The sequence below is a fragment of the Paenibacillus sp. CF095 genome, from assembly GCF_900101225.1.
Classification (GTDB): Bacteria; Bacillota; Bacilli; order Paenibacillales; family Paenibacillaceae; genus Paenibacillus.
The window spans coordinates 1326443-1384113 of the sequence record NZ_FMZN01000001.1 but is presented as its reverse complement, the minus strand read 5'-3'; the positions used below and the strand labels follow the sequence as shown (position 1 = coordinate 1384113).

Here is a 57671-nt window from a genome sequence, read left to right as displayed (position 1 = left end):
TTCTCTGACATGACAACCACCGCCGAGGCCCCAGCCTCTCCAAATTGATACGAATCCGTTCCTTCTTGATCCATCTCAAAATGGTCATGTCCATCATGCTTAATCGCAGCTACCTTAAGTCTCAAGGAAGAAAAGTGCCTGATCAGCGCGGCTGTCAGGGTTGTCTTGCCCGTGTTTTTGTATCCAACAATCTGTATGATATGTGGTTTTGTATCACTCATTGTAGTCATCTATCAACTACCTCACATGACCTGTGGGAAGTTTAATAATACGTACCTGCTCACCCGCAGGAATACCTTTTTTCTCAGGTGGAACAACAATCAGGCAATCACTGTCCTTAATGGTGATCATCACGCTGGATTCATCTACACGGGCGGCAGCCGGTATCGCGTACACCATGCCGTTGCGGATCTCTGTGCGTCCACGAACGAATCGTGTAAAATTGTTCACTTTGGTGTACTCTTCTTCCAAGATCGCAGTCCATTCTTCCAAATAAGGATGAGCATCCGCCTGCATGGAACGAATGGTTGGACGAACAAACAAACTAAAGCCCACAAAACAAGCCCCAGGGTTACCGGAAAGTGCAAATAGCAATTTATCTTTATATACAGCAGCTGTGGTCACACTGCCTGGTCGCATCGTCACTTTGTTAAACAACATCTCCACATGTTCTTCCAGCACAAGTTCGCCCATAATATCATAATCCCCGACAGATACACCACCTGTGGTCACCACGATATCATTATCTTGAATGGCTTCTTCCAGTTTGGCCCTTGCCGTATTCACATCGTCTGCAATGGAACCATACATCACAGGCTCTCCTCCTGCTTCAACAACCAGAGAGCGCAGCATGTAACTATTGCTGTTTCGAATCCGACCTGGTTGCAATGGCTCATCTACATCAAGCAATTCCGTGCCGGTTGCGAATATCGCCACCTTTGGACGTTGAAATACGGGAACTTCTGCTATGCCAAAAGTAGCTAACACGGACTGCTCTCCTGCCCTGATGATCGTTCCTGCTTCGAGCAGTTGCTGTCCCTCTTGGACTTCCAATCCGATTGGGGTGATGTTAGCACCCGACAATATGTGCCGTTTCAATGCAATCCATTGTTCTCCGTTCTCTACCTTGCTCTCGGTCATCTCCATCATGACTACCGCATCTGCACCTTCTGGAACCTGTGCACCGGTCATTATTCGAGCCGTCGTACCTGAAACAATGTTGTGGTCCGAGGTGTACCCGCAAGGAATTTCATCAATGACTCGAAACCAAACTTGATGATCACTCGATGCATCTATGGTATCTGTACTTATAATTGCGAATCCATCCATACCCGATCTCCGGAAGAATGGATACGGATGAGGTGCTTGAATAGTCTCTGCAAGTGTACGGCCATGAGCAGATTCAAGGTGAACTTTCTCTATGGAGCCTAAAGTAACTCTTGCAGCGATTTTGGCTTGGGCATCCGGCACCTGTACAGCTGTACGATTGAATTTGGCAGTTGTCATATCATGTGAATGTGAGTTCAGTTTCAAAAGTATTCTTACCTCCTAGAGACATTCATCTTTTAAGAAAGTGTAGCCCGAATACTGTAAGATAACAAGTACATCACGTATTGAATACTGTGACAAAATCTTATTTCATACAGGTGTAACATTCCTTGACCTATATTCAACATGAAAGGCAACTTGTCTGCCCATAATATAATTGACAAAGGGAGGCGATGATCATGAGTAAACGATGTGAATTATGCGGCAGAGAACCTGTAAACACGACCGTTCATCATCTGACACCGAAAGAAATGGGAGGAACATTTCTGCCAACAGCCAACCTGTGCATCCCCTGTCACAAACAGATTCATTCGCTATACACTAATCGCGACATTGTAACCCTTGGTCTCACGGATCTGCAATCCCTGAGACAGGATGAACGAATGATTCCATTTATCCGCTGGATTCGCAAACAGCCTGCTTCAACGATTCCCCGTGTACGCAAGTCAAATCATGTTCGCAAATCGTAAACGAAAAAGAACAGCTCCAAGGTCATGTGCCGGCGAGGTGAATCCGCCTTCCCTTGTCACTGTTCTTAAATGAACTATGCGATTGGCAGCCATCCTTATGATTAGATGTTTATTATCTTCGCCTCTTAATTCGGCCGCCGCCCACTCTGGTTTTTGGTTTTTTGTAGGATTTCTTAGGTGAATCAAACAACCCGCCACTGCTCTTGTTACGATCAATGGTTCCCTTGCTCTGATCCTTGTTGCGGTTGAATAATCCTCCGCCAGATCCCACGCTTGAATCTTTATCGCTTCCGCGCCTTGTAATCGTACCTTTCCGATCAACAGTAATAGGTGGAGCAAGCTTCTTGTCATTACTTGTTGGTGCACGATAAGATCCTGCACTCGGTTTATACGTATCTTTATTGGTATATCCCCGATAGTTGCCATACCCTCGCCCGCCAAAAGAATCGAACAGATTACCAATTAATGTAGCGGTGAGGTAACCTTGTAAAAAAGATGAATCGTAGTTCTGCCGAACATATTCCTTGGAGTCCACCTCTACTAAGGTATCCTCCGGCTTATTCGGGTCTTGTTGCAGGTGATAATACTCGTCCTGATACACGAGGAACATACGCTCTGTGTTCTCTGCCGAGATCTGATCCGGTTGCCTTTGGTCAGACAATTCCTGAGCCACTTCCGGAACGGTACGGTCTGAAGCCCGGTACACATAGGACGTTGAGTTACCACTGCCGTTAACCGATTCAAGCGGATATGTGTCCTGAACAGAAGGTGCTCCGCACGCGGACAACAGAGACATCACAAGGCTGAGGACCAGCATTAATTTTAATCCATGTGCCAAGCGTTTTTTCATTGGGAACCTCTCCTAGCTCGAACGAATTACTTTGATATCCGCAGGAAGAATGGACTCACCCTCATACAGTGTAAATCTTCTGTCTTGCCACTCCACCCGAAGAAGCATATTATCATCCGACTGATACTGCCATACCAATTGTTCTCCAGCCTGGCCATATGGAGTTCTACCTGCCGTTGATACCATGCCTCCATACTCTTCCTCCAGATGAAATGCGCGTCCATCCAGGTCCAGCAATGTGGGCACCTCATCAGGTGCATCAAGCCTGCCATCAATTGGTGTATATAGAGCGTAACGTGTGAGTTCCCGTTCTTCGATATGCAAATATCGAAATGCGGTACCATCCTGCAGCGTGAGCACAACTGCATTTCTAGCGCGATTTTGTACCCGACCAACGACTTCATAAGTGACCAGAGAAACCTCACAGATATCACCAGGTGCAAGCTGAAGCATCGTTTTCTCTGCCTGCGGTGGTTCAGGTTTTGTTAGTATTCCTTTAATTCGTTTCCATACACTCATGAGAATTACTCCTGTTCCTTATCTTATAAACAAGCTGCAATAATCAGTGCGCCCACGATATGTAAAGCGCCAGAGAACAACCCGTATCCTGTCTTCCCTTGCTGAATTCCCGTATCCAGATCCAGATTGGCCCACTTGCGAATCATAAAGTGTACAACACTCTCCAGAATCAACAAAATGATAAAGGATACAACGGAGACCAACAATGCTTCTCCAAGATGACCAGCCGTAGAAATGGACGTAGCGAGTACATATCCTTGTGCAAATAACTTCATAACCATTCGTGTAGTAACGGCCATATTGCCCGCCTTAACTTCAGCAAAATCCTTATATTTCGTAAACAGTGAATCTACATACATCAAGACAAACAGCAAAACCGAACCAGATCCGGTCCAGACCAGCATCGCCAAAATATTCAAATCCATTTACACAGCCCCCACATATCAACATGAACCGCATTTAAAAGCGAAGGAGAAATACTCTTCTCCTCCGCTGGTTAACCCTGCTGACAACCAAGGTATTAGTTCTTATTATCGTACTGTTTCATCAATGCTGCGAGTTCGTCTTCAACAGCCTGATCTTTACCCAACTTCTCGAACTCTTCATCCAAAGACTTGCCTTTGGAAGACATTTCGTTACTTGCTTCCGCCTGTGCTTCCATCTGCATCATTTTCTCTTCCATACGCTTCATACCAGCACTTGCAGTATCAGAACCAAACCCATTCAACGCTTTGTTGATTTCCGTTTGGGCTTTTGCTGCATTGTAGCGGGCTACCAGTGTTTCGCGTTTGTTCTTCATTTGAGTCAGTTGCTTACGCATCTCGTCGAGCTTGCCACGCAGGTTATCTGCAGAAGCCTTGTTTTGGTCATAGCTGGTTTTGTACTCAGCCATCTTCTCTTCAGCAGCCTTTTTCTCTTCCAGAGCACGTCGAGCCAAATCCAGATTCTGAGCACGTGCCGCCGTATGCGCCTGCTCTTCACGTTTCTTCACAAGAGCTTCCTGCTCTTCGAATAACTGCTTGAATTTCTTCTCAATGGCGATCTGTTGAGCTACTGCTTTCTCCGCATCTTCCAGATCCTCTTGCATGTCACGGATATATTGGTCTGTCATCTTGATTGGATCTTCCGCCTTGTCAATAATGGCATTGATGTTAGACATGGTTAGATCACGCAAACGTTTGAAAATGGACATTATGTTATTCCTCCTAGTCGATATTACATCGTATATAAACATACATACGTAACAATCTACAACTCGTTTCAATTTTAGCAAATAAAATCAAAACATTCGATGGCTCTTATGTCAGGAAGATCGTTTATCTTTGTTCAGATGATCCTCCATCAGCCTCTCTGCAGTCTGCACGATTTCGTCGATCTGCATCCGCGTGATGGAATCAAAATGGATACCCATGATCACCGTAACGGTTACTTTCAGCTGCAGGGCAGCCTTTCGGGCAAGCCGCTCACACAGTTCTTGTTCCTTATGCCCAGGAATATGTACCGTCGTCCCGCTGACGCGCTCATGATCCACGTAGAACGTGGCTACGGCGCCAATATGCGCCTTTCCTCCGGTAACGAGAAAAACCTTATCCTCTCCTGCTTCAATCACCTGTAAACGTATGGATTTCAAATCATATGTACTCATATCCTATCCACCTATCCTTTTCTATATGTTATATATGGAGGAATTATGGCTGTCATAAGCTAAATCCGCAATGAAACTTCTCACACTACGCATATTTTATGAAACCCCCGGGCATACCAAGGAGAACGTCATTTTGGAAAAGGAGGCCGTTATTATGCGCGTACGCCTCATTATGCTGATGGTTATCGTTATTTTTCTCGGAGGATATCATGCTCCAGTTTCATCGCGGGATGTTTCAAGCCCGTCAAGTGAATCAGTATCAGGTTCAGATTCTGCGGAAGAAGAACAACTGACATTGGGACAGTTACGTCAAAAATATGCCGATACGTTCAAAACCAATGGTCCTTCAACAAAGAAGGTTGCACTGACTTTTGATGATGTACCTGATCCACGGTTTACTCCACAAGTGCTGGATGTATTGAAGAAAAACAATGTCAGAGCTACATTTTTCATCGTGGGTAGTCGTGCTGAGAAACATCCGGATCTGGTGAAACGCATCGTTAAGGAAGGGCATATGGTTGGTAATCACAGCTACAATCATCCTGAATTCAGTAAGCTGTCGATGAATGCCTTTCGCAAACAAATTTTACATACCGGGGATATTATTCGACATTTGGCGGGATATACGCCCAAGATAATTCGGCCACCTTATGGAGACATTAATGAAGAACAGCTGCAATGGGCTGCTAAACAACACTATAGCATTGTAAACTGGAACGTTGACTCACTGGACTGGAAAGGCCTCTCCAAGGAAGAGGTGAAGGATAACATCCTATCTGCCGTGAAACCTGGCTCCATCGTTTTGCAACATGCAGGAGGCGGTGTGGGATCTAACCTGAACGGTACGATTGAGGCATTGCCTGAAATAATTGAAGAACTGCGTAACCGGGGATATGAACTGGTCACCTTGGACGAGATGTTGGGATTGCCAAAGGCCAAAGATTAAGATGACCGTGATAGCAAATAATGCAATATTAAAAGGGTGCTGTTCAATCGCAAATTAGCGACTGGCAGACACCCTATTTGAATTCGTTAGATGTAATTTACTTTCTACTTGAGAATATACAGCTCGATATCCTGGAAACCAAATGTACTTACGGACTGTTTGCTACCCGGGATAAAGATATCAATCCGGTGACCCTTGATTGCACCGCCCACATCACGCGCTGTGGCTACAAAAGCCTGTTTTGGCAATCCTGGATGGCTGTGACCAGTTACCAGTACTTTGGTTCCGAGTGGAATTACACTTGGATCAACTGCAATCGTACCCAGTTCAAGGTCATTTCCGAAATAATCGACTGCACCCCATCCTCCATTTTCAGACGGATCTGCAGAGTATGCCGTTGCTTTCACGTTCACAGCTTTGCTGTAATCAAATGTTTTACCCCAGGCTTGAACCACTTTGTTATCTGCGTTAACGTCCAAGCTTGCTGTAGTAACCGTTTTGGCTTGGGTCTTGCTCTCCGTCGCCGCGGCAGCTACATTGTTTGCCTTACCGGGAATCGTAATTTTCAAACCACCATAAATATTGTAAGGTGAAATGTCGTTATTTGCTTTAACCAACGTGTTCATTGCTACTCCATATTGTTTTGATAAGGTGTAGAAGGTATCCCCTTCTTTGGCCACATGAACTGAATCGGCGTGAGCCGGAACGGCTTGAATGAGCATTGCTGTTGTCAATAATGCTACTGCTGTTTTGGCTATACGTTTCTTGTTAATCATGGTCTTCCTCCCTCATTGTGCCTGCGAAGTTAGTTGTCGGATTCGGATGAGGAGCCCACCCTATAGGTTCTTCATTACATTTAAAACGTTATGTACCCCTAATTCACCCCAAGCAGTGTGCTGTAGATCTTCCCCCTGCACAATCTGCATCGTTACATCCCCCGCACTCCCTGTCCGGAAGTTTCGGCAGAGTTCAATATATCACAATTTTGTAACCTGAACTTGTAGTAATTCTTACCAAATGGTTTTTAGCGCGTAAGCATATGTAAGAATACTGGATACTTTAGAAATATTGGACGACTCGATCCTTTACATTTGGTAACAGAATAGTTACTTTTTCGAATTCATACGTGATTATTATCCATAAAAAATAGCGTTACCGACTCGAAGTCAGTAACGCTATTTGATCACTTCGTTTAGAGTACTTTCGCAAGAAAATCACGTGTACGTGAATTTTTTGGTGCTCCAAACACCTCATCAGGTGTTCCCTCTTCTACAATAACCCCGCCATCCATGAACAGGATCCGGTCTCCCACTTCACGTGCAAAACCCATCTCATGTGTTACGATGACCATCGTCATCCCGCCTTCTGCAAGACGTTTCATGACATCCAACACTTCACCGACCATCTCGGGGTCCAGTGCCGAAGTAGGCTCGTCAAACAGCATCACATGCGGCTGCATGGCCAATGCTCTAGCAATGGCGATCCGTTGCTTCTGTCCACCAGACAGCTGATTCGGGAATGTATCTTTTTTATCGTACAAGCCCACGGTGTTAAGCAGATCAGCAGCAATTTTCTCCGCTTCCTGAGTGGATTGTTTCTTCACTTTAATTGGAGCAATCGTGATGTTTTGCTGTACCGTTTTGTGTGGGAACAGGTTGAAATGCTGGAACACCATGCCCATTTTTTCCCGAGTTGCATTAATGTTGTGCTTCGGATCAGTGATTGACACGCCTTCAAAATCAATCTCACCCGAGGTAGGCTGTTCCAACAGATTCAGACAACGTAAGAAAGTACTTTTACCTGAACCGGAAGGGCCGATGACTACGACAACCTCACCTTTGCCAATTGTCACGTTAATGCCTTTAAGCACATCGTTATTTCCATAAGATTTGTGTAATTGTCTAACGTCTATCACTTGCACTCAACTTCCTTTCCAGTCGTCCCAGCAGCTTGGACAAAATGAACGTTAATACAAAGTAGATGGCTGCTGCAATCAAAAATGGACTCAAGCCTTGATACGTAATGTTTTTGACCACACTTGCCTGATACATAATGTCCACCATACCGATAACGGAGATAATAGAGGATTCCTTGATGATGGTTATGAATTCATTACCGATTGCCGGTAATACAGCTTTGAAGGCCTGTGGCAATATGATATAACGCATCGCATCGCCTCTTCCCATACCTAGGGAACGAGCTGCCTCCAACTGACCACGATCTACACCTTGAATACCCGCACGGAAAATCTCTGCCAGATATGCACCACTATTGATTGAAAGTGTAATGATACCTGCCTGAAGTGCAGTAAAGTTAATGCCAAAGCTCAGGGAAAAACCATAGTAAATAATCATTAATTGTACCAGCATCGGTGTGCCACGAATCACTTCAACGTAAGCAGTACCGATCCAGCGCAAGATTGCAGCGTCATGCAAACGGAACAAACAGATGATTAATCCGATAATTACCCCGAAAATAACACCCAGTGCGGACAACAGAAGTGTGTATCCTACTCCTGTAGCATAGAAACTTTTGTACTCCCAGAATACTTGGAAAATATTTTGTGATTTGTTCGCTTTATCCGCCATCAAGAGGCTGGCGTCAGTCACCATCTGATTGATTTTATCTTCACTTTTTAGTCGCTCCAGTGTTCCATTTACTGCAGCTAGCAGCTCGGTATTACCTTTACGAATCCCGATTGCGGCTTCTGCTTGCTCTTCGTCCGGAACAGCAGCAGCAAGTCCAATGATATCGTCCAGATAACCTGCAGCAACGGTATCTTCAACGATTGCCGCGTCAATGCGTTTTGTTTGCAGTTGAAGCACAATATCCGAGATTTTATCCAGCGCAGTAAGCTTCGCTCCTGGAATACTCTGTCCGATCGTTTCCTGAATGGAGCCTTTCTGGACGCCAATCTTCGCATTTTCAAGTTCTGCCATAGTTGGATATTTGTCTTTATCCACATTGCGAACCATAATCACTTGTTTTGATTTATAATAGGTGTCGGAAAAATCGATACTTTTCTTCCGCTCATCCGTCGGCGTCATACCTGAAATCACCAGATCAACACGCCCGCTTTGCAATGAAGGCAGAAGACCGTCAAAGCCCATATCCTCAATCACGAGCTCAGCGCCAAGATCTTTGGCAATCTCTTTGGCGATCTCAATATCGAAGCCGACGATTTCATCTTTGCCATTAATCACTTTATGGAATTCATATGGTGCAAAATCGGCACTAGTACCGAGCACCAGCTTTTTACTGCTTGAATTATCTGTAGTTCCACTTGCAAATGCCACAGGAACGGCAGTCGTCAGCAGAATAACAAAGGTCAACAGCATCATGGTGTAACGACTTATTAATTTCAACCTTGTTCTCTCCCCTTACAATACTTTGTATGCTTCTCATGTTGATGACTGAGTCATTATAAAGTACAATGCATGATTATGCAATGCATTTTGACATTACAAATCTTGACTTGTTTCTGAAAAATTGAAGCAAACATGATATAATCAATGAATTATTTTCATTTTTGCATAAGGAGTTTACTAATGACATCTAACAAATCACAGATACTGACGGTTATTGATCAATATGCTTCCCGTTTTAAAGCCATTTCATCATATATCGGTGCCAATCCCGAACTGGGAAATGAAGAGTTCCTTGCTTCTGCTCGTCTAAAAGAAGAACTGGTCTATCACGGTTTCACTGTAGAGGCTCCAATCCTTGGACTGGAGACAGCCTTTATCGGAACCTATTCAGCCGCCAAACCCGGCCCTACCATTGCGTTATTGTGTGAATATGACGCCTTGCCGGAGATCGGTCACGCTTGTGGTCACCATCTGATCTGTATGATGAGTCTTGGAGCTGCTGTTGGGCTGAAATCCATTCTGGACGAAGTAGGTGGAACGATTAAAGTATTTGGTACACCCGCAGAAGAGACACGTGGTGCCAAAGTTCCGATGGCGGAAGCAGGCTTGTTCGATGACTGTGATGTTGCCCTTATGGCGCATCCGTATTATGCCTATGAAAAGTCAGGCAGCTCGCTGGCGATTGACGCTGTGCAATTTGAATTCCATGGCCGATCTTCACATGCTGCTGCAAGTCCGCACGAAGGTATTAATGCTCTTGATGCCGTCATTCAAACGTTCAACGGAATCAATGCATTCCGGCAACAAGTGAAAAGCACCGTTCGGATTCATGGTGTGATCAACAACGGAGGTCAGGCAGCAAATATCATTCCTGACTATGCTTCTGCGCAGTTTTATGTACGTGCAGCAACTCGCAAAGAACTGAATATCCTCACAGAACGTGTAATTCAGATTGCTGAAGGATCTGCTCTCCAGACAGGTTGCAAGCTGGTGACATCCAACTATGAAACGTCCTATGACGAGATGGTTACCAATGAAGCATTCTCAGCTGCGTTTAGTCAAAATCTCATGGAACTCGGCATCCCGCAAGAAGAGATTGTAAGTGGTAATGATCATGGCTCCATGGACATCGGTAATGTTTCCTTGAAATGTCCTGCAATCCATCCGTACATCCGTGTTGTGGATGAGGTTCATACCCTGCACTCCATAGCCTTCCGTGACCTTGCACTTCAGGAGCGCGCGCTGGATGGCATGATTCTGGGAGCCAAGGCACTTGCTACAACAGCCTATGACGTACTGAGCCAGCCAGAGCTGCTTCGAACCATCCGTACAGAGTTCGAGCAATCTATTCGCTAAGATTCACTTTCAACATGTTATATAGGGTGCCTTGAACAAACTTGAAATCCAAGCTTGTTCAAGGCACCCTTTTCTTGATTTAGCTGTAAGTATATTCAGCAAGAAGCTGGAGATGCTGTGAAAGAAACCTTTGAAAATGATGAAAATAATACATTTTATTACAGTAAATGTGATTCATTTGCTGGCTAACTTGGTTAAATATAACTATAAGTGCGTGTTCAAAAGACCGGTTTTCAGTACCGAGAAGATGGGATGAAGCTAGAAATGGAGTAGCGGAGCGTAGGCAAAACTACGTGAGCAACGGACATTTCGGCTGAATTCCATATTCGATGCCAATGATGCCGATAGGCATCACTTGTAATCAGAAGCGGGCTTTTGAACAACCTCTATAACTTATCCTATATTCAGGAGGTGCTGTCATGCTGCTCGAAGCCATGTATCATGTTCCTCGTGACAAGTGGGCTTATGCCTATAATTCGTCTACCATACATCTGCGCGTACGAACCAAACGTAATGATGTGCAATACGTGACTGCACTAACCGGAGATAAGTACGATTGGAATGGAACATACAAGGAAATTCAATTGGAGAAGGCTGCTTCGGATAACATGTTTGATTATTGGGAGGCTGCCGTCAAGCCACAATTCAAACGTCTCACCTATATATTTCGGATAACTGCCGGTTCAGAAGATGTTTTTCTAGCGGATAATGGAATTCATTATGAGACCCCCTATCCAACTGGAGGATATTATGAGTTCTCGTATATACATGAAATTGATGTGTTTAAGGTGCCCGAGTGGGCCAAAGAAGCCGTCTTTTATCAGATCATGACTGAACGGTTTGCTAATGGAGATCCCAAGCTGAATCCAAAAGAAACTCATGACTGGGGTGGCAAACCTGAGTTGGACAATTATTTTGGTGGAGATCTGCAAGGTGTGCTGGATCATCTGTATGACCTAACTGAACTTGGCGTGAACGCCATTTACTTTACCCCGTTATTTCAGGCCAATTCCTACCACAAATACGACACGATTGACTATAAAAAAGTCGACCCCCATTTCGGTGATAATGCCCTGCTCAAACAATTGACAGAAGAATGTCATCGCCTGGGTATACGTGTCATGCTTGACGCGGTGTTTAACCATTGCAGCGAAGACTTCCCTCCTTTTCAAGACGTTCTCCAGAATGGAAAAAACTCTAAGTATGCCGATTGGTTCCACATCAATGAATATCCGATTCAAATCAAGGATGGTATACCAACCTACGATACATTTGGGTTCTACGGCAACATGCCCAAGTTCAATACAGCCAACCCTGAGGTTAAGGCATATCTACTTGATGTAGCAGAGTACTGGATTAAGGAAATCAAGTTGGATGGCTGGCGTCTGGATGTAGCAAATGAGGTGGACAACCATTTCTGGCGTGATTTTCGCAAGGTTGTTAAAGCGGCGAATCCTGAAGCCTATATTGTTGGTGAAGTATGGAGCGACTCCTTGACCTGGCTTATGGGAGATCAATTTGATTCGGTCATGAATTATCCATTTGCTGACAAAGTGCTTCAGTTCTTCTGTGGTTCAATGGATGGTTATCATTTTGCCAACGAGATGGGTTCACTGATTATGCGCTATCCGCAACAGACCAACGAAGTGATCTTTAATATGCTCTGCAGCCACGATACCCCACGACTGCTAACCCGGTTAGGAGAAGACAAACGCCGTTTAAAATTGTCTGTTGTATTTCTTTTCACCTATATCGGTACACCTTGTATCTTCTACGGCGATGAGGTGGGAATTAGTGGTGATGCTGACCCGGATTGTCGAAAATGTATGGAATGGGACCCGGCCAAGCAAGACAGAGAATTGTATGATTTCTATCGTCTGATGATCGATTTACGCAAAAGCAATGAAGCCCTGCGCAAAGGACGCTTCCGATTTCTCAAGGCTGATCACAATGATCCCTGTATCGTGTACGAGCGTGTGGATGACAACCTTCATTTTACCGTATGGATGAACAATACACCTCAAGATCAAACGCTTTCTCATCCTATGGAAACAAAAGACTGGAAGGATGCATTAACTGAAGAGCCTGTGTTTCCAACCGATGGAATGATGAATATTAAGCTTGACCCTTATGGGTACCGCATTTTGTACAGACAGCTTGATCCGACAACCATCCAACACTACTGAGGTTTAAATTCTGAACAGTCATATAAAAGAAAAGAAAAACACTTCCACCGTCACAGATGATACTTCATTCTGAACTTTGGAAGTGTTTTGTTTATTTGATTAAAAAAAGTCACAGCAGGAATGCTGTGACTCATTCAGGATTGTATCAGTTTACAGGATCAAGTGTGATCCGACGATAAATGTCCATATATTCTTCAGCTGAGACATTCCAGCTGTATTCTCCACCCATTGCATTTTTCACGATTTTCTTCCAGTGTTCTGGCTGTTTGTAGATCTCCTCAGCACGCCGAATGGTATTCATCATGTCATGTGCGTTAAAGCTTGTGAATGAGAAGCCATTCCCTTCTCCAGTAAACTCATTGTATGCATGCACAGTATCGTTCAGACCGCCTGTTTCCCTTACGAGAGGCACACTACCGTACCGCAGAGCCAGTAGCTGACTAATACCACATGGTTCGAATCTCGATGGCATCAGGAAGATATCACTGCCAGCATAGAAACGGCGGGATAACCCATCATTAAACGTGATCTGGGCAGACATTTTGAGCGGATAACGATTCGCGGCTTCACGGAACCAGTGTTCATACATAGGCTCTCCTGTTCCTAGTACCGCGAATTGAATGTCATCATAGTACAGCAATTCATCCAGGATACGGCAGACGAGATCAAGCCCCTTAGAGTCCACGAGTCTTGTCACCATCACCATAAGTGGTACATCAGGACGAACAGGAAGTCCAAGTTCCTTTTGCAGCTCAATTTTGTTCTCCGTTTTCTTGGACAGACTTGTTCTGTATTTCACTGGAATTTTGGTGTCGGTTGCCGGGTTGTAACTCTTGGTATCAATCCCGTTCACAATCCCGCTGAAACGATCTCCAAGTGAACTGAGCAGTCCGTCGAGGCCATATCCATAATAAGACGTTTGCACTTCCTGTGCGTATGTTGGGCTTACGGTTGTCACATGGTCAGCATACACAATTCCGGCTTTCAAGAAATTGACGTTACCGTAATATTCGGCTCCATCCACGGTGAAATATCGATCGTCCAGCTCAAGGATTTCACTGAATAACTCATGCGGGAATACCCCTTGGTACAACAAGTTATGTATGGTGAATACCGTACGAATATCACTGTAGAATGAATCATGTCTGTAATGGGCTTCAAGCACCAAAGGAATCATTCCTGCATGCCAGTCATGACTGTGCAGCACGTCAGGCTTGAACTCAATCTGTGGCAACACCTCGAGCACTGCACGGTTGAAGAAGGCGAAACGCTCGCCATCATCCATATAACCGTACACTCCATCACGCCCAAAATAATACTCATTATCCACAAAATATACTGGAATCCCATCATGAACCAGCATTTCTATTCCACAGTAGGGTCTGCGCCAGCCAAGAGGCACATCCGTTGTAATTACGGGCTGTAACGCGTCTTTATACTCATCGGGAATCCCCTTGTACTTAGGCATAATCACCCGCACATCTGCCCCGCTCTTCTTCAATGCAAACGGGAGAGCACCGATTACGTCAGCAAGGCCTCCTGTTTTGATAAATGGATGTACTTCAGCAGCAGCAAAAAGAATATTCATGCCTTTGTCCTCCTCTTCGGTTTGAGCGTGTTGCTTTCATTTTTATTCTTCGTTTTTGAACTGACGGAAGTGATACTCGCAGGTGATTCATCCGTTTTCCGACGCGTATTCTTTTTTAGAATCACGATGCTCAGCGGAGGCAATACCAATTCAAGACTATGCGGATGCCCATGAAAAGGAATCTTTTCGGTAGGCAGTTGCATATCATTAGTAATGCCTGAACCGCCGTAAACGGAATGGTCACTGTTCAGTACTTCGGTATACATACCGGGACGCATGACACCAATCCGGTAACGCTCCCGCTTGACCGGCTGAAAGTTAATGAGCACAAGGAGTGTATCCGCAGGTTTTTTTCCTTTGCGTACGTATGAGATGACACTCTGGTCCTGATCATCCGGAGTGATCCATTCATAACCGTCCAAGGAATGATCAAGCTCCCACAAAGCTTTTTCACTCAAGTACAGGTTAGACAGCTCACGCTCAAACTTATGCAAATTGCGGTGACTGTCATAATCCAGCAAGAACCAGTCCAGTTGATCCTCATCTTTCCATTCGATGAACTGGCCAAATTCTCCACCCATAAACAACAGCTTTTTCCCTGGGAAAGTCATAAAATAGCCCAGAAAAGCACGCATGCCGGCAAATTTCTGCTCATAGGTTCCTGGCATCTTGTCGAGGAGCGACTTTTTGCCATGAACAACCTCGTCATGTGACAGAGGTAGCACATAATTTTCAGCAAAGGAGTATACGACCGGGAAAGTCAGCAAATGATGTTTGGAAGGACGCTCATGAAAATCAGATTCCATGTAATCAAGCGTATCGTTCATCCAGCCCATGTTCCATTTGTAGTTGAAACCCAGACCACCTTCATCTACAGGTAAAGTCACCATTGGCCATGCACTTGATTCTTCAGCCATCATCAATGCATAAGGGAAATACTTGAACACCGTTTCATTCAGCTGCTGCAAAAAGGCTACAGCTTCCTTGTTCTCAAGACCGCCTTCATCATTGGTACGATATTGTCCTGGCTGCTTCTCAAAATCAAGCCGAAGCATACTCGTAACCGCATCAACACGGAGTCCGTCAAAATGATACATCTCCATCCAATATAATGCATTGGAGATCAGAAATGAACGAATCTCAGGTTTCGAGTAGTCAAAGCTGAGTGTACCCCAACCCGGCTTCTCTGCTAACATCGGATCTGCATACTCATACAAAGGCGTACCATCAAACATACGCAACCCATGAGCGTCTTTGGCAAAATGTGCAGGAACCCAATCCAGCAATACGCCAATCCCAGCCTGATGTAGTGTATCCACTAGATACATCAGATCTTTTGGATGCCCATAACGACTGGTAGGCGCATAAAACCCTGTGTTTTGGTAGCCCCACGAAAGGTCATATGGGTGCTCACTAAGGGGCATCATTTCAACATGTGTATATTTCATTTCTAATAAGTAAGGAACAAGCAAATCAGCCATCTCGCGATAACTATAGAGGCTTCCGTCTTCTTTGCGCTTCCAGGTTCCCATGTGCATTTCGTAAATATGTAGAGGTTTGTTATACATGGCACGTTGTTTGCGTCTCCAGGCTCCATCATTCCATTTGTACCCTTCGATTGAACTGGTGACAGAGGCTGTCTGAGGTCGAACCTCTGCTTGAAACGCATATGGGTCCGCTTTGAGCAATTCTGTTCCATCTTCCGTTAATATACGGAACTTGTATAAAGTTCCTTCGCTGATTTCCGGAAAAAAACGACTCCAAAATCCTGATTCGGGTATCTTATATAAAGGTTCCTTTTCGCCTTTCCATTCATTGCGGTCCAGAGCCAGTCCCACTTCTACGGCATTTGGTGCCCACACGGTAAAGCGATACCCCTGAAGGCCATCGCAAGTCTCAGGCTGCGCGCCCAACATTCGATAACTGTGATGAAGGTTACCTTCATGAAATAAATAAATATGCTCCGGCAATATATCCGGGTGTGCTAACGGTTGAATGGCCAAGAGATCACCTTCTTCTCAAGAAAATAGATATAACAGTAACCATTACCCCATTCTAGCCAAGTTGAAAAGAAAAATGCGGTGAATTAGAAAATGTTGTACATTTTCAGAATTTTTACAGTAACAATCGTTTCATTTGCTCTACTTTGCGTTAATGATGTACTACAATGCACAATATTTTGGGAGGGAAACGATTATGTTTAATAAAGATTGCATCGCTATGCTGTTGGCGGGAGGAGAAGGGAAGCGATTAGCCCCTTTAACCTCAAGTATCGCAAAACCCGCTGTACCGTTTGGCGGGCACTACCGGATCATCGATTTTCCTCTCAGTAACTGCGTAAACTCAGGGATCGATACTGTAGGAGTATTGACGCAGTACCAAGCGGAATCGTTACACGATCATATCGGTGGAGGAGAACCATGGGGACATGGCAACTCAAGTGAGGCAGGAATCTCCTTGCTTCCATCTTATCATACAGGAAATGACGAATACTTGGGAACGGCGGATGCTATTTATAAAAATATCGACTATATTGACCAACAAAACCCCGAAAATGTTCTAATTTTGTCGGGTGACCATATTTATCATATGAATTATCGTGATATGTTGGAGGCTCATCAGGCTAATAACGCCGCAGCAACGATTTCAGTTATGGAAGTTCCATGGGATGAAGCACATCGCTTTGGGATTATGGCTGCTGATGCGGATTTGCGTGTAACCGAGTTTGCCGAGAAACCGGCTGAACCAAAAAGTAATCTGGCTTCAATGGGCATCTACATGTTCAAATGGGATTATCTGAAGCGCCATCTCTTGGAAGATGCCGCTAACCCTGAATCCAGCCATGACTTCGGTAAAGATGTTATTCCTCAAATGTTGAACGAAAATAATCCCCTCTTTGTCTATAACTTTAATGGTTATTGGAAAGACGTAGGTACGGTTAAGAGCCTTTGGGATGCACATATGGATCTGTTACACAACGAGGAAGACTGGAGTCTGCAAAAAGAAAACTGGCCGATGTTTACTCGCGACTGGCGCTCCAAGCCAAGTGCTTACAAAGCAAGACATACAAAGATCGAACATGTTACTTCCATGATTCACGACTCTTGTGCAATCGAAGGTCGTTCAGAACGTTCCGTTATCTTCTGCGGTGCAGAAGTAGGTAAAGGCTCTGAGGTTAAAGACAGTGTTGTTATGCCTAACGCACGCATAGGCCGTGGGGTTCACATCGAACGCGCCATCATTGGTGAAGGTGCTATAATCAAGGACGGTGCAATCGTTAAAGGTACGGCGGATGAAATTGTGGTCGTTGGACCTAACGAGATCATCTCTGCCAAACCGGCTGTCCGTACGCAACCTGTTCGTATGTTGAAAGAAGTATATGAAAAAAGTGGGCGCCTGCGCACTGGTGAACTTTCTTCATAATAATATGCAAAAAAGGTGAGCCTTGGATGGCTCACCTTTTTTTCTGTTGATATGGTTGTTATAAAGCGTACATGCTCGATCGTCAGGTAGAAAAGTCTCTTATCTTTTAAAATCTTAAGACTTTTCTATATCCGATTTTGTATCGCTTGCTGTTCGCTCATCTGTGAATTCAGCATCACCAGACGCGGTTACAGATTCTTCTGTACCCATCTCCTCAGACACAGCCGGTAATGTAACCGTAACGGTTGTACCAGATCCAAGTTCACTCTGCATCGTAATCGTCCCCTCGTGCAGTTCTACCAGTTCTTGCGTAATCGCAAGACCCAGTCCCGTTCCCCCATTTTGATGATTTACCTGGAAGAAGCGGTCCCGTACTTTGATTAGGTGTTCTTCACTAATTCCGATACCAGTGTCCTGAACTGCTGCAATGATCTGACCATTCTCCTCTTTGATAGACAAGAAGATCCAGGAATTCTCATGTGAAAATTTGATCGCATTATCAACAATGTTTAAGAAGACTTGTTTCAATCTGTTGCCGTCTCCATGGACATTATAAGCACGAGTCTCGTCCGTTTCCAACTTGAGATGGACCTGTTTTTGTTCCGCTTTGGCCCAGACATTCAACATCGTTTCCTGTACAATTTCACGAATGTTGACCGTTCCTTTGACCAGCTTCATCTGATTCTGCTGCAATTTGGAGAAATCCAGCATCTCTTCAACAAGTCCAATCAGTCGTTCGGTCTCCTTAGAAATGATGCCCATCCCGATACGGGTTTCTTCCGGATCATAACCACCTGAGTCCAGTGTCTCGCTCCAGCCCTTAATGCTGGTCAGAGGTGTTCTTAATTCATGTGAGATCGAAGAGATAAAATCATCTTTGATCTGATTACTGCGCACAATCTCATGTGCCATGAAGTTTAGTGTTGATGCCAATTCACCCAGTTCGTGCTTATAATTCCCCTTAACCCTGACATCCAGCCGTCCTCTGGCCATTTGGGCAGATACTGCGGTGATGTTGTTAATTGGACGTACAATGGAATTTGCCATACCAATGCTGATGATTAACACTATAGCAAGCACGCCAACACCGACCGCAGCGGCGAGTAGTCCCATATTCAACAGCTTTGAATTCACATCTTCGAGTGAAGTCAGATATCGAATAACATAAGTATTTTCGCCGCCCAGATCAAACTTGTGTGAAACGGCCATGACGGATTCTCCAGTACCTGGTTGTCTCCCAATCCAGCGTCCCATATCCCCATTCAGAGCCTGCATAATATCACTGGTTTGCAGCACAGCACGGTCGGATTCAAAAGCAGTTGAACTCGCCAATACGCGCCCGTTCAGATCCAAAATTTCCAATTCAGTATTGGACAATGCCAAATTCACAATCAATCTGGACAGATTATTGCCGTCTTCCGTGTTATTCTCACGAGCGATCGGCTCAAAAAAGTCCTTTGAATTAGAAATGTGGGTACTAATCGTATTGTAGATACTCTCATAATAATACCTTTGAACTGCCAACATAAATACGAATTCGACCAACAGCAGAGCGAGAAAAACCACAAAGAAATAATGTAGTACGATCTGCCGAGTAATGCCTTTTTTAATCATTGCTCCCGGCCCTTCCATTTGTACCCGTGACCCCATACTGTCTGCAGGTATTCGGGCTCGGAAGGATTGTTCTCAATTTTTTGACGTAAACGACGAATGTTGACATCCACAATTTTGGGGTCACCCATGTACTCTTTTCCCCATACATGATCTAACAGTACATCACGGCTGAGCGGTGTATTTTCTTTTTCCAGGAAAAACTGAATCAAGGAAAACTCCGTTGGAGTCAACTCAATGGCTTCATTCTGTTTCTTGAATTGCTTCGAGATCAGGTCCAGTGAAAATGGCCCGGACTGGAACGTAACCTTCGCCGCAGTTTCCCGATGCACGTTAACACGGCGCAACAATGACTGAATACGTGCAATCAACTCTGTTGGGCTGAAAGGCTTGCTTACATGATCATCTGCCCCAACGGAAAGTGCATACACTTTATCCTGTTCCTGAACTTTCGCGGTCAAAAAGATGATGCCCAGACGTTCATTGGTTTCACGGATCCGTCGACACACCTCGAATCCATCAATACCTGGTACCATGACATCCAGCAGAGCCAGATCAATATCCGGTACCGTCTGCAGTATGCGAAGCGCTTCATGACCGTCACCCGCTTCAAGCACTTCGAATCCGTTTCTCTTTAAATTAATCACTATAAAACTGCGGATGGATTCTTCATCCTCAAGAATAAGTACTTTACTCATTAAGTTCTCCCTTTCTATTCAGCTGGGAAGTATTGCTCAGTGCATCTTTACCCGCCTCTGATTGTGCTACTCGTGAAGCAATAACCCGATCTTTGGTACGCGTAATTTCCTTCCAGCTTTTACCCTTCTCCTGTTCCCACTTGGAAAGGGTGAAATATTTGATCTCTGCCACGGTTTGGTCCGTATCAATCATTTTAAATCGAATATATTTTTCCTTTTCCGATTTGGTGTCAATAGTGATCTTACCGTACCACTCTGGTTTGAGATTTAGATGAAATAAATCAGCATCATCCCGGAATTGGAATGAGACAAATTTCTTGCTGTCTTTGCCATCCCACTGATAATAGGTGTAGAACCACAACCGAGAGTCAAATACGTAATGCTCCCAGCCTTTCGGAGTCTCTTTAAGTCCAAACTCAATAATACCATCATTATCAACATCACCGCTTAAAATTTTGTCATCTCTATACGTTTGATCCGGTGATTTGAAAGCATTGACTAATTTGTTATCTTTAACATACATAATTTGCGAGAAGGAACTCCGATCATCCAGCTCGGCATCCAGTACAATGCCCATCTGGCCTTTGGCGATCTCTCCGCCCAGAGCATTATAAACTTCTTTAACGGTATAATCGGTCTGCACCCGATCAACTTCCTTGAAGCTGCCATCTTCGTACTGGTATAACGCAATCGTTGCAAAACCGCTGTTGTTCAGCGAAATGATAACAAAATCACTTTTACCATCTCCGCTCAAATCCAGCGTATTCCCCTGCGCATCATCAATGATATATTGATTATACGGAACTCCACCCAAGACCTGCTCCAGTGCCCCGCCCTTGTAGGAATATGCAGTTAGGGCCTTCTGCTCCTGCAGACTTACACCAAGAATAATATCCGGATTTCCGTCATTCGTAATATCCAATACTTTAAAGGATTGCAGCTCATTTCCCGGCACATCAAATGTAAGCTTTTTAACCCATGTGCCTCCCTGCTCTTCCAAAATCATGCCATGGATTCGCACATTCTCATTTGGTGTCTCATAAAAAACAATCGCTTCCCGAGTTCCATCCCCGTTCAGGTCTTCCACCCGAATCATGCTGGTATTATTCATATCCTTGGGACGAATCAATGTACTCTCTGGCGGCAGTTTAACCTGAACCACGTTGTACAGTTTCTCCTTATCGGTGGACATCATTGGTTTTCTCATCAAACCCTTGGGGTCACTTATGACTGTACATCCGCTTAGAACAGAACCAAGCATAATTGCCATAGTTCCTGCTGCTACAAAGCGTCCCCACCGTGAATTAAACAATCTCATCACTCTTTTCAATAGTTTAAATCTGGTTTTTTTCTTGCTGTGTCAGTCTTCGTCCACGAATATCAAAAGCAATCTTGCCTTCTGCCAATCCCCAGATCCGTGTGGCATGTTTCTCAGCAAGTTCAATAGGCAGTACTGCAATGACTGTTGCACGTTCTTCTTCACATAATTTGCGCAGCGTTTCCAGCACCGAATCTGCTGTGTGAGGGTCAAGACCAATCACTGGTTCATCGGCCAAAACAACTTTGGCACCATGAGCAAGTGCTCTTGCAATGGCAACACGCTGCTTCTCGCCACCACTGAGCTTCTCTGCTATTTGATGTGCTTTATCAAGTAATCCCAATCCTTCGAGATAATCCATAGCACCCATATAATCATCGGAACGTACCATACCGGTTACCATTCTCCATACGGGAGTCTGACCCGATCGTCCGATTAATACATTTTTAAGAGCCGTACGTCTGGGAAATAATTCTGGATTCTGTTCCAGGTAAGCCCATTCCCGTTTAATTTTCCGTTTTCCGGACCAGCCTTCTTTCAAAATCTCGGCGCCATCCACCGTAAACCGGCCGGAATCCCATTTTTCCATCATGGCCAAACATTTAAGCAACATGCTTTTACCGCTACCGCTTGAGCCAACTACAGCTATCATCTCACCTTGTTGCATATCAAATCGAATATCCCGTAGAACGGGAACGCGGTCCACGCCAACGGATTTACTCAAGTTCTCTACTCTGATCATCGCGATGTCTCCTCTTGTCCATGTTTTTCCCTACCACTAGTGTACTCGGAAATGGACATCAATTTCCATGCGAACACCAGCTTCTATTTTAACACAGATTCGAACTCAGGTTTACGACGAAATAATATACCCGCCACGCCGAAAAGAAGGTACATGATTCCGAGCAAGGTGAACATGCTTCCAGGTGAAATCCAGTTGATCATCTGACCCCCCAGATTCGGTCCAATAATACTTCCAATCGTGAAATGAAAGGATGCCACAACATTGGCTGCAGGCAGCAACACTTTAGGCAAAATATCTGCGGCATAGGCAAGGCCCAATGAGAAAAAGGAGCCGACCAGGCCACCAGCGATTGTTAACAATACAAGCGTCCACCAGAAATGCGTACCTGCGACTGGAACCAGCATGAAGATGATTCCCCCGCTGATGCCCGCAGACATCAATATCTTTTTACGCCCGTATCGGTCACTCAACATCCCCAGAGGCAATTGTAGGAACAAACCTCCAATCCCGATAAAGGGAAGCAACGACGAAATCTGATCGGTGTCGAACCCAATACGTAGGCCATACACGGGGAAGTTACTATTCATACCGGCCTCCATATATCCGTACAAAAGAGCAGGTAACAGTGCGTACCAAGCCCATGCCAGACTACGACGGAAGCGCCGTTCAGGGAGCTGGCCATGCTCTGCTTTTTCCGGCTTCGTATTCGGAAGCTTCATTAATACCAGTATAAGTACTGCTGCCATACATACGAACAATACCCAGAAAGGGACAGCATCACCGAAGCCAAGCAGCTTGATTCCTAGTGGACCAATGCTGAATCCCAGACCGTAGGACATGCCATATAACGATATGTAGCGACCACGTTTTTCAGGTGCCGTAACAAGCAGCACCCAGAGCTGAGCCGCATAATGCAGTGCGCTGTCTCCTATTCCAACGATCAGGCGCAATATGAACCATATTTTAATATCTGGTAAATACGGAAATAGTATTAAAGGGACCATGACCAATATCAGGCCACCAACAATCAGTTTTTTGAAGCCGAGTGCTCCTAATAGTCGTTCCGCAACTAGAGTCATGGCAAAAGAGCCAATGTACAATGCAGCAGCGTTTAATCCGTTTAAACCTGGTGAAACCCCTTTTTGCTCCAAAAAAATCGAAAGGACAGGCAGCAAAAGGCCCTGACTAATTCCAGCTACCACAATAACCGTAATCAAAATCAGATAATTGGCTGTCGAGTGTGATAGTTTGGGGCGAGTAATCGATGACACGAATTCATTCCTCCTGCGAACACACAAAGAAAAATCGCCATCGCTGACGACTTTTGTATGGTATACATATGGTTTTAAACTGCTATTCTTGAATCAGGGCTTTGCCCCGGACTTGAACATTATAGTGGACAACGCCCTGCAAAACAAGCCATAATAGAGGTTGTTCAAAAAGTTCACTTTTGATTACGAATCATGCCTAGTGGCATCATCAGCTTCGAAGATGAAATTCAGCCGAAATGTCCGTTGCTCACGTAGTTTTCCTACGCTCCGCTACTCCATTTCTATCTTCATTCCATCTTCTTGGTACTGAAAACCAGACTTTTTGAACACGCACTAATCGTACTTAAGTCGCTGCGTACATTTAGATGTGACGGGAGGATTCTGCAACATTATGGCTTATCATGTGAAAATTGATGTTTCACCGATATATGAAATGCTTAACAGCTTTTTGGTTTATGTCACGAAAAAATGGATTCAGCATCTGGATATTGGTCCTGAATGGATTCAGGAAGTGGAAGGCAAACTAAGTTCCAATGTACGAGCTGCGCTCGCACCTGCTGCCACTTGGCCATTTGATGATTTTGATGTCCTGTTTGCATGGGCTGCGTATCAAAATGATACGAAGGAAAATCGTGAATTTCTGGACATGCTTGCCGGAATGACAGCGGAAGACCTGTTTGCACGTGTGTCTCCTCTTCTGCCCGCTCTTACAATAGAAGAATCTACGCGCATTCGGAACAGTTATGTCCCATTATTGCGACTATGGGATGAACACTACTGTCAGAATATGAGCGAAGATCAGCGTGTGTGGCTGGAAGAAGATGCCGAAGAAAAACGCATTTTGCTTGATAAAATGGGCCCTGAACTACTTATTGAATATGCTACGGCAGGAGTTCTTGTTGAACCAATGCCTGGATTGAATGAAGTTATCCTGTTTCCAACGGTGCACAATCGCCCTATTAATATGTACTGCTTCTATGAGGGGATGATGATTATGCAGTATCCCGTAGATGCACCTGAAGAGAACGAAGACCAGCCGCCAACATGCCTTTTACGTTTTACCCATGCATTGGCTGATCCCGAAAGACTTCGCCTGCTTCGTTACGTATCGGATGAACCCAAATCCCTCGCTGAGATGTGTGAAGAATTGGGTAAAGACGAAGACACGGTCAAAGACCAGGTTATGGCGCTACGCATCGCAGGTCTGCTACGGACCCATCTGCTCGGAAGTAACCGCAAAGAGAAATACAGTATTCGGCCGGATGGCGTATCTGAATTGAATATGTTTCTGGAATCCTACATTCGCATTTAATTTAGTTGAACCATTGTGGAGTTACTGGCTACAAGGAGTGAGTTAGATCATGAAAATAATGAAACAACATATTTTGTTTGACCTTGATGATACACTTGTATATTGCAACAAGTACTTCAACCTGATTTTGGGAGAATTCTTTGAGAATATGCAAGAGTGGTTTGATGGACATTCTCTGACAACACAAGAGATTCGAGAAAAACAGCTGGAGATCGATGTAACCGGAGTGAACAAGCTTGGTTTTGCAAGTCATCATTTCCCGCAATCCCTGATTGATACCTATCGTTACTTCTCTGGAAAGTTCAACAGATTAACTTCTCCCAGAGAAGAGTCCTATCTGAGCAAGTTGGGTATGAGTGTGTACGACCAGGAGGTTGAACCCTACCCTCATATGGTTGAAACTCTTGAGAACCTCAAAGGTGCTGGACATTCCCTCTACTTATATACCGGCGGCGAAACCGTGATTCAGCAGCGCAAGATTGATCAGATGAAACTCTCGGCTTATTTTGATGATCGGATCTATATCCGACAACACAAAAACGTCGAGGCACTGGAAGGCATTCTGTCTAATGGTCCGTTTGATCGTCGTGCAACGTGGATGATCGGTAACTCACTGCGGACAGACATTATGCCCGCGGTAAAAGCCGGAATTCACAGCATATATATCAAACAACCAAATGAATGGCAATACAACATCGTAGAACTTCAACCTAATCCGGAAACATCGATGTATACCATCACTGCACTGGAAGAGGTACCAAAAGTCATACACGAAAATATACAACAGCAGCAACAAAAAAGGACCCTTGGATAAGGGTCCTTTTACTTTATGATGACTAACATCAAGCATCCTGTTTCTCACCAGATAACTTGCCTGTTACCACATCTTGCAAAATAATACGTGCCTTCACTGTACTCCCGTCTTTTCGTTTGAACGACAGTACCTGGGTACTGCCCTTCTCAATCAGCGATTTTAACATCGTACTGGTGATTTTTTTGCCCGCATACTCTTTCCAAACTACAAACGAACAGCCTTCCTTGAAACGTGAGCATCCATAACCCTTCTTGCCCTCTATAATCTGACCCGTGCAGCCAGGAGAAGGACAAGGTGCCAGTATCTCTCTCACTCCCGATGGACTCGCACTAGAAGACGGCGCCTTGGTGGCCGCACTTTTCCCACTGCCGGCTCTCGATGAAGATGCCGAAGTCTGACGGGACGTTTTTACAGTCGAACCGCTACTAGCTGTCTTGGCAGATGTCCTTGTATTGCCGGCCTGGGTTCTTGCTCCTTTACCTTTCCCCCTGCCTGCCCGTGAATCTTCTCCAAAAGCATCTGCTGGAGCAGGAGCTTGTACACGCACTTTCTCAATGATGGACAAGGTGAATTTCTTGACGTTCTCCATGAACTTGTCCTGACCCGCCTCACCTTTGGAAATCTGATATAACCTTCTTTCCCATTGCCCGGTCATCTCAGGTGAAGTTAACAGATCTACACCCGCACGGCGAATCAACTCAATAGCTGTTCTGCCTTTGAGCGTTAACTGCATTTTCTTCCCTTGCAGCGTAATGTAACCCACGTTTTTGAGGCGTTCAATTGTAGCCGCACGTGTAGCCGGAGTACCCAGACCACTATCTTTCATCGCATCTCGCAGCTCTTCATTCTCGATCTGCTTGCCTGCACTTTCCATCGCTTTCAGCAATGTTCCCTCGGTATAACTTTTGGGAGGCTGGGTCGCCTTCTCCTTAAACTCACTCTTCGTACATTGAACAGGCAATTCAGGTTGTACAGTAAAAGCCTTGTCCGTCCACTCTTCTGCTTCCTCTTCCTCATTGCCGTTTTTCTTAGTCTTCTTTTTGCCTGCACCGCCCTGTTCCTGATCTCCAGAACCGAGAACCACTTTCCATCCGAGGGACAGCAGCTCTTTGACAGATGTCTTAAACTGATGTTTCTCCACTTCGGTGAGCACGGTATGTTGCTTATACTCCGCCGGAGGATAAAAGTGAGACAAGAATCGTCTGACAATCAAATCATAGATGTTCTGCTCATCCTTGGATAAGGTACCTGGTCGCTTCAAAGTAGGTAGGATCGCATGGTGATCCTCAACCCTGCTCGGATTACATACCCCTTTATTATTCTTATGAACAAGCTCTGGCTTGGCCCCTTGCGCAAGCTCACTATAGGTACCATTTTTAAGCAGGTTTAGTGTTTTGTGCATACCTTCAATATTCTGTTCAGTAACATAGTTAGAGTTTGTCCGCGGATACGAAATTACCTTGTGTTTTTCATACAAGGCCTGTGCAATATCCAGTGTTTTTTTGGCACCATATCCGAACTTGGCATTGGCTTCACGCTGTAAAAGGGTCAGGTCATACAAACGATACGGATACTCCTTCGTCTGCTTTGCTTCGTATTTGGTAATCTGCCCTGTCTTGCCCTTCACACTGGCTGCAATGGCCTCTGCTGCCTCCGCATCGGTCAATTTATCTCCCTGACACAGTCCCCGGTACTCGACACCTTCCTGCCGAAACCAGGCGGCTACTTCATAAAAGGTCTGTGACTGGAACGCTTCAATCTCTATTTCCCGATCGTAGATTAGCGCGAGTACTGGCGTCTGCACACGACCTACAGACAACAAAGCATTATGACGGGTTGTAAACGCCCGCGAGGCATTCATCCCAATCAGCCAATCAGCTTCACTTCTGGCGCGAGCAGCATGGGTCAAATTTTCAAATTCAGAGGCATCCTTCAGACCATCAAAACCACGTCTAATGCTCTCTGCCGTCAAATCCGATATCCATAAACGCTTTACAGGTTGACGCAGCTTCAATTGCTGTTGTATGAGGGCGAAGATGTACTGACCTTCTCTCCCTGCATCGCAAGCATTAACGATCGCTGAAGCCCGTTTTGCCAGTTCTCCAATCATTTTGAGCTGATCTTTTGTCCTCGGATTGGGTACAATCTTGAACTGATCGGGTATGATCGGCAGGTCCGCTATATTCCAGCGCTTGTACTTTGTATCATAGGCATCCGGTTCAGCCAGTCCAAGCAAATGCCCTATCGCCCATGTGATGATGTAATGTTCACCCTCGAGATACGTGCGATTGTTCTTGGCCTTTGGTTCTATGACGGCGGCAATGGTTCGACCCATGTCGGGTTTTTCCGCTATAACCAGTGTCTTCATCCGTCCATCTCTCCTCCTTCACCGTCCGCATGACGGCAAAAAGGGGCATTCCGCCGACGGAAGCCCCTTGCTTCTGAAACTCATTATATCAGATTTTGGATTCGGGAGCACCTTCCCGAAATGAATTATCCTGCTGCCTGTTCCTTTAATACATGTTTTTGTCTGCACTCTTTGCATACACCCTGGAAATCCAGACGATGATCCGTAACAGCAAAGCCATACTGACGTTCGATTTGTTGTTCCAAACGAAGCAGACCATCTTCCATAATCTCTTCTACTTTACCACATTCTGTACAGATCAAATGATGGTGGTGATGGGAACCGTCTGTACTTCGCAAATCAAAGCGCGCAGCGCCGTCACCAAAGTTAATCTTTTCAACGACCTGAAGGTCACTCAGCAGTTCGAGAGTGCGGTATACGGTAGCCAATCCAATCTCAGGGAACTGCTCCTTAACCAGGAGAAATACTTCCTCTGCGCTGAAATGATCCTTTTCATGTTCAAGCAATACACGTACAGTAACTTCCCGTTGTTGTGTTAACTTATATCCTTTTTCAACCAATTGATTTTTAATGTGAAAGATCTGTTCTGAAATGGACTTGTCCCGGTTACTTGCCATAGCAGGTCGCACCTCCGGTTTATATTCATTAAATTTTACTTTTATCTTACCGATTCTGGGTTTCACTGAATCCTTATTTATAATAATTATAATATAATAATAAATCTTTATCACTTAAAAAGCAATGATATTGCTCACACTTAGATGAAATATATAGTCAACTTGGTTAAAATAACAGCAAACAACCCTCGCTAATCGCGAAGGTTGTCATTGATATCTTGTTCTATACTTTTACACCAGAACCGAAGCACCCATCAAGTATTTGTCCACTTCACGAGCAGCCTCACGGCCTTCATTAATTGCCCATACAACCAAGCTTTGACCACGACGCATGTCACCTGCTGCAAATACTTTATCCACATTGGTGTTGTATTTGCCGTAACGTGCCTTAACGTTTGTACGACGATCTGTTGCAAGTCCCAGTTGCTCTACCAACGTTTGTTCCGGTCCATCAAAACCAATGGCAATCATGGCCATCTGAGCCGGGAATACACGCTCTGTACCTGGAATCGGCTGATAAATCTTGCGACCAGTCTCATCCACAATACGCTCGATCTGTACTGTATGCAATTCTTTGAGGTTCCCCTCATCGTCTCCGACAAATTTTGTTGTCATGATGGAGAACTCACGCGGATCTTGACCAAACAACGCTTTGGCTTCCTCTTGCGCATAATCAAGTGTGTATACGTTCGGGAATTGCGGCCAAGGGTTGTTAATGCGATCCCGTTCCATAGGCGCTTGTGTATGCGTACCGAATTGAGTGATCGTACGACAACCATGGCGCAGCGATGTAGCCACACAGTCAGATCCTGTATCACCGCCACCAATGACGATAATATCTTTATCTTTAGCGGACAGATATTGACCATCTTCCAGGTTGGAGTCCAGATAACTCTTAATGCTGCCATTTAGGAAATCCATTGCATAATGAACGCCCTTCAAGTCGCTGCCTTCAATATTGAATTCACGCGGCTTGGTTGCACCACCGCACAATACAACAGCGTCATATTCATCCACCAGTTGTTGTGCTGCAATATCTTTACCGATCTCGGTGTTTGTAATGAATTGAACGCCTTCTGCTTCGAGCAGATCAACACGACGTTGAACTACTTTTTTATCCAATTTCATCGTTGGGATACCGTACATCAGCAATCCGCCGACACGGTCCGAACGCTCATATACCGTTACCGAGTGTCCTGCTTTATTCAACTGAGCCGCAGTAGCTAATCCCGCTGGACCTGAACCTACCACAGCTACACGTTTACCCGTACGTTTTTCAGGAGGTTGGGGAACGACCCATCCTTCTTCGAAACCTTTTTCAATAATTGCTTCTTCGATCGTTTTGATGGTTACAGGCTGACCAATTAAGCCAACTGTACATGATCCTTCACAAGGAGCTGGACAGACGCGACCTGTAAACTCTGGGAAATTATTCGTTTTGTGAAGGCGCTCAAGTGCTTCTCTCCACAGTCCGCGATATACAAGATTATTCCATTCCGGAATCAGGTTATGCACAGGGCAACCTGACGTGCCGCCAATCATATCTATACCTGTATGGCAATACGGGGTACCACAATCCATGCATCGTGCACCTTGTGTTCTGAGTTCTTCTTCTGCCATATGTTTATGAAACTCTTCCCAATCCTTGATCCGCTCCGCTGGCTCACGATCCGCTGGCAGTTGACGTTTGTATTCCATAAATCCAGTAGGTGTAGACATCTTACGTTTTCCCCCATCCGTTCTTGTCTTAATCCCTTCATGTGCATGGTTCTATATGAAATGGATTACTCATTACTTGAGTTTTTGTCTATTGTATCACAAAATCTTCTCGAAGATATTTCAATTATAGTAGCATTTACTGTGCTGAATATTAAATGGATTATCCGCATAATTATTTGTATTTTATACATCATATCTTTCAAGTCTACCCATGGTCAATACCCTTATTTTGGTGTTAAATGTGGTTTTGAAATGCGAAATCTGATGTTTGTTAAAGAAATAAAAGGTCGAAACGTTAAGTGAATGTCAGATAATTTGTCATCAAATCCAACATATTTTGCTATAAATCGTTCTCAATTCCGAATATCAGACTCGTTTTAAGGCTTCACAACGTTAAAACCTCAAAACTTTTACACTTTTTTACTGTTCAATGCTTGGCCGTATGTATATTATACATAAATACCAATTTATAATGTTACATTAATGTTATATGTATATCAATTTAAACAAGTGACTCTTTTTTTATAAAAGAAAAGACGCTGTTCACGAATATTTCGCAATCAGCGCCTCTCATCATACAAATACGACCGAAGTCAGGAATTTCTTATGCCATATTTACCGTTTACGTTCATAAAATTCAAAAGTATACGCATGAACATTTTTCTCATCCTGTTCGCCTTCAATCTGTTCAATGAGTTCCCATTCGGACCAATCCACTTCAGGAAAAAACGTATCTCCCTCAAAATTCTCATGAATTTTGGTCACCACAAGACGATCTGCAAGTGGCAGGAACTCACGATACACTTGGGAACCCCCAATTACGCACAGTTCCTCACCTTTGGTTACACTCAGACCCTCTTCAATCGTATGTACGATTTCAGCCTGTTCCACCTTGTAGTTCAGATCTCTTGTCACTACGATATTACGGCGCTGAGGAAGCGGCTTACCACCAAAAGATTCCCACGTGTTACGTCCCATGATAATTGTTTTGTTTAACGTACGTTGTTTGAAAAAGGCCATATCTTTGGGTAAACGCCATGGAATCGAATTGTTTAATCCGATCACACCGTTCTCCCCCATTGCCCATACCAATTCAATACTCAAGGGTAATACACTCCTTCAATCCAAGTCTCTTATCGAGATTGAACACATAATTAGACTGCAATTGGAGCTTTAATGCCCGGATGATGCTGATAGTTCTCAAACTCAAAGTCTTCAAACTTATAATCAAAAATAGAATTCGGCTTACGCTTGATTACCAGCTTAGGTAAAGCATAAGGTTCACGCTCCAACTGCGTTTTGACCTGGTCGACATGGTTAGAGTAGATGTGAACATCCCCTCCAGACCAGATGAAATCACCCACCTCAAGATCACATTGCTGAGCGATCATATGAGTCAAGAGCGCATAACTCGCGATGTTAAACGGCAACCCGAGGAACGTATCCACAGAACGCATCGTAAGCATACATGATAATTTACCCTCTGCAACGTAAAACTGAAACGCAAAATGACAAGGTGGAAGCTTCATATTGTTGATCTCAGCCACATTCCATGCGCTGACAAGGTGACGACGTGAATCCGGATTATTTTTAATCGAATCAATGACTGCGGCGATCTGATCAATTTTTTCTCCGTTTGGCGCTTCCCATGTGCGCCACTGCGAGCCGTATACCGGACCGAGATCCCCATTTTCGTCCGCCCAATCGTCCCAGATCTTCACACCGTTTTCTTTCAGATAAGATATATTGGTATCGCCACTCAAAAACCACAACAGTTCATGAATAACCGATTTGAGATGAATTCGTTTGGTTGTTACCAGCGGAAACCCTTCGGAGAGATCATAACGGAGCTGTCTGCCAAATACAGATTGTGTTCCTGTTCCTGTACGGTCTCCTTTATGCACGCCGTTGTTTAGAATATCCTGTAATAAATCGAGATAGTTTTTCATGTTGATATCCCCTCACTAAAGAATATTTACACTTACCACTCCGATGACAGAACAACCTTCCGATCGCTGTTATCCCCAGATTTTTTTGATTTCCTTTTCAAAAGGTAAAATCCGGGGATAAAGGCGAACACTCCGCTTCTTCAGGTTCTTTCTGTCCTCTACGTTCTCGTGTAAAAGATTAGTTTAACTTCAATACTAATTACATAGACCGTGATTGGCTTGGAGCCACATCATAACTGATCATTACTACAGTGTACCACAATTGTGTTGTTGGATAAAATCAATTCAGGGAAACTTTTGAGCGTGTAGCTTTTCATCATATCATACACACTAGCATCTTGAATTTCTCAGCTTTTGCTCAGAAAAAAAGAGACGAATAACGCGTTAACGTCATTCGTCTCTTCTGATATACGTATAATGCCGGACGGATCCGAAGCCTAGATGATCTTAACGGGAGATGATGTGGATCGGGTGACCCATAACCAATTCCGCAGCTTCCATCACGATTTCGCCCAAAGTTGGGTGAGCGTGAATTGTAAGAGCCAGATCTTCCAAAGTTGCGCCCATCTCAATTGCCAAACCAAGCTCAGCAATCAGGTTGGAAGCTTCCAGACCTACGATTTGGCAACCCAATACAAGGCCACTTTCTTCGTCAGCTACGATTTTCACGAAGCCTTCAGCGTGGTTCAAAGATACAGCACGGCCGTTACCCGCATAAGGGAACTTGCCTGCTTTTACTTTGTAACCTTTTTCTTTAGCTTCTTTTTCAGTGTAACCTACGCTGGAACACTCTGGATCTGTGAACACAACAGCTGGCATACATTTGTAGTCAACTACAGATGGTTGTCCTGCGATTGCTTCAGCAGCCACTTTACCTTCATAAGAAGCTTTGTGTGCCAGAGCCAAGCCTGATACGATGTCACCGATAGCAAAGATGTGAGGAATGCTGGTACGACCTTGGTGGTCAACTTTGACAAATCCACGCTCGTCAACGTCAACACCAATCATGTCGAGACCCAGTTCTCCATCTGTGTTTGGACGACGTCCAACAGTTACCAGCAGGTAATCTGCAGTTACTTCTTTGGACTCACCATTTACAGAGTACTTAACAGTTACATCTTTATCCGTTTGCTCAGCACTTTCAGCTTTTGCACCCGTTACGATTTCGATGCCTGTTTTCTTCATGTTTTTAGCCACGAGGCTAGTCATGTCTTTATCGAAACCTGGCAGTACTGTATCCAAACCTTCGATGATTGTTACTTTTGCACCGAATTTGGAGTACATTTGACCAAGCTCAGCACCGATATATCCGCCACCGATAACGATCATGCTTTTTGGTACTTCAGGCAAGTTCAGAGCTTCTGTCGAAGACAGAATGCGTCCGCCAAACGGGAAAGGTTTCAGTTCGATTGGACGGGAACCTGTTGCAATAATTGCATTTTTAAATTTGTAACGTGGAGACTCGTGGTCATTGAATACACGAGCTTCGTTTTCGTTGATGAACATGCACTCACCGTTGAAAACTTCAACTTTATTGCCTTTGAGCAAACCAGCTACGCCGCCAGTCATTTTCTTAACAACGCCGTTTTTGAACTCTTGAGTTTTGCTGAAGTCCACTTTTACGTTCTCAGCAGAGATACCAAAAGCTTCACCGTGAAGTGCAGACTCATATTGGTGTGCAGCAGAGATCAGGGCTTTGGATGGAATACATCCACGGTTCAAACAAACACCGCCCAGTTCGGATTTGTCTACGATCAATACGCTTTGGCCCAGTTGAGCAGCGCGGATGGCAGCTACATAGCCGCCAGGACCCGCACCAATTACTAATGTGTCGATATTGAGAGAAGCGTCGCCTACTACCATATCTTACACCTCCATAACAAGCAGCTCAGGGTTAGCGAGCAGCTGTTTAATGTAATTCATAAAGTTTTGTGCTGTTGCGCCATCGATGATACGGTGGTCAAAGCTCAGGGAAAGAGCCATTACAGGTGCTGCAACTACTTCGCCGTTTTTGATCACTGCTTTTTCGCTGATGCGTCCTGTTCCGAGAATAGCAACTTCAGGGAAGTTGATGATTGGAGTGAAGAACATACCGCCAGCAGAACCGATGTTACTGATGGAGATTGTGCTTCCTCTCATTTCATTCGCGCTCAATTTGCCCTCACGACCACGAGCAGCCAAATCACGGATAGAATCAGCAATCATCCAGATGGATTTACGATCAGCATCTTTGATAACAGGAACGATCAAGCCGTTGTCTGTATCTGTAGCGATACCGATGTTGTAGTATTTTTTGTAAACAATTTCGTTAGCTTCTTCATCAATCATAGCGTTCAGAGCCGGGAATTGGCGGGAAGCCGCAACCAGTGCTTTAACGATGAATGGCAGATAAGTAACTTTTGTTCCTTTTTTCTCTGCAATTGGTTTCATGCGAGTACGGAAAGCAACCAATTCAGTTACGTCCACTTCGTCCATGATTGTAACGTGAGGTGCTGTGTAAGCCGATTTAACCATCGCATTAGAGATTGCTTTACGGATACCTTTGAATGGTACGCGCTCTTCTTCAAGGTATTGATCAGCTGCAGCCGCTGCTGGTGCTGCGGATTTTTTCTCTTCTTGAGCCGGAGCTTCGGAAGATGCCGCTGCGGAAGAACCGCCACCGTTTTTGAAGGATTCAACATCTTCTTTGGTTACTTTACCGTTGTTGCCAGTGCCGTTAACCTGTGCGATGTCTACACCTTGTTCGCGAGCAAATTTACGCACGCTTGGTGTTGCCAGAACGTCTTTGGCAGGTACTGCCGGAACGCTGTTGTTGCCGCCTTCTTTAGCTGCATCCGAGCTGGAAGCTGCTGCAGAAGAACCGCTTGTGTCAGCTCCGCCTTGAGCTGCATCTTTCTCTTGCTCGCCTTGATCACCAGCAGGAGCGTCGTCTTGCTCAGGAAGTTCGCCTTCTGCATCGATGATCGCTACAACTTCACCAACATGGCAGACTTGACCGTCTTTAGCGAATACTTCTGTAACTGTTCCGTTAACCGGGCAAGGTACTTCTACAACCGCTTTGTCGTTCTGTACTTCCATGATGATGTCGTCGTCAGTTACTTTGTCACCGACTTTGATGTGCATCTTGATGATTTCGCCTTCGTGCAGGCCTTCGCCCAATTCAGGGAATTTATATTCAAATTTAGCCAACTGAAAAACCTCCTTGATTATGTGCTCAATCCTGAAAACAACCCTTAACTCCAAGAAACAACTGTTACTGCTAATGCAAATAACTGTTACTCAAGGGGCTAATGGCTGTTTACAGTGCAGCTTGCGCTGCGGTGTGAATCACCATACTGCGCCTTGCGGCATGTCAGATGATTAAATTAGAAATTTACGACTTTGTTAACCGCAGCAACGATACGCGCCGGGTTAGGCAGCCATGTATCTTCGATTTGTGCAAATGGATATACAGTGTCCGGACCAGCTACACGCAGAACCGGTGCTTCCAAGTGCAGGATTGCTTTTTCATTGATTTGGGCAATGACTTCAGCTGCAACACCTGCGCTCTTTTGAGCTTCCTGTACAACAATTGCACGGTTTGTTTTCTTAACGGAAGCAACGATAGTATCGATGTCGATCGGGCTAACCGTACGAAGGTCGATAACTTCAACTTTGATTCCTTGTTTTTCGAGTTCATCTGCTGCTTTCACAGAAGTGTGAACCATCATACCGTAAGTAATGATTGTTACATCAGAACCTTCACGAACAACGTTCGCTTTACCCAACTCAACAACGTAATCTTCTTCAGGCACTTCTGCACGGAAAGCATGGTACAAGTTCAAGTGCTCCATGAAGAATACAGGATCGTTATCGCGAATAGAAGCGATCATCAGTCCTTTTGCATCGTAAGGGTTAGAAGGAACAACGACTTTGATACCTGGTGTTTGCGTGAGCAGACCTTCCAGGGAATCTGTATGCAATTCTGCCGCTTTTACACCGCCACCGAATGGTGTACGGAATACGATTGGAGAATTGTATTTTCCACCGGAGCGGAAACGCATACGAGCAGCTTGCACTACCATTTGGTCAAGGGCTTCGAAGATAAAACCAACGAATTGGATCTCAGCAACCGGACGGAAGCCTTGTACACCCAGACCTACAGCCAGACCACCAATAGCGGACTCAGCCAGTGGTGTATCAAATACACGCTCTTCGCCAAACTCTTTTTGCAGACCTTCCGTTACACGGAAAACGCCGCCTACATTACCTACGTCTTCACCGAAAAGCAGAACGTTAGGATCACGTTTCAACTCCACGCGAAGCGCATCACGGATTGCTTCTTTCATGTTCATTTGTGCCATTTGCTTCATTTCCTCCTTAAACATTGACAGTTCACATTTGAATTCGTACATGTATACCGGGACATTAAAGTCACGGATGTTTATGCTTTATCGGAAAAAACTTATTGGAAATCAGCTTTTTGCTCTTCCAAGTGCTTAGGCGTTTGTTCGAACATGCTGTCGATCAAGCCTGAAATCGTCATTTTCTCGGTTTTTTCCGCTTTTTTGATCTCTTCATTCACTTTAGCTTTTGCTTCTTCTTTCACACGTGCTGTATCTTCTTCAGTCCAAAGACCTTTTTTCTCAAGATATTTAGCGAAACGTGCGATAGGATCTTTAGCAGACCATTCTGCCTCTTCTTCTTTTGTACGATACTTGGAAGCATCATCCGAAAGGGAGTGAGGACGGAAACGATATGTTACTGCTTCGATCAATGTTGCGCCTTCTCCGTTACGTCCACGCTCAGCAGCTTCCTGAACAGCTTTGATAACAGCGAAGATGTCCATACCGTCAACTTTAACACCTTTGATACCTGCTGCTACCGCTTTGTGAGCGATGGACAGAGCTGCTGTTTGTTTAGCAAAAGGAGTTGTGATGGCATAACCATTGTTTTGTACGAAGAAGATAACAGGCAGTTTGTATACACCAGCGTAGTTCAGACCTTCATAGAAGTCACCTTCAGAAGAACCGCCATCACCTGTGTACGTGATAACAACTTGTTTTTGTTTCTTCAATTTGTAACCCATAGCGATACCCATTGCATGCAGAATTTGTGCACCAATGATGATTTGTGGCATCAATACATTAACGCCATCTGGAATTTGTCCACCATGTTGGTGTCCACGGGAGTACAAGAATGCTTGATAAAGAGGAAGTCCATGCCATACGAGTTGCGGAATGTCACGATAGCCAGGACATACAAAGTCTTCTTTTTCAATTGCAAATTCACTACCAACCATTGTAGCTTCTTGACCAGATACTGGAGCATAAAAACCAAGACGACCTTGACGGCCCAGGTTTACTGCACGGTCATCCCAAGTACGGGTAAATACCATGCGGTACATAATTTCTTTTAATTGATCATCGGAAAGTGTAGGCATCATGTCTTTGTTAACAATTTCGCCGTCAGGAGACAGCACGGACAGAGCTTCTACATCCTCTGTATACACTTCATAAGGAACCTTGCTCATTTTTTTCTTCACCTCAACAAAAAATTTGAATATCAAGTTCCGCTGTTATAATATTATTATACACCTGTTTCACTCCATACGTCAAAGAAATCCGTAATTTTTTTATGTTTCCTGCCGGATTGTATGTATAACAGGGGATTAATATTGGTATAACAGCATAATACATGATTGCGTGTTTGACCTAACCCCGCACAAGGGTAATCTTACCGTATTGCGCGGTCGAATGCAAAAAATTAACCGAGAAAGGTGACGTTTTATGACGGATTCCCGCTATTTGAAACGCACGATTGTGAAGGAAGAGATTGAAAGTCGCTATCTCGGAGAGAAGCGAACGCTCCGTATTTACCTCCCTCCGGGCTATAACGAATTACTTAGCTACCCTGTCGTATATTGTCAGGATGGCGAAGAATTTTTTAATTTCGGACGAATTGCTACAACAGCTAACCAAATTATTCTGGACGAAGGAGCCGAACCTTTCATTATTGTAGGGGTTCAGGTCGATGTGTCTGTGAGAACGCAGGAATATGCTCCATTCGGAGATCGGTTCAAGGCATATACCGCTTGCTTCGCTGAAGAGATTATTCCCTATATAGAAGAGAAATATCCTGTGCGCCGTTCTCCGCAGGAACGCATTCTTGCCGGAGACTCGCTTGGTGGCAGTGTTTCGCTTCATCTTGCTCTGTTATATCCGGATCTGTTCACACGTGTCATCAGCATGTCTGGTGCCTTCTACTCCGCTTCACAAGAAATCTATGCCGCAGCTGAAGATCTGTCTTGGCTCTCGATCTGGATGATCGTTGGTTTACAGGAAACTGCCTTTAAGGCAGATACCGGTACGTATGATTTTGTTCAATTAAACCGGGATACTCGAGAATTGCTGGAAAAACGTGGTGCCCTCGTCTCCTATCAAGAGAAAGACGGAAAACACCAATGGGGCTTTTGGCAGAAGGAATTGCCCGAAGCATTACTTTATTTTCTCCAGGAGAGATAAAAGGACCACATTAACAGGCGGCTGAAATGCCGCTATTGTTTTTCATTTTAATGATACCGCTTACAATTGTAATCTGAAAAAGAAGCAGGATATCCTGCTTGCTTTAAGTGCTCTAATCCTGCTTCTTTGCCCGATTACAAATTAAGCATGAATTTCGTTTACTTTTTAAGCTAAGGAATGTTCCGCTTCAATCTTTCTCAACAGAACATCGCAGCCTGCGTTAACCAGCTCGTACACCTCTTCAAAATTGCCTGTGTAATACGGGTCAGGTACTTCTCTGAGTTTTTCCTCGGGAAGCATGTCCATGAACTTGATGATGTCCGCCTCAGCTCCGCCTGGAACGTTGCGCACATTATCTGCATTGGAATTGTCCATACACACAATGTAATCAAATTGAGTAAAGTCTTCGCTGGCGAACTGTCTTGCTGCCATGTTGGCATAAGAAATCTGGTACGAATCCAGCAATTTTCGAGTCCCTTCATGCGGAGGTTTACCAACATGCCAGTCCCCTGTACCCGCTGAGTCCACACGAATCTGGTGTTCAAGCCCCTTCTCCAGGACTTTGTGACGCAAAACGGCTTCAGCCATTGGTGATCTACATATATTGCCCAGACATACAAACAAAACATTAATCATATTAATCCCCCTTGCTTAACGTACCTTGCAGTACCGACGATGTTGGCTGTGTCACAATGCTCTCCGGCTGAGGAGTGACGTTCCCGGTCTCAGATGGCACCAACGAACGACGTGGCAGTTTCCATTTATAATGTACTGAACACATCCGGAAGAACACAACGGCCGCGAAACAAAATAATAATCCGGCATTCGTTGTTAACCAACCCATACCTATAACAAAACCGGCTGTCATTGCCCATACAGCATAAATTTCGTCACGCAATACAAGCGGTTTACGTCCCGCAAGCACATCACGAATAACGCCTCCACCAATACCGGTCATTACTGCTGCAACGATAACTGCGCTAATAGGATGTCCCATGTTCGCCGCGTACAGCGCCCCTTGAATTGCAAATGCTGCGAGTCCGATTGCATCAAACAACGCCTCTGTTCGCTTCCAGTGACTAATCCACTTGAGAGGCAATATAAACGCAATCGCTACAGATACTAAGGCTAACATAATAAGTGATCCCTGACTCCACAGTGTCGTTACAGGTATACCTATAAGTACATTCCGGATAATCCCGCCTCCGAATGCCGTGACAAGTCCAAGCACTAGTACACCCAGAATGTCATACTCCTCTTCCATTGCTACGAAGGCACCGGACATTGCAAATGCGATAGTGCCTATAATGCTGAATACTTCAAAAATGTGTAAGTCCAACCTGTTCAAACCTCACTTTTCAAGTCATCTCCATGTCGCTCTACCCATTGTATCCGCGAGCACTGAAATTGTGCAACCACATTTTGTGGATTATACTGGTTTGGTGAATATATTTGTACAGGTTCCAACATTATATTTGAACAATGAACTATTTTTCTCTGAATTAGGAAGGATGAAATAAAATGACGGTGAAACGGATAGTTATTTTTACAGGCGGAAACTTATCTGTAGAATTACTTCAGGAAATACGAGAAGATGATATGATCATCGCGGCCGATCGCGGTGCATTATTTTTAATTGAACACGGCATTCAGCCTCACATTGCAGTTGGAGACTTCGACTCCATTACTGAAGAGGAACGTATCATTGTAAGCAACAATAGCATTCGGTTCATTACATGTGACCCTGTTCATAAGGATCTTACTGATACAGAAATGGCTTTTGAGACAGCGCTAGATTACGAACCTTCTCACATCTTAATGTTAGGTGCTACAGGTACACGTATGGATCACACTCTCGCTAATGTACATATCATGGTTCGCGCGATGCAACATCATATCTCCTGTGCCATTCAGGACAAACACAACTATATGACACTGACCACATCCAAAGCTGTGGTTGAACACCGAGACTATAAATATGTTTCTCTGCTGCCCTTGACTCATGAAGTTGCAGGAATAACTCTAGATGGTTTTATGTATCCGCTAGATCAAGCCACCATTCGCATGGGACAATCCTTGGGTGTAAGCAACAAGCTCTTAGGCTCCTCCGGTACAGTCACTATTGATAGTGGCTTATTACTGATTATTCAGAGCAAAGATTGAATCTATTCGTATGCTTCATAGTTATTTATTACGTTTTTGTAACCAGTGATTGAATGAAGAAAATAGGTTCACACATAACAAAGACCCTTGATATTCAAGGGTCTTTGTTGTTTCATCTTTATTCTTCGTCCGTCAATGATTAATTTTTTGACATTTTTAATCATATTTTAATAAACATACCCAAACCATTGTGGCGCAAGGGATTACACTTCCCTATCCAATTTCTAGGCTGTTACAAAGCTGTTATACTCGCTCTAGCAACTTAACGAAAACGAATTTTGGAGGTACTAACTAACATGAAAACAAACATCTTTGTCCAAAAGGCCGTAACCGTCGGGTTGTGCGCTACACTAGGTTTTGGAGCTGTATTAATGACTAACGCACCTGTTGCACAGGCAGCAACTGCTTCTGTATCCACAGGTCAACAGATTGTTAACTATGGTAAACAATTTACTGGAACTCCATATAAATTTGGTGCTTCAACATCAACAACCAAAGTTTTTGACTGTTCTTCTTTTATGAAATATATTTTCAAAAAGTATGGTGTAGATTTGCCGCGCACTTCCGTGAAACAATCCAAAGAAGGTAAAGCTGTGTCTAAAGCTAATCTGCGTGTCGGAGATCTGGTATTCTTCTCAAGTGGTAGCCGGTCTACCGGTTCTAATGTCACTCACGTAGGTGTTTATGCGGGAAATGGTAAGATTCTGCATACGTATGGATCTCCAGGCGTAACCCTCTCTGATCTGGACTCTGGTACTTGGAAGAGAACGTATGTTAAAGCTCGTCGTGTACTTTAGAATTATATATTGCTAATAAGTAAAGGCCGGACGATATGTTCCGGTCTTTTTATTTACCCTTTTTTCGCCACAGTCTAAACTGGAGTTTCATGGAATTCGGTGATACATCTAATTTTTATCATGAAGCATGTAACCGATCCCACGCACCGTATGAATCAGTTTCACACTTCTTCCCTTATCCACCTTAACCCTTAGATGTTTGATATACACATCCACAACGTTGGTATCCATCGCATACTCATATCCCCATACTTCCCGCAAAATATCACTCCGGGTACATGCTTCATTTACATGCAGGGCCAGGAATTCCAGCAATTCGTACTCTTTTGGCGTTAATGTCAGGTATTCACCCGTACGACTTACCCTTCTTGAACGCAAATTGACTTTAAGATCATGAACTACAATTACTTCCTCACCCTCTGGTGTTGCATTCGCAAAAACACGCAATAAATTTCGTATTCTGGCAAGCATCACGGTTAAGTGGATCGGTTCCTCCATCACGTCATTAGCTCCGTAATCCAGCCATTCCACGATGAACTGAGGAGATGCATTTGAAGTAATAACCAGTAGAGGTATAACCTGACCCTTATCTACCCATCGTTTTAACTCTAATTTCTGATCCTGGCCACAATGTTCATTTCCCTCTTCCCGGTCTACCAGGATGATCAGTTTAATATGCAGCAACGAAGGCTCGACGGATTGGTTTAGTTGGGACCACTTCATTCGTTGCACCTCATACCCTTCGCTACATAAAATATCCTGAATTAGGCTGACCTGTTCTCCTGCTCCAATCAGCAAAATGACTGTTTTCACTCTTTTTCACCCGGCCTGTCTCTATCCCCACTGCTCGCAGCAATGGTTGGTACAGATAGCATGCCGTAAAATGAAAAAGTCCATTCCCTCAAGGGAACAGACTTTGCTTCTTTCTTGCTTTAACCAAAGTAGCGATGGACGAGCGTACGTGCTTCAGCTGTGTCTTTTGTTCCGTGTACGAGGACACGTCCATCTTGGAAAATAACCATTCTATGGACTCCTGTTGTAAAAGAAACCAGAAACGGATTGGATTCCACTTTTCCTTCTTGAAGCCTGTTCAGACGTTCCGCCGTATGTAGAAGATCCAGATTCATACGCCGTGCAGGTCGGATCTGAACGGTGTCCCTGCCACATAACACATCGGTTTTCTCCAGATTGGACGCAGAAAGATATGGATATGTTGCCGAAGTGCCGCAGGAAGGACAGTCTTGCTTTTTCGCACCATCCACATTGATGGATATGTATTCGTTCCTCCACACGTCAAATGACAATAACTTACGTCTCAATGCATTGGCATTGCCACTAAGTAACTTCATCGCTTCTGCTGTCTGATTTGCCGTTACCATCTGTACCGCTTGAGGTATGATACCAGACGTATCACATGTATCTCCTCCCAGAGGGACTTCACCCAGCAAACAATTTAAACATGGCGTATCTCCAGGCATAAACGTATAGGTGATGCCGTAACTACCTACGCATCCACCATAAATCCAGGGAATACGGTGTTTCTGTGCCATATCGTTAATGAGTAATCGCGTATCAAAGTTATCCGTTGCATCCATGATCAAGTCGGTATGCTGAACGAGTTCTTCCAATTCATCTACTCTGACATCCAACACTTTCCCTTCCACATGAACCGTGGAATTAATGGCAGATAACCGTTTTTCCGCTGCCATCGCCTTCGGCATCCGTTCAATCGCGTCCTGTTCTACATATAATTGCTGTCGCTGCAGGTTACTCCACTCCACATAATCACGATCCACAATTGTTAAGTGTCCAACTCCTGAACGAACTAACGTTTCTGCGATTCCTGTTCCCAGTGCGCCAGCACCAACGATTAAAACTCTGCTGCCCTTTAATCTGGCCTGACCTTCCTTGCCAAGTGGCGCATAACGTTCCTGTCTGGAATACCGATCGGCCTGCTCCGAGGATGTTGATTGTTGATTTATCATGTATGAACCATTCCTTCCACCGGACTACTGGCTGCTGCGTAACGCTTTACGGGAATCATGCCTGCCTCATAAGCCAGCCTACCTGCCTCTACCCCCAATCTCATCGCCTTAGCCATGCTCACTGGATCCCCTGATCCGGATACGGCTGTATTTAACAATACGCCAGCTGCACCAAGTTCCATCGCATAAGCAGCATCTTTGGGGGAGCGCAATCCTGCATCCACAATTACAGGTACAACAGCCTGCTCAATGATGATCTCAAGGTTATAGGGATTGATGATGCCTCTGCCAGCTCCGATAGGAGAAGCGCCAGGCATTACAGCATGTACGCCAAGCAATTGCAGCCTTTTGGCCAGAATGACATCATCTGAAATATAAGGCAATACAGTGAAGCCCTTTTCAAGCAAAATTTCACAAGCCTTGTACGTTTCAATCGGATCTGGGAGTAACGTCATTCCATCTCCGATGACTTCGACTTTTATCATATCACAAAGTCCTGACGCCCGCGCAAGCTCGGCAATTCGCACCGCCTCTTCCGCATTGGATGCTCCAGCCGTATTCGGAAGAAGAGTGTATTTGTCCAGATCCAATGTATCCAGGAAATGCTTCTGGTTGCGCTCCTCCAGATTCAGACGACGAACAGCAAAGGTTAAAACTTCCGTTTCAGATGCTTCCACAGCCTGACTTTGCACTTCCAGATCCGAAAACTTGCCTGTTCCGAGCAACAATCTGGACTCAAACGTATATTTACCAATGTTCAACATCATCAACCGCCTCCTACAAAATGTACAATCTCGATTCGATCGCCTTCTCTTAATGCCGTCGTTTCATGATACTCACGGGTTAAAATATGCTTGTTCAGCTCTACAACTACAGTCTTGACTTGCAGATCAAAAGATTTAAGCAGTTTATCCACACGATTCAATCTGTCTTCAATCTCCATCCGTTGACCATTAACGATGATATTCACTGCACCACTCCCTTTCTGTTCAATCGCTCCGGACTCAGCGCCTCAATTCCGAGTTCTTCTGAGCTTTTGCCAGCGAGCAACTCAGCGATAAGCCTTCCTGTTATCGCACTAAGCAAGATACCGTTGCGGTAATGCCCAAAGGCGGCGAACAGCCCTGGTATACTCTTGCAAGCACCTATATAAGGCAATCCATCTGGAGTTGCCGGTCTTACGCCTGCCCACGCTCGTATAAATTGTGCTTCTTTCATCCCAGGCACCCAGTGGGTAGCCGCTGTTAGCAGCTTCTGAACACCCTGTACAGAAACGTTCAGATCGGTTCTGCCTGGCAGACTGGTTGCCCCGAGCCAAACTTCGCCATTAGCTTTGGGAACAATATAGATATCCTCTGCATACACCGTTCTGTCAGGTCTGTACCCAGCATGTTCATCTGAGAACTGAACGGCGGCTATTTCTCCTTTTACCGACCACACAGGCATGCTCAGATTCACATGTCTCATCAACTCTTCACTCTGTAATCCAGCCGCTATAATGACATGTTTGCATCTCATCTCACCGATCGATGTGGTGATTCCCTGCACGCCATGTTCGTTTGCTTGCACACGTATATCCTGTATGTCCTCCATAACCCGTGCTCCCAATGCTTGAGCGGATTCAGCATATGCCTTCGTTAGATGGACTGGAAGAATCTCACTCTCGTAAGGTCTGTAGTAGGCTCCATACGTATCTCTGTTAAGCCATGATGCCTCCTGTTGCACAACGGAACGATCCCACCATACCTCATCAGCAGAAGCAGACAACGCAGACTTCCGATTGTCCTTATAACTACTTAATTCACTGTATGAACGAAAAGGAGTTAGGAATCCCTGGCATTGCAGGCCAGTCTCTACCTCACTGAGTGTAGCCATTAGCACCTGTTGCTCGATAAGTAACTGTCTACTCTGTCTGGCAAGCTTAGCCATCAAAGGATGAGCAAAATCCTCACTGCCTGCCGCCAGCATTCCAGCCGCCGCGCAAGAAGTGCCTCCTGCAATCGCCGAACGCTCCAGCAACAGCACATCCTGTCCACGGGAAGCAAGCTCATAAGCGATAGCACAACCAACAACGCCTCCACCTACAATAATCGTTTCTGCATGAAACTTATCCGGTTTATCAATAACGATCTCTTTCATCCTCTCATCTCCTTGATTCAGGGACTCAGACTTTCTGTAGCAACGATAGCCTGCCTTAATAATGCAGCCGCCCGATCCGGTGACTCGCTCGCCCATACATTCGAGATCACGGCGACTCCCTGTGCCCCTGCAGAGCGAATAGCGTGAATGTTTCCCGGTCCGATACCCCCAATCGCCATGACAGGAATGGAGACACGCCTGCACACTTCAGCAAGAGCATGTAATCCTCTGGGGTCAAGATCAGGCTTACTGTTGGTTGAGTAGACATGCCCGAAGAAAAGATAATCGGCTCCCCGTTCTTCAGCGATTTTTGCCTCATCGATTGAATGAACAGATACACCCAGACGAAGGCGCTGCACATTGCTTATAACAGCAGGGTTATAATTTCGTATCGCATCTTGCCCCCAATGTACACCGCCATAAATGTCATTCTGTGAAGGAAGTTCTGAACTATTGATAACAATGCGGCAAGATGGAATGCCAACGCTACGCAGACTTTGAGCCCAACCGATCTTGTCTTGCCATGTGAGTTGTTTTTCTCGTATGTGAATATAGTCCACCAAAGGCCAAACGTCCTTTGCAGCTTTTACAAAAGATGCCTGATCCCCTGCACCCGTAGATACAACATGCAATTCAAATGATTCTTGAACATGTTCATGAGAAATTACCGTACTGTTCATCTCCTTCCAGACTTGAATGCTATGAAAACACAAAAAAGCCACTCCCGTAGGGGAGTGGCTGCGTATTAATTATAGGACCAGATGACTGACTGATACATACAGTTCATTTCGTGCAATAAAGCTATAGACCTTATAGCCATAACGTTATACACGCAACTGCATGTTTCAATTTACTAAGCAAGACGGTTGAATTCTTTCGAATTGCCGTTTGCTCACGTCATTCACTGAAACGCGCTCGCCACTTCCCTACGCTGGTATGATCCAGATCAGGTGCAAAGGGTCCGGAATCGCATTCTTCCATCTCAGCCGCATCGTGCGGCCCCCCTAGTGTTCATATGAAGTTGTAGCCTATGTTACCATAGACGGTTTTTTTTGTCACCGTCATTTCTGTTAAACATTGTCTTGAATCGTTTAGTTTTTCTCAGACCATTCTTCGACATTCCATGTTTTGGTGACCCATCCCTCGTAGAAATCAGGTTCATGAGATACCACTAACACCGTTCCCTTGAATTCTTTCAAAGCACGCTGCAACTCCGCTTTGGCTGTGACATCCAGATGGTTCGTCGGCTCATCGAATAGAATCCAATTGCTTTCACGCATCAAGAGTTTGCATAAACGAACCTTGGCTTGTTCTCCACCACTCAGCATATTAAGTGGACGAGTAATGTGCTCATTTTTCAACCCGCAGCGAGCGAGATGACCTCGGACCTCATTTTGGGTCAAATGTGAAAATTCATTCCAGACATCCTCAATCGGCGTGATATTCCCAGCACGAACCTCCTGCTCAAAATAGGCTGTTTCGAGGTAATCTCCTAAGAAAGTCTTTCCACTGAGTGGAGATATTTTTCCCAGGATGGTTTTCAACAGCGTCGATTTACCCACACCATTACAACCTACGATGGCAATTTTCTCACCACGTTCGATTGTCATTGTCATCTTAGGCAGCAAAGGATACGTATATCCAATTTCAAAATCAATACCCTCAAAGACCGTTTTACTGCTCGCACGGGCATCCTTGAATTTGAACGTTGGTTTGGCCGCTTCATCTGGGCGATCAATACGTTCAATTCTGTCCAGCTGTTTCTCCCGACTCTTCGCTCGACCTGAAGTTGAAGCACGTGCCTTGTTACGCTGAATGAAATCTTCCTGCTTCTTGATGTACTCTTGCTGTTTCTCGTATGCATCAATATGCTGGGCTTTATTCATATCAGCCATCTCGAGGAACTTGTTATAGTTCGCTGCGTATCTCGTTAATTTGGCAAATTCCAAATGATAAATGACATTTACGACTTCATTCATGAATTCCGTGTCATGGGAGATTAAAAGAAACGCGTGCGGGTAGTCCTTCAGGTAACGTGACAGCCATTCAATGTGCTCTACATCCAGATAGTTGGTCGGCTCATCCAGCAAAAGAGCTGTAGGTTTCTCAAGCAGAAGCTTGGCAAGAAGCACCTTGGTACGTTGTCCACCACTTAGAGCTGCGACATCCCGATCAAGACCAATTGCGGACAAACCAAGACCATTGGCCATCTCTTCCACTTTTACGTCAATCAGATAAAAGTCGCCCTGTTCCAGTTGTTCCTGAATATCGCCCATCTCTTCCAGCAACTGCTCCAGCTTATCTGGATCTGCATCTGCCATCTGGTCCGTAATATTCATCATTTCTTTTTCCAATTCAAGCAACGGAAGGAATGCATCCTTAAGCACGTCACGAATGGTTTTGCCTGGGGTAAGCTTCGTGTGCTGATCCAGATATCCATAACGGACCTTAGGTGTCCATTCCACTTTTCCACTATCTTTAAGCAATTTACCGGTAAGGATGTTCATTAATGTGGATTTACCCACACCATTGGCACCAACAAGTCCTACGCGCTCTCCGGCAAGTAAACGAAATGATACATTTTTAAATAACGTGCGATCTCCAAAATTGTGACTTACGTTCTCTACTGACAATAAACTCATAAGATGAGGTTGCTCCTATCTATTAGACATTACTTTTGTTATTGTTCCGAAACCCTATTCTAGCACAGGTCCCGTCTTTTCTGAAAGTAATGTAAACAGTTCAAGAACCTCTTACATGATTTTGTCATACAGGCTACCCTAACGATTAGAGCATTTATATTCGAAATAGCCTTGCGCAGCTGCTTGTCTTGCGTCTGTGAACACCTCTTCAGCACGGTAACCATTACCACATGTGGAGGGGTAATAGTACCTGATACCCGTTAAAGGATCTACCCCACCTACGATGGCCGTTTTCTTCACAAGTCTGCCTCCACCGATCGCATAATTGTTGATCTTCTGGTCACCCACACCTATACCTTGGATAAAGGCCATAATCCCTGTATCGTTAATGGAGTTGTACCAATCTTCCTGCGCAACCAGGGGCATCGTGAACGTATAGGAAATACCGTTCTTTCTGGCAAACTCATTATGGCGGTTAATCACATCAGCCAGATCATCCTGCACAGTAGTCACAATCCGGCTTAGTCTAACTTGTTCAAATACGCTGGTATTCTGAAGTAAAGGAATCTGTGTGCTTGAGGCCAGTTCTTTTTGAAATCCTTCAATCCATTTCCCTGCGTTTGCGTCATAGGCATATACGTAGTCGTCCAGTGTAAAGTTAATACTGTTACCATTAGAATCTGAATATGTATAAGGTTTCTTGGGGCTCCACACTTGCCTGAAAGAATCTTCACGGTTACCCGTCATCTCTGTTTCTGTGGACAACATATAATAGCCATCATAATCCAGAATAACCACGGCAGGAATGTAATTAAACATGTTTTGAATAGCTGCGGGATCATCCTGAATCCCCATATTCAAAGCCATCGTCTGAGTAAATGTTAACAAGGCAAGCTCTTTATCCGCTTTAACAAATTTGGTTGAATCATAACCTGCTTCATCATTTTGTTTCTCATTCTGATGCATGACTGCACCTGCATCCATGACTGCGGTTTGAAGTGCAGATCTGTATCGTTGACCAAGATATTGAGCCTCTTCGGCATCTTGGGTATGGAGTGAGATGATCCAGAAGAGCGGGAAGAAGATCAGCACAAATACAATGGATAGCTCAGTAATCTTCATTGAGGACCATACCTCCGTATGTTACAAATACTGCTGAAGCCTGAGCCGTGCCACTCAACCATTCACGAATGAGCATGGAAGGTGTACGATTTGTATTTTGGAGCGTCACGGTGAAAAAATCCCCTGTCGTCAACGTATATCTTCGGCCAGGATCATCAACCGGTATCACACCTGAGGATGGGAATAGTCTTTCTCGAATCTGAGCTGCATAATATCCATCCTGCACTACCTCATAGGTCCCGGTAAAACTGTTATTGTCCATCGGGTCTGTATAATGAGGTACATATTTCTTATGTAAATGTTCCATCGACACCTCATACAGATTGCCCGTCTGGGCCAGTTGCTCCTCAAACTCAGCCAACATTCGAGGTGAAATATATCCTTTCGTTCGGACAGCATCAACAAAACGTGTTACATTCTGAACAGCCGTCATACGTGTTATATCATCCTGCCGATCAGCTGTTTCAGCAGTTGGGTACACATAGAGCAGAAGGACTGCGAGCAATACGGCAAGCAGCTTGGATGCGGCATTAATCAATTCACACTGGTCTCCTTCCAAAAAACAATCTTGAGCAGTTCTCCAGTTTCATTTCGTATAAACTCTGGTCTGTAGGTAACATAGAGCTGGACAGGAATAGTCGCTATTTTGCTGACAAGTGGATCGATCACATAGGAAGTCCCGTCTACCTCTACAGGAATGCCTGTGCCTGTCATCTGTCTCACGGTATGCAACACTTCCGCACCACTATACCGGGACGGATTGGTGGTATGCAGTGTTGTTGTCAGCCGACCTTCCATGCCTGCTGTTGTCTGTACTCTGTCGTTCAAGGCCGCTGATAAAATCTTAACATTCTGTTGCCCGTACAGGCAGGCTGTCACAAACAGGACAACCGCCGTACAAAACAACATAAGATGCTGTGTATTCCGGGACATGTTAAACCAACTCCTGTCAGGATTGCTGGAAGATCAGCCCTCTTACCACGTTGGATCGGTCTTTTACGATAATGGCTTTGAATTTACCACTTGGATTGACATATTGATTGTCTTTTTCACTCATGGTCTGGTTAATAATCCCCACTTTATCGTCGGGTGCAATAACCGAGCCGTAGTCCGCATTATTGAGATCCTGTGAGATGTTTAGTTGATTGCCGTACCATTGACCCGCTTTATTTTTACCTGTAATAACTTGAATACCGAACTGATCCTTGTCCGCATATTTACGCAGCGCATTCGTAACCTGCGATCCACTGATGGTTGTTCCGTCATATACCGTAAATGCGGCCTGGGACAACTCGGTTTGGATATCAGCAAAATTATTCTGGGCCGTCTTGGTTGCCTCCTGAGCCGAAATAAACAACAGAACTACAATTGTGATCAAAGCGATTGTTAAGAAAATCCCTGCTGCCACCTTTAAAGCGCTTGATGCATTGTTCATGATAAATCCTCCCAAGTTATAAGTTATTAAACTATTTCAGACTGTCACACAGATGAATTGTGCTACAGTTTCTGAATTTGCTCATAATAAATGTTCATCTGCAAGAAACTCATACCGACCAATGGAATAACCAGATACAAAAAGATAAGGGCGTACATAGGTGTAAATCCAATGGTTCTCCCCCATGATGCTTTGACATCTATCATTTTGCTGTACTCTTGCTTGCGTTGTTCAAAATAGAATGCCATCATGCTCTCAAGATCATCGAAGGCTTCACGTATTGATATTTTGCCAAGGGCAAGCTGTAATTTATCAACCAGTCGCTGGAACTCGGGCAAGCCCGCCTCTTCCTTTAATTGTTCAAGTGCAAGCTCTGGCCCATGTTCAAAATGCAACAAACATTTTTGTAGCGGACGCTTGAAAATGACGGCAAATCGATTAAGCCATTCCAATATCTCTTCGACTGACATTCGGTCCATCTCACGTAGAATGGAAATCACTGTCTGGAATTGATAGATTTCATGTCGCATATCCAATCTTCGCATTTTCCGTTGAAATAACATGAGCCATACCGGCATGTAATACCCTGCTACACCCATAAGAATGGCTATAATCATTTCCCACCAGCGTACATATTGCTTGTTGTACACCTCAAGTTTCTGCATAATGCGCGTGATGGTCTCATTCTGGGTATCATGGTCTAACTGAACTGGAGATAACTGCTGTAACGCTTTGGAGACTTCTTCGTATGTAGCTCCTCGGTTCATTTCTACACTTTCCAATACGGATTGATCCAACGCTGTTTTTTCCTCAGCTTTCCTGAGATCCGCTTCAGCCATTGCACCAAACATTCGATCATCCCGGATCGGATCATGCATGATGTGGTTACGTTCAACCTGATGCAATAACAAGATGCATCCCATTGTAAGAACTAAACAACCTGCGAATAACATCACTCGACGAATGGCGAGCCATTCGTATTTCAACTCTGAACTGCTCTCCCTCATGAGCCGTATCGTTTGACTGTACTGTGCACTGCCAGGTTTTGCTGCAAACAACATCGCCAATTTCCGTATGAAGGTCTGCCTGTACAGCAACTGATCCAACCATGAATGCTTATGTCCTGACCGGTAACGAGTTTCATCGTATTGCTGGAGCCTTTGCAGAAGCAAATAAGCAAGGATGATGATGACATAGATCGATATTTTGGTAACAAAACCGATTTTGCTGCGGTAAAATTCATCCATCGTTGGAAAACTGACTCTAGCCCAGCGTTCGATTGGAGCGGTGAACAATACCGGAGCAAGAGCGATAATATTAAGCCCTTTGAGCAGGTAATCCAATTTATCACGCCGCAAAATCTCCAAATGAATCTCCTGAGTTAGGTTACCAAGTCCTTTGAGATAAATAGAACCTTGTGCCCTGTCCTTATCCCCAAACTCCATGACCATATAGGAAACGCCGGCAAATCCTTTGAGAAAACGGTTGGGAGCCACTTCATAATAACGCTCAAGTGCTTCATTCGGATCTGGAGAAGTTAGAGCTTCGTAGATCAGTCTTACCTGTTCTGCTGCTTCTCCTGTACCTGCTTCAGCGGCTTCATATAGCGCTTCCTCAACCATGCCATGCTGATGATACCGGTGCCTTACATCTGCGAAGAGATCCAACATCTGCACCAGCAACCTTTTTTCCATACGACTGAGGCACATATCCAATACCAGGCTGTTTAACACCACAGCACAGAGTACGGAAAGTATTACAAAAGCGATACCCGGCTGCAGAAGAAACAGAATGACACTTATGCCTCCATAACCTCCAAGAATAATCAGAACCACTGTCATCGTCAGCCTGCGAAGTGAAGGCTCATCCCCAACATGGCGGAATGAAATACGCTTCTGCACCTGTAAAATATACGCTGATAACAGTGGGACCTTCATTCCAAGACGGTAGGATTGCAACAAGATTGATCCGACTCCCTTGAGTCCCTTCCCGCTAGGAGCAAGAATAACGCCGGGCTGTCTTGCTGAACCACCTCCTCTGTGACGTAACATACTTAGAACCAGAAGTGTGATCAGCAAACCTCCTGCACAAATACTTAATACGAGGAGCAAAATCCATTTAATTGTCATGCTGATCACCCCAGTGTTGCTTCATAAACTGTTCAAATTTCTCGGCATCCTGTAATGTCATCTGGTCTCGCATATCCACCATGCTTCCAGAGGAAATTGGAGCTGTTGCAATATACTCTCCATTTCTGTACTCCACAACATTACGAAATGTAAAACCTGCCCTCTCTTCCACGCTATCACCTTGATTCGCACGAGGAAGACATTCCGTAATACGTTCGATATATCTTCGTCCCTCAGCATCTTTTTTCATGTGAACATCGAAATTGATGACACTCACAACCTGCTCCTCAGCAATATGCTCATGCTGGAACATACCTGTCTTGAGCAAGGAATTACGGAGGGAGAAAACCAGATCACGGAACGTTTTGGCATGGTGGGTAAACAGGGTGAACAGACTGGCAACCTGAGACATTTGAATCATCCACGCTGCCACTTCATCACTCGCAACCTCACCAAGAATATTGACAGTACCATCCGTTTTTTTCTGCAAATCAAGTCCTTGTTGACCTGAAATGTGTTCGGTCTCTCGGAAACTCAAGATATTACGACGGCTATAGATCCGTCTTAATTGAAGCTCAAACGCCATCTCCTGCACCCGAAGGGTGTAGGATGCATAGATGTGTTTCACCATAGCCATAAGCAACGTCGTTTTACCAGAACCTTGCGCCCCGGTGACTGCTGTAATCCGGCTTCCTTTCATCAGATATTGAAGCAGTGTGATTGGCAAATTTGCGTTGTTACCCGTAATCAACTGTTCAAGTGAAGCATTCGGAATATCGAACTTCCGGACGAAGAACGCCCATGATTCTGCAAAAGGAGGACGAACAACAACGACACGGGAGCCGTCTTTCATCTCGTTCACCTTGTATCCACTTGCTTCCGACAACTGCCCGGGATAATTGTATTTGTATATATTCTGGCATACCCTTTTCAGTTCACGGATGCTGCCAAATGACAGAAAGGATAGATGAATGGACTTACCTTTATAGAAAATCCAGACACTTTCCATGCCGCTAAGCGGTTCTTCATGTTCATCATCCTCCAGTCCTTGATCCAGCAAATCATTCCATGATGCCGGTTTTTGAAGTCCCATATTATGAACAGCATCAAGCATACCGCTAACACCACCACTAACGCCGTCAATACGTTGGTCTCTTATCTCATCAACAACAGAGAACCCTTTATAATGCTGATAGATACGCTGAACGATAATATCCGTCTTTTCTCTGAATCCAAGCTCTCGATATTCGCACTCGAAAACATACTGAATATCCTCCTCAGAGATATAATAACTTCCTCCATCGTCCGTACCTTCCTCCATCCTCAGTCTGCCAAGATCGTAGGTATCAATCATGCGGGAGAGTGCATCAACACCGAACTGCTGTCGGTACAGATAAAACACAATTTCGAATCGGTCCTGGATCGTCAACAAATCTGGTTCTGCAAACAAAATAACTTCATCTACATTTGACTTGTTCAATCCTATGCTTCGTGTCAGCAGATCCCCTATCAGATTTTTGACATACGTTTTGTCGCTGATACTGCCTGAGACACAGCCCTTCAGTGCTTTTCTCATCTCGGCACGTTGATTGATTCTTCGACGATATTCTTCTTCATGCAGACCCGCATCCGCGAGCTGACTATGACTAAGCTCATGAAGTGAGTTCTTCACCTTCTCAATCAACATGTCAATCGTGAATGATTCCTGTTCAGGAACACGAGCATTCTTTTCACGCAGAAACGTTTTATACTTGAACCAGATATAAGTCAGACACAGAATCAAAATTAAACTTATCCATATGGTATTCCAGAGCATCGGAGGTTCAGGCTCCCCTTTCCAGCCTCTTCAGAACTGTGCGCATACCTGCACCGTCCATAATCAGGCGAGCGAGTTCGCTCATGCTTGCAGTAAAGCTCCCTTTACGAATATCCTTATCCTCAGTCAAACTTTCCAACTGCAAGTACCTAGCGACATCTCGCCGATTCATTGCATCCAGGTATCCGGTTGTGTATGGGATCGCTGATATCGTGCCTTTGTATTTGAACTGGCGCCGAATATTGGAAAGCGTTGCACGGGAATGCAAATCGTATTTGTTAATGACAACATGTATATTCTTATTGTTCATTCGTTCTGGCAGGATCTCTTCAAAGAACAACTCCAGATTTCGCATATTTTGATCGAGATTAATTACAACATAGTCCGCCTGTTGCAGCTTGAGCTGTGAATCGACACCAGCATGATCCGCATCCAGAAGAACCAGATCATAATACTCGTTAGCTACATTTAGCAGCTTTTTGACAGTCTCACCATGTTCCTGCGGGGAACGTTCCATCTCATCCATTCTTCCGGTTAGGAAATCAAGTCTTTCCTTAAGAAGTGGCTTGGTATAATCCCTGAGATTGTGCTTATTCAGACTTCCGCTCGAATGCAGCCGTTCAATCGCATCCCAGCCACCCTCTTCGAAGGAGAACATAAAATCCGCTGTATCCGTATCTTTGGATGGTAGGGCAGCTTCTGTGCCAGTTCCGGCAAGGCCTGCATTAACAAGTAACACTCTTGTCCTGTAGTGAAGTGCCATCGCATAAGCACTAATTAATGTGCTTGAAGTGCAACCCGTTCCTGCAAAAGGGCTCCAAAATGTAATGGTGCTCATGCTCTCATCCTCTCTGCTTCTTTCATCGCACGGCGACTACGGACACTTTCCCAACCTGTTAACTGTTGGACCACACGACACAACGATTTTTTGTAGTTTCGTGACAAAGGTCCCAGATGAACTCGGCGATGATGCTCATTCTCAAGCTTAACCGCCGCTGTTAACTCATCCCACGGAAGCACTAAGGATTCTCCTGTCCACACAAACGGACTGCCCTCCAGATACGCCCACAGATAACGAGCTTCAAGCTTGCAGTCAACCCCGTTAATGAAGAGCCTTTGAAATGACAGCTCACCAGGCAAAGATTGTTCATCAAGCAACCGCTTCAACCAACCCTTGCCACGTTCCAGATTGTAACGCTCATAATCACTCACCCAGACTCTTACATCAGCGGTTAGCCAGAGACTACGGGAAGCAAAGTGTGAGGTCTCCATGTCATATAACACATAGTCATAACTGTCCAATCGCTCTCCATTTACTTCAAGATGATTCTCTACAGCTGCTGAAGTGACAAAATGACAAGCGATATCAAATCCTTCAAATTCCGTAATTCGCAAAGACTGCTGACTGTCACCTACACCGTACCCATACTTCTGTTGTAAGGTTCCATCTACGAGCAAGACCTTTTTGCCTGTCGAAGCTAGTATCTTGCAAAGATACAACATCAGATCATTCTTCTCACATAAACCCGCGAAGATCCATGTATGCATAGATGTTACACCCCTTTCTATTTCTTTAAACCTCTGTTATCTGAATTATTTTAATGTGAAAACCTTAGATTAATCTCTACTCTCCACCCGTTAGCAAACTCTGCTGTTCTGTTTGTGAAGCTTCAGCAGGATTATTTACGCTTCCAGAATTAGCTCCTGCCCCGTTTCCTGAACCATCATTCCACATCACTCCATCCGACGTTGCCGAATTATTGGCTGATGGACGACTGTTATAGGTAACTGAGGATTGTGCCACATCCTGTTCCACTCCTTTTGACGGTGCTGTCACGGAGGCGGCCAGTGAACTTTCAAGCGAACTTCGCACCTGTCTGGATAACTCCTGTTCGGCTCGTCGAACAATATTCGGATCACTTTCCAGCAGTTTTAACACTTCTGAATTGGCAGGATACGTCGCGATTGCAGGTGTCTGAAACTGTGGTTCTACATAGGTTAAGGCATAGATTGAAGCTTTATGTAAATAGGCATCTACAATTGCACTTGAGAGTGACAGAATCTCTTCCTCCGTCATCGTAATCCATAAGGTAGCTGCATTGAGTCGTTCCACTTTCTTCTTCGATAAAAGAACATAGTCTTGTCCGGTAGGGAATTGGATACGAACATCAATAATATCTCCCTTAACAAGTGAGGACGGCAGTAATACAACTTGCAGCTCTCGATTTCTTAAATCGGGCGGAGCCGGTGCATCCTCATACACCATCTCGGTGGTAATGGCTGTTCCTTTTTTCAACTCTATTTTGGCCACTTGGCCTTCCATCTGCTTGGTACTGGACCAGAGATTTCGCGGTGCTTGTGCATCTGGAACAGCAATGAGCTTCAGATCCTCCGGTAATATCGGTTCACCTGCTTCAATATCCCGAATCGTAACCCATCCTTGTGCTCCCGAATCCCATTGTTGCTTTAATTCAGCTTCCTTTTCCTCATATGCCGATAAATACCGGGCTTCTACGGCTGACCTGACATCCCCCATCGTTTTGACATTGTAGATAACATATCCTCCGAACACCAACCCTACAGCTCCTGCTCCGATAAGTCCGGCATAGATCAGTTGAC

The 57671-nt window shown here is 44.7% G+C and carries 54 protein-coding genes and 2 riboswitches (2 of these 56 running past the window's edge); of the genes, 10 read left to right on the top strand and 44 right to left on the bottom strand.

Annotated features, from left to right (window positions below):
- Both mobB and glp read right to left on the bottom strand, forming a co-directional pair.
- Nucleotides 1-230: the 5' end (the start) of a molybdopterin-guanine dinucleotide biosynthesis protein B gene (mobB, locus tag BLS69_RS06140; RefSeq protein WP_091029424.1), read on the bottom strand. Its footprint begins 304 nt before the window's first position; only the first 230 of its 534 coding nucleotides appear in the window; it begins with the start codon at nucleotides 228-230; its stop codon lies beyond the left edge, outside the window.
- Between the two features lie 7 nt (nucleotides 231-237).
- Nucleotides 238-1506: a molybdopterin molybdotransferase MoeA gene (glp, locus tag BLS69_RS06135; protein ID WP_091034849.1), complete on the bottom strand. Its 1269-nt coding sequence runs from the start codon at nucleotides 1504-1506 to the stop codon at nucleotides 238-240.
- Between the two features lie 221 nt (nucleotides 1507-1727).
- On the opposite strand from glp, the gene BLS69_RS06130 reads away from it, so the two are divergent.
- Nucleotides 1728-2018, top strand: a complete 291-nt coding sequence (locus tag BLS69_RS06130) for an HNH endonuclease (protein WP_091029422.1) — start codon at nucleotides 1728-1730, stop codon at nucleotides 2016-2018.
- Nucleotides 2019-2130: 112 nt separating this feature from the next.
- On the opposite strand, the gene BLS69_RS06125 is transcribed toward BLS69_RS06130, so the two are convergent.
- The 5 genes from BLS69_RS06125 to BLS69_RS06105 all read right to left on the bottom strand — a co-directional run bounded on the left by BLS69_RS06125 (nucleotide 2131) and on the right by BLS69_RS06105 (nucleotide 5032).
- Nucleotides 2131-2868 carry a DUF4247 domain-containing protein gene (locus BLS69_RS06125; RefSeq protein ID WP_091029419.1) on the bottom strand — a complete coding sequence of 246 codons (738 nt, stop codon included), beginning with the start codon at nucleotides 2866-2868 and terminating at the stop codon, nucleotides 2131-2133.
- A gap of 12 nt (nucleotides 2869-2880) precedes the next feature.
- Nucleotides 2881-3387 carry a DUF4178 domain-containing protein gene (locus tag BLS69_RS06120; protein ID WP_076210134.1) on the bottom strand — a complete coding sequence of 169 codons (507 nt, stop codon included), beginning with the start codon at nucleotides 3385-3387 and terminating at the stop codon, nucleotides 2881-2883.
- A gap of 23 nt (nucleotides 3388-3410) precedes the next feature.
- A complete protein-coding gene (locus BLS69_RS06115) occupies nucleotides 3411-3812 on the bottom strand; it encodes a DUF350 domain-containing protein (RefSeq protein ID WP_036613690.1) in 402 nt (133 codons plus the stop codon).
- Nucleotides 3813-3907: 95 nt separating this feature from the next.
- Nucleotides 3908-4579, bottom strand: a complete 672-nt coding sequence (locus BLS69_RS06110; protein WP_076210133.1) for a PspA/IM30 family protein — start codon at nucleotides 4577-4579, stop codon at nucleotides 3908-3910.
- A 111-nt stretch (nucleotides 4580-4690) separates the two neighbouring features.
- Complete coding sequence (locus tag BLS69_RS06105; RefSeq protein WP_051447323.1) at nucleotides 4691-5032, bottom strand: prenylated flavin chaperone LpdD; 342 nt, start codon at nucleotides 5030-5032, stop codon at nucleotides 4691-4693.
- 154 nt (nucleotides 5033-5186) lie between these two features.
- On the opposite strand from BLS69_RS06105, the gene BLS69_RS06100 reads away from it, so the two are divergent.
- Complete coding sequence (locus BLS69_RS06100) at nucleotides 5187-5978, top strand: polysaccharide deacetylase family protein (RefSeq protein ID WP_091029417.1); 792 nt, start codon at nucleotides 5187-5189, stop codon at nucleotides 5976-5978.
- 104 nt (nucleotides 5979-6082) lie between these two features.
- On the opposite strand, the gene BLS69_RS06095 is transcribed toward BLS69_RS06100, so the two are convergent.
- The 3 genes from BLS69_RS06095 to BLS69_RS06085 all read right to left on the bottom strand — a co-directional run bounded on the left by BLS69_RS06095 (nucleotide 6083) and on the right by BLS69_RS06085 (nucleotide 9343).
- Entirely contained in the window at nucleotides 6083-6754 is a 672-nt protein-coding gene (locus tag BLS69_RS06095; protein ID WP_091029414.1) for a 3D domain-containing protein, read from the bottom strand.
- 2 nt (nucleotides 6755-6756) lie between these two features.
- Nucleotides 6757-6953, bottom strand: a riboswitch (cyclic di-AMP (ydaO/yuaA leader).
- 217 nt (nucleotides 6954-7170) lie between these two features.
- A complete protein-coding gene (locus BLS69_RS06090) occupies nucleotides 7171-7893 on the bottom strand; it encodes an amino acid ABC transporter ATP-binding protein (protein ID WP_017688094.1) in 723 nt (240 codons plus the stop codon).
- Nucleotides 7880-9343: an ABC transporter substrate-binding protein/permease gene (locus BLS69_RS06085; protein WP_091029413.1), complete on the bottom strand. Its 1464-nt coding sequence runs from the start codon at nucleotides 9341-9343 to the stop codon at nucleotides 7880-7882. The genes BLS69_RS06090 and BLS69_RS06085 overlap by 14 nt, the downstream gene beginning before the upstream one ends.
- Nucleotides 9344-9526: 183 nt before the next feature.
- Here BLS69_RS06085 and BLS69_RS06080 point away from each other — a divergent pair, with 183 nt between their 5' ends.
- Complete coding sequence (locus BLS69_RS06080; RefSeq protein WP_091029410.1) at nucleotides 9527-10702, top strand: M20 family metallopeptidase; 1176 nt, start codon at nucleotides 9527-9529, stop codon at nucleotides 10700-10702.
- Between the two features lie 419 nt (nucleotides 10703-11121).
- Nucleotides 11122-12888 (top strand): alpha-glycosidase, encoded by a 1767-nt coding sequence (locus BLS69_RS06075; protein ID WP_091029408.1) that lies wholly within the window; start codon nucleotides 11122-11124, stop codon nucleotides 12886-12888.
- 145 nt (nucleotides 12889-13033) lie between these two features.
- Here BLS69_RS06075 and glgA read toward each other — a convergent pair whose 3' ends face one another.
- The gene (gene glgA, locus BLS69_RS06070; protein WP_091029405.1) at nucleotides 13034-14476 is read right to left on the bottom strand and encodes a glycogen synthase GlgA; all 1443 of its coding nucleotides are present in this window, start codon (nucleotides 14474-14476) and stop codon (nucleotides 13034-13036) included.
- Nucleotides 14473-16479: a 1,4-alpha-glucan branching protein GlgB gene (glgB, locus tag BLS69_RS06065; RefSeq protein ID WP_091029402.1), complete on the bottom strand. Its 2007-nt coding sequence runs from the start codon at nucleotides 16477-16479 to the stop codon at nucleotides 14473-14475. Before glgB ends, glgA begins: the two co-directional genes overlap by 4 nt.
- Before the next feature lie 193 nt (nucleotides 16480-16672).
- On the opposite strand from glgB, the gene BLS69_RS06060 reads away from it, so the two are divergent.
- Nucleotides 16673-17899 (top strand): glucose-1-phosphate adenylyltransferase, encoded by a 1227-nt coding sequence (locus BLS69_RS06060; RefSeq protein WP_091029400.1) that lies wholly within the window; start codon nucleotides 16673-16675, stop codon nucleotides 17897-17899.
- Nucleotides 17900-18013: 114 nt separating this feature from the next.
- Here BLS69_RS06060 and BLS69_RS06055 read toward each other — a convergent pair whose 3' ends face one another.
- From BLS69_RS06055 to BLS69_RS06035, 5 genes are all read right to left on the bottom strand, one after another.
- Nucleotides 18014-19513 carry a sensor histidine kinase gene (locus BLS69_RS06055; protein ID WP_091029397.1) on the bottom strand — a complete coding sequence of 500 codons (1500 nt, stop codon included), beginning with the start codon at nucleotides 19511-19513 and terminating at the stop codon, nucleotides 18014-18016.
- Nucleotides 19510-20208, bottom strand: a complete 699-nt coding sequence (locus tag BLS69_RS06050) for a response regulator transcription factor (protein ID WP_017688086.1) — start codon at nucleotides 20206-20208, stop codon at nucleotides 19510-19512. The genes BLS69_RS06055 and BLS69_RS06050 overlap by 4 nt, the downstream gene beginning before the upstream one ends.
- On the bottom strand, nucleotides 20201-21520 hold the full coding sequence (locus BLS69_RS06045) for a hypothetical protein (protein WP_143023556.1): 1320 nt from the start codon (nucleotides 21518-21520) through the stop codon (nucleotides 20201-20203). The genes BLS69_RS06050 and BLS69_RS06045 overlap by 8 nt, the downstream gene beginning before the upstream one ends.
- 22 nt (nucleotides 21521-21542) lie before the next feature.
- Entirely contained in the window at nucleotides 21543-22268 is a 726-nt protein-coding gene (locus tag BLS69_RS06040; RefSeq protein WP_036613671.1) for a phosphonate ABC transporter ATP-binding protein, read from the bottom strand.
- Between the two features lie 83 nt (nucleotides 22269-22351).
- Nucleotides 22352-23542 carry an MFS transporter gene (locus tag BLS69_RS06035; protein WP_091029392.1) on the bottom strand — a complete coding sequence of 397 codons (1191 nt, stop codon included), beginning with the start codon at nucleotides 23540-23542 and terminating at the stop codon, nucleotides 22352-22354.
- Nucleotides 23543-23933: 391 nt separating this feature from the next.
- Here BLS69_RS06035 and BLS69_RS06030 point away from each other — a divergent pair, with 391 nt between their 5' ends.
- Nucleotides 23934-24854, top strand: a complete 921-nt coding sequence (locus tag BLS69_RS06030) for an ArsR/SmtB family transcription factor (RefSeq protein WP_091029390.1) — start codon at nucleotides 23934-23936, stop codon at nucleotides 24852-24854.
- A gap of 49 nt (nucleotides 24855-24903) precedes the next feature.
- Nucleotides 24904-25668 carry an HAD family hydrolase gene (locus tag BLS69_RS06025; RefSeq protein ID WP_091029388.1) on the top strand — a complete coding sequence of 255 codons (765 nt, stop codon included), beginning with the start codon at nucleotides 24904-24906 and terminating at the stop codon, nucleotides 25666-25668.
- Nucleotides 25669-25696: 28 nt separating this feature from the next.
- Here BLS69_RS06025 and BLS69_RS06020 read toward each other — a convergent pair whose 3' ends face one another.
- The 9 genes from BLS69_RS06020 to pdhA all read right to left on the bottom strand — a co-directional run bounded on the left by BLS69_RS06020 (nucleotide 25697) and on the right by pdhA (nucleotide 37833).
- Nucleotides 25697-28036, bottom strand: coding sequence for a type IA DNA topoisomerase (locus BLS69_RS06020; protein WP_091029385.1), 2340 nt, complete (start codon nucleotides 28034-28036; stop codon nucleotides 25697-25699).
- A 125-nt stretch (nucleotides 28037-28161) separates the two neighbouring features.
- Entirely contained in the window at nucleotides 28162-28653 is a 492-nt protein-coding gene (locus BLS69_RS06015) for a ferric iron uptake transcriptional regulator (protein WP_036613667.1), read from the bottom strand.
- A 231-nt stretch (nucleotides 28654-28884) separates the two neighbouring features.
- Nucleotides 28885-30372 carry a glutamate synthase subunit beta gene (locus BLS69_RS06010; protein WP_091029382.1) on the bottom strand — a complete coding sequence of 496 codons (1488 nt, stop codon included), beginning with the start codon at nucleotides 30370-30372 and terminating at the stop codon, nucleotides 28885-28887.
- Between the two features lie 615 nt (nucleotides 30373-30987).
- Nucleotides 30988-31476: a dihydrofolate reductase gene (locus BLS69_RS06005; RefSeq protein ID WP_036613663.1), complete on the bottom strand. Its 489-nt coding sequence runs from the start codon at nucleotides 31474-31476 to the stop codon at nucleotides 30988-30990.
- Between the two features lie 50 nt (nucleotides 31477-31526).
- Nucleotides 31527-32321 carry a thymidylate synthase gene (gene thyA, locus BLS69_RS06000; RefSeq protein WP_091029380.1) on the bottom strand — a complete coding sequence of 265 codons (795 nt, stop codon included), beginning with the start codon at nucleotides 32319-32321 and terminating at the stop codon, nucleotides 31527-31529.
- A gap of 447 nt (nucleotides 32322-32768) precedes the next feature.
- Nucleotides 32769-34184 (bottom strand): dihydrolipoyl dehydrogenase, encoded by a 1416-nt coding sequence (gene lpdA, locus BLS69_RS05995; protein WP_036613658.1) that lies wholly within the window; start codon nucleotides 34182-34184, stop codon nucleotides 32769-32771.
- Nucleotides 34185-34187: 3 nt separating this feature from the next.
- Entirely contained in the window at nucleotides 34188-35510 is a 1323-nt protein-coding gene (locus BLS69_RS05990; RefSeq protein ID WP_091029377.1) for a dihydrolipoamide acetyltransferase family protein, read from the bottom strand.
- A gap of 176 nt (nucleotides 35511-35686) precedes the next feature.
- Nucleotides 35687-36664 (bottom strand): alpha-ketoacid dehydrogenase subunit beta, encoded by a 978-nt coding sequence (locus BLS69_RS05985; RefSeq protein WP_076210115.1) that lies wholly within the window; start codon nucleotides 36662-36664, stop codon nucleotides 35687-35689.
- A 101-nt stretch (nucleotides 36665-36765) separates the two neighbouring features.
- Entirely contained in the window at nucleotides 36766-37833 is a 1068-nt protein-coding gene (gene pdhA / locus BLS69_RS05980) for a pyruvate dehydrogenase (acetyl-transferring) E1 component subunit alpha (RefSeq protein WP_017688072.1), read from the bottom strand.
- Nucleotides 37834-38089: 256 nt separating this feature from the next.
- Here pdhA and BLS69_RS05975 point away from each other — a divergent pair, with 256 nt between their 5' ends.
- A complete protein-coding gene (locus BLS69_RS05975; protein WP_091029375.1) occupies nucleotides 38090-38824 on the top strand; it encodes an alpha/beta hydrolase in 735 nt (244 codons plus the stop codon).
- A 165-nt stretch (nucleotides 38825-38989) separates the two neighbouring features.
- On the opposite strand, the gene BLS69_RS05970 is transcribed toward BLS69_RS05975, so the two are convergent.
- Together BLS69_RS05970 and BLS69_RS05965 are read right to left on the bottom strand one after the other, a co-directional pair.
- Nucleotides 38990-39460 (bottom strand): low molecular weight protein-tyrosine-phosphatase, encoded by a 471-nt coding sequence (locus BLS69_RS05970; RefSeq protein WP_091029372.1) that lies wholly within the window; start codon nucleotides 39458-39460, stop codon nucleotides 38990-38992.
- A gap of 1 nt (nucleotide 39461) precedes the next feature.
- Nucleotides 39462-40163 carry a trimeric intracellular cation channel family protein gene (locus BLS69_RS05965; RefSeq protein WP_091029371.1) on the bottom strand — a complete coding sequence of 234 codons (702 nt, stop codon included), beginning with the start codon at nucleotides 40161-40163 and terminating at the stop codon, nucleotides 39462-39464.
- Between the two features lie 182 nt (nucleotides 40164-40345).
- Between BLS69_RS05965 and BLS69_RS05960 the strand changes: the two genes are divergently transcribed.
- A complete protein-coding gene (locus tag BLS69_RS05960; RefSeq protein WP_091029368.1) occupies nucleotides 40346-40987 on the top strand; it encodes a thiamine diphosphokinase in 642 nt (213 codons plus the stop codon).
- 296 nt (nucleotides 40988-41283) lie between these two features.
- Nucleotides 41284-41784, top strand: coding sequence for a C40 family peptidase (locus BLS69_RS05955; protein ID WP_091029367.1), 501 nt, complete (start codon nucleotides 41284-41286; stop codon nucleotides 41782-41784).
- A gap of 108 nt (nucleotides 41785-41892) precedes the next feature.
- Here the strand turns inward: BLS69_RS05955 and BLS69_RS05950 are convergent, their stop codons facing one another.
- The 16 genes from BLS69_RS05950 to BLS69_RS05875 form a co-directional block, all read right to left on the bottom strand.
- Complete coding sequence (locus BLS69_RS05950; RefSeq protein ID WP_091029364.1) at nucleotides 41893-42597, bottom strand: response regulator transcription factor; 705 nt, start codon at nucleotides 42595-42597, stop codon at nucleotides 41893-41895.
- Nucleotides 42598-42716: 119 nt separating this feature from the next.
- Entirely contained in the window at nucleotides 42717-43769 is a 1053-nt protein-coding gene (locus BLS69_RS05945; protein ID WP_091029362.1) for a ThiF family adenylyltransferase, read from the bottom strand.
- Entirely contained in the window at nucleotides 43766-44533 is a 768-nt protein-coding gene (locus tag BLS69_RS05940; protein WP_091034847.1) for a thiazole synthase, read from the bottom strand. The genes BLS69_RS05945 and BLS69_RS05940 overlap by 4 nt, the downstream gene beginning before the upstream one ends.
- Nucleotides 44534-44535: 2 nt before the next feature.
- Nucleotides 44536-44739, bottom strand: coding sequence for a sulfur carrier protein ThiS (thiS, locus tag BLS69_RS05935; RefSeq protein WP_091020730.1), 204 nt, complete (start codon nucleotides 44737-44739; stop codon nucleotides 44536-44538).
- Complete coding sequence (thiO, locus tag BLS69_RS05930; protein WP_176872610.1) at nucleotides 44736-45908, bottom strand: glycine oxidase ThiO; 1173 nt, start codon at nucleotides 45906-45908, stop codon at nucleotides 44736-44738. The genes thiS and thiO overlap by 4 nt, the downstream gene beginning before the upstream one ends.
- A 17-nt stretch (nucleotides 45909-45925) precedes the next feature.
- A complete protein-coding gene (locus tag BLS69_RS05925; protein ID WP_091029356.1) occupies nucleotides 45926-46621 on the bottom strand; it encodes a thiamine phosphate synthase in 696 nt (231 codons plus the stop codon).
- Nucleotides 46622-46814: 193 nt separating this feature from the next.
- Nucleotides 46815-46924: riboswitch (TPP riboswitch) on the bottom strand.
- A 75-nt stretch (nucleotides 46925-46999) separates the two neighbouring features.
- On the bottom strand, nucleotides 47000-48550 hold the full coding sequence (locus tag BLS69_RS05920; protein ID WP_091029354.1) for an ABC-F family ATP-binding cassette domain-containing protein: 1551 nt from the start codon (nucleotides 48548-48550) through the stop codon (nucleotides 47000-47002).
- 138 nt (nucleotides 48551-48688) lie between these two features.
- Entirely contained in the window at nucleotides 48689-49672 is a 984-nt protein-coding gene (locus BLS69_RS05915) for a hypothetical protein (protein ID WP_091029352.1), read from the bottom strand.
- Nucleotides 49659-50210: a hypothetical protein gene (locus BLS69_RS05910; protein ID WP_091029349.1), complete on the bottom strand. Its 552-nt coding sequence runs from the start codon at nucleotides 50208-50210 to the stop codon at nucleotides 49659-49661. Before BLS69_RS05910 ends, BLS69_RS05915 begins: the two co-directional genes overlap by 14 nt.
- Nucleotides 50207-50605 carry a hypothetical protein gene (locus tag BLS69_RS05905; RefSeq protein WP_091029347.1) on the bottom strand — a complete coding sequence of 133 codons (399 nt, stop codon included), beginning with the start codon at nucleotides 50603-50605 and terminating at the stop codon, nucleotides 50207-50209. Before BLS69_RS05905 ends, BLS69_RS05910 begins: the two co-directional genes overlap by 4 nt.
- 16 nt (nucleotides 50606-50621) lie before the next feature.
- Nucleotides 50622-51107: a hypothetical protein gene (locus BLS69_RS05900; RefSeq protein ID WP_062834890.1), complete on the bottom strand. Its 486-nt coding sequence runs from the start codon at nucleotides 51105-51107 to the stop codon at nucleotides 50622-50624.
- Nucleotides 51108-51169: 62 nt separating this feature from the next.
- Nucleotides 51170-53236, bottom strand: a complete 2067-nt coding sequence (locus tag BLS69_RS05895) for a hypothetical protein (protein ID WP_091029344.1) — start codon at nucleotides 53234-53236, stop codon at nucleotides 51170-51172.
- The gene (locus tag BLS69_RS05890) at nucleotides 53226-55052 is read right to left on the bottom strand and encodes a P-loop NTPase family protein (RefSeq protein ID WP_091029343.1); all 1827 of its coding nucleotides are present in this window, start codon (nucleotides 55050-55052) and stop codon (nucleotides 53226-53228) included. The genes BLS69_RS05895 and BLS69_RS05890 overlap by 11 nt, the downstream gene beginning before the upstream one ends.
- A 7-nt stretch (nucleotides 55053-55059) precedes the next feature.
- Nucleotides 55060-55890 (bottom strand): CpaE/TadZ family protein, encoded by an 831-nt coding sequence (locus BLS69_RS05885; RefSeq protein WP_091029340.1) that lies wholly within the window; start codon nucleotides 55888-55890, stop codon nucleotides 55060-55062.
- Nucleotides 55887-56600: a hypothetical protein gene (locus tag BLS69_RS05880; RefSeq protein ID WP_091029338.1), complete on the bottom strand. Its 714-nt coding sequence runs from the start codon at nucleotides 56598-56600 to the stop codon at nucleotides 55887-55889. Before BLS69_RS05880 ends, BLS69_RS05885 begins: the two co-directional genes overlap by 4 nt.
- Before the next feature lie 76 nt (nucleotides 56601-56676).
- Nucleotides 56677-57671 carry the 3' portion of an SAF domain-containing protein gene (locus tag BLS69_RS05875; RefSeq protein WP_091029336.1) on the bottom strand. The gene runs 25 nt beyond the window's last position, so the window shows 995 of its 1020 coding nt (coding positions 26-1020); its start codon lies off the right edge, out of view; it ends in the stop codon at nucleotides 56677-56679.

What these genes read in the sequence shown, in the direction of transcription:
- BLS69_RS06130 (WP_091029422.1), top strand. Translation starts at nt 1,728, where the DNA reads ATGAGTAAACGATGTGAATTATGCGGCAGAGAACCTGTAAACACGACC.
- BLS69_RS06125 (WP_091029419.1), bottom strand. Translation starts at nt 2,868, where the DNA reads ATGAAAAAACGCTTGGCACATGGATTAAAATTAATGCTGGTCCTCAGC.
- BLS69_RS05880 (WP_091029338.1), bottom strand. Translation starts at nt 56,600, where the DNA reads ATGCATACATGGATCTTCGCGGGTTTATGTGAGAAGAATGATCTGATG.
- BLS69_RS06080 (WP_091029410.1), top strand. Translation starts at nt 9,527, where the DNA reads ATGACATCTAACAAATCACAGATACTGACGGTTATTGATCAATATGCT.
- pdhA (WP_017688072.1), bottom strand. Translation starts at nt 37,833, where the DNA reads ATGAGCAAGGTTCCTTATGAAGTGTATACAGAGGATGTAGAAGCTCTG.
- thyA (WP_091029380.1), bottom strand. Translation starts at nt 32,321, where the DNA reads ATGAAAAACTATCTCGATTTATTACAGGATATTCTAAACAACGGCGTG.
- BLS69_RS06075 (WP_091029408.1), top strand. Translation starts at nt 11,122, where the DNA reads ATGCTGCTCGAAGCCATGTATCATGTTCCTCGTGACAAGTGGGCTTAT.
- BLS69_RS06040 (WP_036613671.1), bottom strand. Translation starts at nt 22,268, where the DNA reads ATGATCAGAGTAGAGAACTTGAGTAAATCCGTTGGCGTGGACCGCGTT.
- BLS69_RS06055 (WP_091029397.1), bottom strand. Translation starts at nt 19,513, where the DNA reads ATGATTAAAAAAGGCATTACTCGGCAGATCGTACTACATTATTTCTTT.
- BLS69_RS05985 (WP_076210115.1), bottom strand. Translation starts at nt 36,664, where the DNA reads ATGGCACAAATGAACATGAAAGAAGCAATCCGTGATGCGCTTCGCGTG.
- BLS69_RS06095 (WP_091029414.1), bottom strand. Translation starts at nt 6,754, where the DNA reads ATGATTAACAAGAAACGTATAGCCAAAACAGCAGTAGCATTATTGACA.
- BLS69_RS05900 (WP_062834890.1), bottom strand. Translation starts at nt 51,107, where the DNA reads ATGAACAATGCATCAAGCGCTTTAAAGGTGGCAGCAGGGATTTTCTTA.
- glp (WP_091034849.1), bottom strand. Translation starts at nt 1,506, where the DNA reads ATGACAACTGCCAAATTCAATCGTACAGCTGTACAGGTGCCGGATGCC.
- BLS69_RS05970 (WP_091029372.1), bottom strand. Translation starts at nt 39,460, where the DNA reads ATGATTAATGTTTTGTTTGTATGTCTGGGCAATATATGTAGATCACCA.
- thiO (WP_176872610.1), bottom strand. Translation starts at nt 45,908, where the DNA reads ATGAAAGAGATCGTTATTGATAAACCGGATAAGTTTCATGCAGAAACG.
- BLS69_RS06060 (WP_091029400.1), top strand. Translation starts at nt 16,673, where the DNA reads ATGTTTAATAAAGATTGCATCGCTATGCTGTTGGCGGGAGGAGAAGGG.
- BLS69_RS06050 (WP_017688086.1), bottom strand. Translation starts at nt 20,208, where the DNA reads ATGAGTAAAGTACTTATTCTTGAGGATGAAGAATCCATCCGCAGTTTT.
- BLS69_RS06020 (WP_091029385.1), bottom strand. Translation starts at nt 28,036, where the DNA reads ATGAAGACACTGGTTATAGCGGAAAAACCCGACATGGGTCGAACCATT.
- BLS69_RS05960 (WP_091029368.1), top strand. Translation starts at nt 40,346, where the DNA reads ATGACGGTGAAACGGATAGTTATTTTTACAGGCGGAAACTTATCTGTA.
- BLS69_RS05895 (WP_091029344.1), bottom strand. Translation starts at nt 53,236, where the DNA reads ATGACAATTAAATGGATTTTGCTCCTCGTATTAAGTATTTGTGCAGGA.
- BLS69_RS06100 (WP_091029417.1), top strand. Translation starts at nt 5,187, where the DNA reads ATGCGCGTACGCCTCATTATGCTGATGGTTATCGTTATTTTTCTCGGA.
- BLS69_RS06015 (WP_036613667.1), bottom strand. Translation starts at nt 28,653, where the DNA reads ATGGCAAGTAACCGGGACAAGTCCATTTCAGAACAGATCTTTCACATT.
- BLS69_RS05905 (WP_091029347.1), bottom strand. Translation starts at nt 50,605, where the DNA reads ATGTCCCGGAATACACAGCATCTTATGTTGTTTTGTACGGCGGTTGTC.
- BLS69_RS06115 (WP_036613690.1), bottom strand. Translation starts at nt 3,812, where the DNA reads ATGGATTTGAATATTTTGGCGATGCTGGTCTGGACCGGATCTGGTTCG.
- BLS69_RS06030 (WP_091029390.1), top strand. Translation starts at nt 23,934, where the DNA reads ATGGCTTATCATGTGAAAATTGATGTTTCACCGATATATGAAATGCTT.
- BLS69_RS05920 (WP_091029354.1), bottom strand. Translation starts at nt 48,550, where the DNA reads ATGAGTTTATTGTCAGTAGAGAACGTAAGTCACAATTTTGGAGATCGC.
- BLS69_RS05885 (WP_091029340.1), bottom strand. Translation starts at nt 55,890, where the DNA reads ATGAGCACCATTACATTTTGGAGCCCTTTTGCAGGAACGGGTTGCACT.
- glgA (WP_091029405.1), bottom strand. Translation starts at nt 14,476, where the DNA reads ATGAATATTCTTTTTGCTGCTGCTGAAGTACATCCATTTATCAAAACA.
- BLS69_RS05975 (WP_091029375.1), top strand. Translation starts at nt 38,090, where the DNA reads ATGACGGATTCCCGCTATTTGAAACGCACGATTGTGAAGGAAGAGATT.
- BLS69_RS06025 (WP_091029388.1), top strand. Translation starts at nt 24,904, where the DNA reads ATGAAAATAATGAAACAACATATTTTGTTTGACCTTGATGATACACTT.
- BLS69_RS06110 (WP_076210133.1), bottom strand. Translation starts at nt 4,579, where the DNA reads ATGTCCATTTTCAAACGTTTGCGTGATCTAACCATGTCTAACATCAAT.
- BLS69_RS05945 (WP_091029362.1), bottom strand. Translation starts at nt 43,769, where the DNA reads ATGATAAATCAACAATCAACATCCTCGGAGCAGGCCGATCGGTATTCC.
- BLS69_RS06010 (WP_091029382.1), bottom strand. Translation starts at nt 30,372, where the DNA reads ATGTCTACACCTACTGGATTTATGGAATACAAACGTCAACTGCCAGCG.
- lpdA (WP_036613658.1), bottom strand. Translation starts at nt 34,184, where the DNA reads ATGGTAGTAGGCGACGCTTCTCTCAATATCGACACATTAGTAATTGGT.
- BLS69_RS05890 (WP_091029343.1), bottom strand. Translation starts at nt 55,052, where the DNA reads ATGCTCTGGAATACCATATGGATAAGTTTAATTTTGATTCTGTGTCTG.
- BLS69_RS05955 (WP_091029367.1), top strand. Translation starts at nt 41,284, where the DNA reads ATGAAAACAAACATCTTTGTCCAAAAGGCCGTAACCGTCGGGTTGTGC.
- BLS69_RS05915 (WP_091029352.1), bottom strand. Translation starts at nt 49,672, where the DNA reads ATGAAGATTACTGAGCTATCCATTGTATTTGTGCTGATCTTCTTCCCG.
- BLS69_RS06120 (WP_076210134.1), bottom strand. Translation starts at nt 3,387, where the DNA reads ATGAGTGTATGGAAACGAATTAAAGGAATACTAACAAAACCTGAACCA.
- BLS69_RS06105 (WP_051447323.1), bottom strand. Translation starts at nt 5,032, where the DNA reads ATGAGTACATATGATTTGAAATCCATACGTTTACAGGTGATTGAAGCA.
- BLS69_RS05940 (WP_091034847.1), bottom strand. Translation starts at nt 44,533, where the DNA reads ATGTTGAACATTGGTAAATATACGTTTGAGTCCAGATTGTTGCTCGGA.